General features: G+C 45.9%; 57 protein-coding genes and 2 pseudogenes (1 of these 59 only partly in view). 33 read left to right on the forward strand and 26 right to left on the reverse strand.

Annotation, left to right across the window (positions count from 1 at the left end; genetic code table 11):
* Positions 1-198 precede the first annotated feature (198 nt).
* From ACWYVB_RS20320 to ACWYVB_RS20330, 3 genes are read right to left on the reverse strand one after another with little or no spacing between them, the layout of a single operon-like run.
* On the reverse strand, positions 199-636 hold the full coding sequence (locus tag ACWYVB_RS20320) for a transcriptional regulator (protein ID WP_268978519.1): 438 nt from the start codon (positions 634-636) through the stop codon (positions 199-201).
* Positions 636-1,568, reverse strand: a complete 933-nt coding sequence (locus tag ACWYVB_RS20325; RefSeq protein ID WP_065645233.1) for an ATP-binding cassette domain-containing protein — start codon at positions 1,566-1,568, stop codon at positions 636-638. The genes ACWYVB_RS20320 and ACWYVB_RS20325 overlap by 1 nt, the downstream gene beginning before the upstream one ends.
* A gap of 2 nt (positions 1,569-1,570) precedes the next feature.
* Positions 1,571-2,446 (reverse strand): ABC transporter ATP-binding protein, encoded by an 876-nt coding sequence (locus ACWYVB_RS20330; RefSeq protein WP_395196905.1) that lies wholly within the window; start codon positions 2,444-2,446, stop codon positions 1,571-1,573.
* Positions 2,447-2,807: 361 nt separating this feature from the next.
* Here ACWYVB_RS20330 and ACWYVB_RS20335 point away from each other — a divergent pair, with 361 nt between their 5' ends.
* Both ACWYVB_RS20335 and ribA read left to right on the forward strand, forming a co-directional pair.
* Positions 2,808-3,005, forward strand: coding sequence for a PA3496 family putative envelope integrity protein (locus tag ACWYVB_RS20335; protein WP_005392088.1), 198 nt, complete (start codon positions 2,808-2,810; stop codon positions 3,003-3,005).
* A gap of 281 nt (positions 3,006-3,286) precedes the next feature.
* The gene (gene ribA, locus ACWYVB_RS20340) at positions 3,287-4,348 is read left to right on the forward strand and encodes a GTP cyclohydrolase II (protein WP_457529942.1); all 1,062 of its coding nucleotides are present in this window, start codon (positions 3,287-3,289) and stop codon (positions 4,346-4,348) included.
* A 71-nt stretch (positions 4,349-4,419) separates the two neighbouring features.
* Here the strand turns inward: ribA and ACWYVB_RS20345 are convergent, their stop codons facing one another.
* On the reverse strand, positions 4,420-5,175 hold the full coding sequence (locus ACWYVB_RS20345; RefSeq protein WP_457529944.1) for a transporter substrate-binding domain-containing protein: 756 nt from the start codon (positions 5,173-5,175) through the stop codon (positions 4,420-4,422).
* A 68-nt stretch (positions 5,176-5,243) separates the two neighbouring features.
* Between ACWYVB_RS20345 and ACWYVB_RS20350 the strand changes: the two genes are divergently transcribed.
* The 3 genes from ACWYVB_RS20350 (at position 5,244) to ACWYVB_RS20360 (ending at position 8,301) form a co-directional block, all read left to right on the forward strand.
* Positions 5,244-7,139 (forward strand): ATP-binding protein, encoded by a 1,896-nt coding sequence (locus tag ACWYVB_RS20350; RefSeq protein ID WP_104973215.1) that lies wholly within the window; start codon positions 5,244-5,246, stop codon positions 7,137-7,139.
* A 100-nt stretch (positions 7,140-7,239) separates the two neighbouring features.
* A complete protein-coding gene (locus ACWYVB_RS20355) occupies positions 7,240-7,449 on the forward strand; it encodes a DUF3283 family protein (RefSeq protein WP_301660040.1) in 210 nt (69 codons plus the stop codon).
* 135 nt (positions 7,450-7,584) lie between these two features.
* Positions 7,585-8,301 carry a YebC/PmpR family DNA-binding transcriptional regulator gene (locus ACWYVB_RS20360; protein WP_005392082.1) on the forward strand — a complete coding sequence of 239 codons (717 nt, stop codon included), beginning with the start codon at positions 7,585-7,587 and terminating at the stop codon, positions 8,299-8,301.
* Positions 8,302-8,374: 73 nt separating this feature from the next.
* Here ACWYVB_RS20360 and rodA read toward each other — a convergent pair whose 3' ends face one another.
* On the reverse strand, positions 8,375-9,457 hold the full coding sequence (gene rodA / locus ACWYVB_RS20365; RefSeq protein WP_005392081.1) for a rod shape-determining protein RodA: 1,083 nt from the start codon (positions 9,455-9,457) through the stop codon (positions 8,375-8,377).
* 407 nt (positions 9,458-9,864) lie between these two features.
* Between rodA and ACWYVB_RS20370 the strand changes: the two genes are divergently transcribed.
* From ACWYVB_RS20370 to ACWYVB_RS20405, 8 genes are all read left to right on the forward strand, one after another.
* A complete protein-coding gene (locus tag ACWYVB_RS20370) occupies positions 9,865-10,533 on the forward strand; it encodes a hypothetical protein (protein ID WP_457529947.1) in 669 nt (222 codons plus the stop codon).
* 9 nt (positions 10,534-10,542) lie between these two features.
* Positions 10,543-11,241, forward strand: a complete 699-nt coding sequence (locus tag ACWYVB_RS20375) for an ABC transporter ATP-binding protein (protein WP_154203013.1) — start codon at positions 10,543-10,545, stop codon at positions 11,239-11,241.
* The gene (locus ACWYVB_RS20380) at positions 11,229-12,497 is read left to right on the forward strand and encodes an ABC transporter permease (protein ID WP_395196902.1); all 1,269 of its coding nucleotides are present in this window, start codon (positions 11,229-11,231) and stop codon (positions 12,495-12,497) included. The genes ACWYVB_RS20375 and ACWYVB_RS20380 overlap by 13 nt, the downstream gene beginning before the upstream one ends.
* Complete coding sequence (locus tag ACWYVB_RS20385; RefSeq protein ID WP_395196901.1) at positions 12,490-13,275, forward strand: outer membrane lipoprotein-sorting protein; 786 nt, start codon at positions 12,490-12,492, stop codon at positions 13,273-13,275. Before ACWYVB_RS20380 ends, ACWYVB_RS20385 begins: the two co-directional genes overlap by 8 nt.
* 45 nt (positions 13,276-13,320) lie before the next feature.
* Positions 13,321-14,649 (forward strand): hypothetical protein, encoded by a 1,329-nt coding sequence (locus tag ACWYVB_RS20390; protein WP_395196900.1) that lies wholly within the window; start codon positions 13,321-13,323, stop codon positions 14,647-14,649.
* On the forward strand, positions 14,650-15,672 hold the full coding sequence (locus tag ACWYVB_RS20395) for a sensor histidine kinase (RefSeq protein ID WP_268978514.1): 1,023 nt from the start codon (positions 14,650-14,652) through the stop codon (positions 15,670-15,672).
* A 15-nt stretch (positions 15,673-15,687) separates the two neighbouring features.
* Positions 15,688-16,479: a LytR/AlgR family response regulator transcription factor gene (locus tag ACWYVB_RS20400; RefSeq protein ID WP_395196899.1), complete on the forward strand. Its 792-nt coding sequence runs from the start codon at positions 15,688-15,690 to the stop codon at positions 16,477-16,479.
* Positions 16,480-16,547: 68 nt separating this feature from the next.
* Positions 16,548-17,183 (forward strand): DUF2268 domain-containing putative Zn-dependent protease, encoded by a 636-nt coding sequence (locus tag ACWYVB_RS20405; RefSeq protein ID WP_457529951.1) that lies wholly within the window; start codon positions 16,548-16,550, stop codon positions 17,181-17,183.
* Positions 17,184-17,300: 117 nt separating this feature from the next.
* On the opposite strand, the gene ACWYVB_RS20410 is transcribed toward ACWYVB_RS20405, so the two are convergent.
* The 4 genes and pseudogenes from ACWYVB_RS20410 to ACWYVB_RS20425 form a co-directional block, all read right to left on the reverse strand.
* Positions 17,301-17,795 (reverse strand): peptidylprolyl isomerase, encoded by a 495-nt coding sequence (locus tag ACWYVB_RS20410; protein WP_005374458.1) that lies wholly within the window; start codon positions 17,793-17,795, stop codon positions 17,301-17,303.
* Between the two features lie 122 nt (positions 17,796-17,917).
* The gene (locus ACWYVB_RS20415; protein WP_268978511.1) at positions 17,918-19,579 is read right to left on the reverse strand and encodes a methyl-accepting chemotaxis protein; all 1,662 of its coding nucleotides are present in this window, start codon (positions 19,577-19,579) and stop codon (positions 17,918-17,920) included.
* 180 nt (positions 19,580-19,759) lie between these two features.
* Positions 19,760-20,146, reverse strand: a pseudogene (locus tag ACWYVB_RS20420) (thiol-disulfide oxidoreductase DCC family protein).
* Positions 20,147-20,170: 24 nt separating this feature from the next.
* Positions 20,171-20,965, reverse strand: coding sequence for a DUF4344 domain-containing metallopeptidase (locus tag ACWYVB_RS20425; protein ID WP_199804117.1), 795 nt, complete (start codon positions 20,963-20,965; stop codon positions 20,171-20,173).
* Positions 20,966-21,830: 865 nt separating this feature from the next.
* Here ACWYVB_RS20425 and gltS (ACWYVB_RS20430) point away from each other — a divergent pair.
* Positions 21,831-23,066, forward strand: a complete 1,236-nt coding sequence (gene gltS, locus ACWYVB_RS20430) for a sodium/glutamate symporter (protein ID WP_006740921.1) — start codon at positions 21,831-21,833, stop codon at positions 23,064-23,066.
* 101 nt (positions 23,067-23,167) lie between these two features.
* Here gltS (ACWYVB_RS20430) and ACWYVB_RS20435 read toward each other — a convergent pair whose 3' ends face one another.
* The 3 genes from ACWYVB_RS20435 to ACWYVB_RS20445 are packed head-to-tail and all read right to left on the reverse strand — an operon-like array spanning position 23,168 to position 25,223.
* Positions 23,168-23,998 carry a hypothetical protein gene (locus tag ACWYVB_RS20435; protein ID WP_085344468.1) on the reverse strand — a complete coding sequence of 277 codons (831 nt, stop codon included), beginning with the start codon at positions 23,996-23,998 and terminating at the stop codon, positions 23,168-23,170.
* Positions 23,998-24,855, reverse strand: a complete 858-nt coding sequence (locus ACWYVB_RS20440; RefSeq protein ID WP_457529955.1) for an ABC transporter ATP-binding protein — start codon at positions 24,853-24,855, stop codon at positions 23,998-24,000. Before ACWYVB_RS20440 ends, ACWYVB_RS20435 begins: the two co-directional genes overlap by 1 nt.
* Positions 24,852-25,223, reverse strand: coding sequence for a GntR family transcriptional regulator (locus ACWYVB_RS20445; RefSeq protein WP_005392046.1), 372 nt, complete (start codon positions 25,221-25,223; stop codon positions 24,852-24,854). The genes ACWYVB_RS20440 and ACWYVB_RS20445 overlap by 4 nt, the downstream gene beginning before the upstream one ends.
* A gap of 415 nt (positions 25,224-25,638) precedes the next feature.
* On the opposite strand from ACWYVB_RS20445, the gene gltS (ACWYVB_RS20450) reads away from it, so the two are divergent.
* Positions 25,639-26,865: a sodium/glutamate symporter gene (gene gltS / locus ACWYVB_RS20450; RefSeq protein ID WP_268978509.1), complete on the forward strand. Its 1,227-nt coding sequence runs from the start codon at positions 25,639-25,641 to the stop codon at positions 26,863-26,865.
* 263 nt (positions 26,866-27,128) lie between these two features.
* On the opposite strand, the pseudogene ACWYVB_RS20455 reads toward gltS (ACWYVB_RS20450), so the two are convergent.
* The 3 genes and pseudogenes from ACWYVB_RS20455 to ulaR form a co-directional block, all read right to left on the reverse strand.
* A pseudogene (locus ACWYVB_RS20455) lies at positions 27,129-28,321 on the reverse strand (ISL3 family transposase).
* Positions 28,322-28,448: 127 nt separating this feature from the next.
* Positions 28,449-29,516: an L-ascorbate 6-phosphate lactonase gene (gene ulaG, locus ACWYVB_RS20460; RefSeq protein ID WP_005448892.1), complete on the reverse strand. Its 1,068-nt coding sequence runs from the start codon at positions 29,514-29,516 to the stop codon at positions 28,449-28,451.
* Between the two features lie 124 nt (positions 29,517-29,640).
* Entirely contained in the window at positions 29,641-30,396 is a 756-nt protein-coding gene (ulaR, locus tag ACWYVB_RS20465; protein WP_005448893.1) for an HTH-type transcriptional regulator UlaR, read from the reverse strand.
* A 386-nt stretch (positions 30,397-30,782) separates the two neighbouring features.
* Between ulaR and ACWYVB_RS20470 the strand changes: the two genes are divergently transcribed.
* The 8 genes from ACWYVB_RS20470 (at position 30,783) to ACWYVB_RS20505 (ending at position 38,108) form a co-directional block, all read left to right on the forward strand.
* Positions 30,783-32,543, forward strand: coding sequence for a PTS ascorbate-specific subunit IIBC (locus tag ACWYVB_RS20470; protein WP_005434683.1), 1,761 nt, complete (start codon positions 30,783-30,785; stop codon positions 32,541-32,543).
* Between the two features lie 123 nt (positions 32,544-32,666).
* Positions 32,667-33,143 (forward strand): PTS sugar transporter subunit IIA, encoded by a 477-nt coding sequence (locus ACWYVB_RS20475; RefSeq protein WP_009702554.1) that lies wholly within the window; start codon positions 32,667-32,669, stop codon positions 33,141-33,143.
* Positions 33,144-33,152: 9 nt separating this feature from the next.
* Positions 33,153-33,845: an L-ribulose-5-phosphate 4-epimerase gene (locus ACWYVB_RS20480; RefSeq protein WP_009696581.1), complete on the forward strand. Its 693-nt coding sequence runs from the start codon at positions 33,153-33,155 to the stop codon at positions 33,843-33,845.
* A 4-nt stretch (positions 33,846-33,849) separates the two neighbouring features.
* Positions 33,850-34,671, forward strand: coding sequence for a Cof-type HAD-IIB family hydrolase (locus ACWYVB_RS20485; RefSeq protein WP_005434688.1), 822 nt, complete (start codon positions 33,850-33,852; stop codon positions 34,669-34,671).
* A 5-nt stretch (positions 34,672-34,676) separates the two neighbouring features.
* Entirely contained in the window at positions 34,677-35,324 is a 648-nt protein-coding gene (locus ACWYVB_RS20490; RefSeq protein WP_045415095.1) for a 3-keto-L-gulonate-6-phosphate decarboxylase UlaD, read from the forward strand.
* Positions 35,325-35,332: 8 nt separating this feature from the next.
* Positions 35,333-36,214, forward strand: coding sequence for an L-ribulose-5-phosphate 3-epimerase (locus tag ACWYVB_RS20495; protein WP_268978507.1), 882 nt, complete (start codon positions 35,333-35,335; stop codon positions 36,212-36,214).
* Positions 36,215-36,661: 447 nt separating this feature from the next.
* Entirely contained in the window at positions 36,662-37,090 is a 429-nt protein-coding gene (locus ACWYVB_RS20500; protein WP_256955687.1) for a hypothetical protein, read from the forward strand.
* Positions 37,091-37,241: 151 nt separating this feature from the next.
* Positions 37,242-38,108, forward strand: coding sequence for a glycerol kinase (locus ACWYVB_RS20505; protein WP_457529962.1), 867 nt, complete (start codon positions 37,242-37,244; stop codon positions 38,106-38,108).
* Between the two features lie 91 nt (positions 38,109-38,199).
* Here the strand turns inward: ACWYVB_RS20505 and nagB are convergent, their stop codons facing one another.
* Positions 38,200-39,000 (reverse strand): glucosamine-6-phosphate deaminase, encoded by an 801-nt coding sequence (gene nagB, locus ACWYVB_RS20510; protein ID WP_006740926.1) that lies wholly within the window; start codon positions 38,998-39,000, stop codon positions 38,200-38,202.
* A 374-nt stretch (positions 39,001-39,374) separates the two neighbouring features.
* On the opposite strand from nagB, the gene ACWYVB_RS20515 reads away from it, so the two are divergent.
* A complete protein-coding gene (locus ACWYVB_RS20515; RefSeq protein ID WP_005392042.1) occupies positions 39,375-39,626 on the forward strand; it encodes a DUF3081 domain-containing protein in 252 nt (83 codons plus the stop codon).
* A gap of 155 nt (positions 39,627-39,781) precedes the next feature.
* On the opposite strand, the gene ACWYVB_RS20520 is transcribed toward ACWYVB_RS20515, so the two are convergent.
* Positions 39,782-40,135 carry a DUF413 domain-containing protein gene (locus tag ACWYVB_RS20520; protein WP_005392041.1) on the reverse strand — a complete coding sequence of 118 codons (354 nt, stop codon included), beginning with the start codon at positions 40,133-40,135 and terminating at the stop codon, positions 39,782-39,784.
* 148 nt (positions 40,136-40,283) lie between these two features.
* Between ACWYVB_RS20520 and ACWYVB_RS20525 the strand changes: the two genes are divergently transcribed.
* On the forward strand, positions 40,284-41,177 hold the full coding sequence (locus ACWYVB_RS20525; RefSeq protein WP_005374436.1) for a LysR family transcriptional regulator: 894 nt from the start codon (positions 40,284-40,286) through the stop codon (positions 41,175-41,177).
* 81 nt (positions 41,178-41,258) lie between these two features.
* Here the strand turns inward: ACWYVB_RS20525 and ACWYVB_RS20530 are convergent, their stop codons facing one another.
* From ACWYVB_RS20530 to ACWYVB_RS20540, 3 genes are all read right to left on the reverse strand, one after another.
* Positions 41,259-41,954, reverse strand: a complete 696-nt coding sequence (locus tag ACWYVB_RS20530) for a pirin family protein (protein ID WP_457529965.1) — start codon at positions 41,952-41,954, stop codon at positions 41,259-41,261.
* A gap of 9 nt (positions 41,955-41,963) precedes the next feature.
* On the reverse strand, positions 41,964-42,407 hold the full coding sequence (locus tag ACWYVB_RS20535) for a DoxX family protein (protein WP_457529967.1): 444 nt from the start codon (positions 42,405-42,407) through the stop codon (positions 41,964-41,966).
* A 326-nt stretch (positions 42,408-42,733) separates the two neighbouring features.
* Entirely contained in the window at positions 42,734-42,937 is a 204-nt protein-coding gene (locus tag ACWYVB_RS20540) for a hypothetical protein (protein WP_017633816.1), read from the reverse strand.
* A gap of 194 nt (positions 42,938-43,131) precedes the next feature.
* Between ACWYVB_RS20540 and ACWYVB_RS20545 the strand changes: the two genes are divergently transcribed.
* From ACWYVB_RS20545 to ACWYVB_RS20555, 3 genes are all read left to right on the forward strand, one after another.
* Positions 43,132-44,499, forward strand: coding sequence for an AlkA N-terminal domain-containing protein (locus ACWYVB_RS20545; RefSeq protein ID WP_395214467.1), 1,368 nt, complete (start codon positions 43,132-43,134; stop codon positions 44,497-44,499).
* Positions 44,496-44,978 (forward strand): methylated-DNA--[protein]-cysteine S-methyltransferase, encoded by a 483-nt coding sequence (locus ACWYVB_RS20550; protein ID WP_258664646.1) that lies wholly within the window; start codon positions 44,496-44,498, stop codon positions 44,976-44,978. Before ACWYVB_RS20545 ends, ACWYVB_RS20550 begins: the two co-directional genes overlap by 4 nt.
* Before the next feature lie 87 nt (positions 44,979-45,065).
* Positions 45,066-45,884: a hypothetical protein gene (locus ACWYVB_RS20555; RefSeq protein ID WP_457529970.1), complete on the forward strand. Its 819-nt coding sequence runs from the start codon at positions 45,066-45,068 to the stop codon at positions 45,882-45,884.
* A 79-nt stretch (positions 45,885-45,963) separates the two neighbouring features.
* Here the strand turns inward: ACWYVB_RS20555 and ACWYVB_RS20560 are convergent, their stop codons facing one another.
* Positions 45,964-46,572, reverse strand: coding sequence for a YitT family protein (locus ACWYVB_RS20560; RefSeq protein WP_395214470.1), 609 nt, complete (start codon positions 46,570-46,572; stop codon positions 45,964-45,966).
* Between the two features lie 201 nt (positions 46,573-46,773).
* Between ACWYVB_RS20560 and ACWYVB_RS20565 the strand changes: the two genes are divergently transcribed.
* A complete protein-coding gene (locus tag ACWYVB_RS20565; protein ID WP_006740934.1) occupies positions 46,774-47,169 on the forward strand; it encodes a GFA family protein in 396 nt (131 codons plus the stop codon).
* Between the two features lie 35 nt (positions 47,170-47,204).
* On the opposite strand, the gene nhaD is transcribed toward ACWYVB_RS20565, so the two are convergent.
* Together nhaD and ACWYVB_RS20575 are read right to left on the reverse strand one after the other, a co-directional pair.
* Positions 47,205-48,635: a sodium:proton antiporter NhaD gene (gene nhaD, locus ACWYVB_RS20570; protein WP_005392020.1), complete on the reverse strand. Its 1,431-nt coding sequence runs from the start codon at positions 48,633-48,635 to the stop codon at positions 47,205-47,207.
* Between the two features lie 420 nt (positions 48,636-49,055).
* Positions 49,056-50,081, reverse strand: coding sequence for an acyltransferase (locus ACWYVB_RS20575; protein WP_457529973.1), 1,026 nt, complete (start codon positions 50,079-50,081; stop codon positions 49,056-49,058).
* A gap of 252 nt (positions 50,082-50,333) precedes the next feature.
* On the opposite strand from ACWYVB_RS20575, the gene ACWYVB_RS20580 reads away from it, so the two are divergent.
* The gene (locus ACWYVB_RS20580) at positions 50,334-50,924 is read left to right on the forward strand and encodes a TetR/AcrR family transcriptional regulator (RefSeq protein ID WP_225461459.1); all 591 of its coding nucleotides are present in this window, start codon (positions 50,334-50,336) and stop codon (positions 50,922-50,924) included.
* A 129-nt stretch (positions 50,925-51,053) separates the two neighbouring features.
* Positions 51,054-51,911: an alpha/beta fold hydrolase gene (locus ACWYVB_RS20585; RefSeq protein ID WP_006740936.1), complete on the forward strand. Its 858-nt coding sequence runs from the start codon at positions 51,054-51,056 to the stop codon at positions 51,909-51,911.
* A gap of 174 nt (positions 51,912-52,085) precedes the next feature.
* On the opposite strand, the gene ACWYVB_RS20590 is transcribed toward ACWYVB_RS20585, so the two are convergent.
* Both ACWYVB_RS20590 and ACWYVB_RS20595 read right to left on the reverse strand, forming a co-directional pair.
* A complete protein-coding gene (locus ACWYVB_RS20590) occupies positions 52,086-54,632 on the reverse strand; it encodes a glycosyl hydrolase family 18 protein (protein ID WP_301577546.1) in 2,547 nt (848 codons plus the stop codon).
* 369 nt (positions 54,633-55,001) lie between these two features.
* The gene (locus ACWYVB_RS20595; protein WP_104972159.1) at positions 55,002-55,505 is read right to left on the reverse strand and encodes a DUF2850 domain-containing protein; all 504 of its coding nucleotides are present in this window, start codon (positions 55,503-55,505) and stop codon (positions 55,002-55,004) included.
* A gap of 326 nt (positions 55,506-55,831) precedes the next feature.
* Here ACWYVB_RS20595 and ppnP point away from each other — a divergent pair, with 326 nt between their 5' ends.
* Both ppnP and ACWYVB_RS20605 read left to right on the forward strand, forming a co-directional pair.
* Entirely contained in the window at positions 55,832-56,116 is a 285-nt protein-coding gene (gene ppnP, locus ACWYVB_RS20600; protein WP_005392006.1) for a pyrimidine/purine nucleoside phosphorylase, read from the forward strand.
* Positions 56,117-56,247: 131 nt separating this feature from the next.
* Positions 56,248-56,529 carry a hypothetical protein gene (locus ACWYVB_RS20605; protein WP_041853103.1) on the forward strand — a complete coding sequence of 94 codons (282 nt, stop codon included), beginning with the start codon at positions 56,248-56,250 and terminating at the stop codon, positions 56,527-56,529.
* Between the two features lie 3 nt (positions 56,530-56,532).
* Here ACWYVB_RS20605 and ACWYVB_RS20610 read toward each other — a convergent pair whose 3' ends face one another.
* A protein-coding gene (locus ACWYVB_RS20610) for a GGDEF domain-containing protein (RefSeq protein WP_457529977.1) crosses the window boundary here: on the reverse strand, positions 56,533-56,604 show its end. It continues 1,077 nt past the right edge of the window; only the last 72 of its 1,149 coding nucleotides appear in the window; its start codon lies beyond the right edge, outside the window; its stop codon occupies positions 56,533-56,535.

The raw sequence follows: 56,604 nt of genomic DNA on the forward strand, positions 1-56,604 counted from the left end.
AGTGTAATTTTCATGGTTCGTAGCATGATCCTGATTCTATCGAAAATCAAGCATCTTCAATGATCACGGGTATAGAAGTGATTTCTACGATTTCATGAAAAATGTAGAAGCTGCCTCCAACAGCATCTACGCCTTAATAGAGGGCTACTTCAGCCCTCTATTATTCGTACCATAACCCCGCAATTTTATTAGACTGAGCTACATCTCCAATTTTAAAAATCGCATCAAAGCAACATGCGACTCGATCAGGTTATGTGCTTGTTGTTGCCACTCATTTTGATCGCATTGCTGATTACAAAACTCTAAAGCTAAAACGGTAAGGTGCTGAAGTCGCTTTAAACACCAATCTTTGATCAGAATATCGGTCGATACCTGACATGCCGCTTGCTCGAGCTTTGCGCTCGTGTAAAGCAAGGTTTGATACGCTTTTTGAGGATCTCGGTACCTAGCATGTTGAAACACACGTAAACAACCGTCTAGCCAGCAAGCAATCGCTTTGCTTTGAACTTCGTTCAGTTCTGGGCCAAACACGCCGTCGGGCGCTTGATATAAGATCGTTTCCAGTTTTTCAACTTGATCATGCTTCCGATGTTCATACCACATGGCGATCTGATCTTGCCAAGTCCTCAATTCCATTACGCAGCCTCAGTCCATTGTTTTACATAGTGATTGGGTCCTATTTGATCAAATTCGTCGACAATGATGCTGCTACGACTACGAATTTCATCGGCATCTATCGAATAGTTTGGTTCACTTTTCACTAAGTTACCAAAAGGAAGATCTGGATCGGGAACGGCTGAAATCAATAGTTTGGTGTACGGGTGCTGCGGATTCTTCAGTATTGAGTGTGTATCACCCCATTCAACGATTTGCCCTTTGTACATCACAGCTGTTTCTTCCGCGATGTAGTGTGCGGTCGCCAAATCATGAGTAATGTACAAAAAGCCGATTCCTAGCTCTTGCTTCATGCGCTGCATTAGATTTAGTACCCCGAGGCGAATGGAGACATCCAGCATCGATGTTGGCTCATCCGCAAGAATGATTTGCGAACCGACGGCGAGAGCACGTGCTAAGTTTACTCGCTGACGTTGTCCACCACTCAGCTCGTGAGGAAACTTATTTAATGTCTCTTCAGGTAGTTCCACCAGCTTTAAAAGCGCTTCCAAGCGGGCAGGAATGTCACGCTCGCTTTTGATTTGCTTATGAATCTTTAAAGGGCGTGTTAGATGATGGCGAATGGTATGAGTTGGATTGAGTGAACCAAACGGATCTTGAAACACCATTTGTACTTTACTGCGATACTCTTGGAGCGCTGAACGTGACGTAATCTCATTGATATTAGTGCCATTGAAAAGGATCTCGCCTTCTGTTGCCGGATAGACTTTAGTGATCAAGCGAGCACACGTACTTTTACCGCAGCCTGATTCTCCAACCAAAGCCAGCGTTTTTCCTGCATACAGATCAAAGCTCACGCCTTGGAGCGCACGGAAGGTTTCCTCTTTCGCTAAACCACCGCCTACTCTGAACTCTTTAATCACGTTTTTCATTTGGATGATAGGCTGATTCATGATTACGCTCCTGGTTGCTCTGGTTGCTCTGGTTGCTCTGGTTGCTCTGGTTGTTTGTGGACGTCGTGGATGTTTGGAAAAGAAGCCCATAGCTTTTGTGTGTAGGGATGTTGAGGATTATTGCGAATTTCGTATGCCTGATTGACTTCGACGATTTCTCCATGCCGCATGATGGCAATGCGATCACACAATTGGCTCATCAGCGCCAAGTCGTGCGTAATAAAGAGTACTGAGAAGCCAAATTCATCTCTAAGCTGATAGATTTGCTGTAAAATCTCCCTTTGTACTACCACATCTAAAGCGGTTGTGGGCTCATCCATAATGATCAGCTTAGGGTTCAAAGACAAAGCAATAGCAATCACCAAGCGCTGACGCATTCCACCTGAAAATTGGTGAGGGTATTCCGTTAACCGTTCTCGTGGAATATTGACCAAGTCCAATAGTTTTTCTGCTCGATCTTTCGCTTGAGCGTTGGTGAGTCCTTGGTGATGACGCAATACATCTGCGAATTGCTCTTGGATCGTTAAGACAGGGTTGAGTGAGTTCATCGCGCTTTGAAACACCATGGCGATTTCACTCCACCTCAGAGCGGTTAGATCAGAATCTGAGAGGCTAAGAATGTCTTTGCCATCAAATAATATTTTACCGCCAGAAATGAACGCTGGCGGCTTATGGAGACGATTGATCGAGAATGCGATCGTGCTTTTGCCACACCCCGATTCACCAGCAAGCCCAAATACTTCTCCTTTGCCGATATCGAAGCTGACGGATTTTACCGCATTGAAATCACCATTATCGGTGATGTAATCGACGCATAAATCTCGGATCTGGATGACCGGATTATTGTGGTATGCATGATTTAAGTTAATACCATCCATATAAACACCTTACCAATGTAAAAGATAATTATTATCATTATCAGGTGTGATGGTTTTTAGAAAGTGGCAAGCGGCGAATCAGTGAAGTGACTCGAAAGTTAGGCGAAATAAAAAGTGGTATCCGGCGTTGTTAATGAAGTCAAGGAAGACGAGAATTGAGAGCTGGATCAGCACACTTTTTTTAGGGGGAATTATTCAAATTTAATCGTAAATTTGCCCCTTGGCAAAACTTAAATGATGGATCTATTAAGGAGTTAACGAAAGGGCGGGAGGGGTCACATTTCCCTACAGTTTTTCTTACCACCTCGTTCCTGTTTTGCTATAGATTACGCATCGAAAACATGGTGTGTTCGGAGGAAATATGTCCATTAATTCTATCGACCATGACGAGATGACCAACATCGCTCACAAATGGGAATTACCTGATGAAGAAGCCGTTGTGAAGCCTGAGAAAACAGTGAAATCAGCAGAAGCCAGAAGACGCATTGAAGCGCTACGTGAAATCCGTGAAAGTGGATTGACCATTGAAGAAGCAAGGGAGCTTGGCTTGATACACTGATTGCTCTAGTTTGGTATAGCAATCCATAGGGTAGTCGTCGGGCTGCCCTTTTTATTTTTCGCTCCATTTTAGCCATAGCGTCTCACTACAACATCTCACATCTCTTTATTTTTCTTATCCAAACGTTCTAATTCACCTCTCTTTCACCTAAAAAGTTCTAGATCCAAACTCATTTTCATCTGTGTAGAAGTTTGACAATCTTACCTAGCGTTACTAAAAGATATATCAATAGCGATATGCTTTTTGTTGATTATCGCGACCACAAAGCAAGGAGCGCGAGTATGGTTGACCAAATCCTTTTTTATGAGCCCGATGAGCCCCACGGTTTTCTTTCCAATTTTTGCCATGCCCCAGTCAATATATCCTCCCAAACTTGGCCCACCAGCGAACATTATTATCAAGCCCAAAAGTTCCTCGATGCGCAGTTACAGAGCAAAATTCAACACGCGAGCACTCCCGATGAAGCATTCGCCTTAAGTCGAAAATACGAACATTTTGTCAGAAGTGACTGGGAGGATATGAAGTTGGCCGTTATGGCTTTCATCGTTAGAGAAAAGTTTCTGCAAAATCTACCTTTAGCGCAGCAGTTAATGAGAACGGGTAACGCTTGTCTCACAGAGCATTCTCACAAAGATGCCTTTTGGGGGGATGGGGGAGACGGTAAAGGAGAAAATCATTTAGGAGAAATTCTGATGAACGTTCGGGCTGAGCTGAGACATGTCGAGCCCTACAATCTCGTGAAGTTCATCGATAAAGCCAAATTGCCGACCCAATGGGGCACATTTATGATGTATGGCTTCGTTGAAACCGCCACGAACAAAGAGCATCTTGCCCTCGTGTATGGAGAGCCTGCAAACAGCGCTGCACCACTTATTCGGTTGCATTCGGAGTGCCTTACTGGCGATGCCTTGTTTAGTACGCGTTGCGACTGTGGTTTTCAGCTCAATAGGGCGCTACAAAATATTGTCGAAGAGGGATGTGGTGTACTGCTTTATTTGCGTCAAGAAGGACGTGGTATTGGCTTGATTAATAAAATTCGAGCTTATCACCTCCAGGACGATGGCGCCGATACTGTAGAAGCCAATGAACGTTTGGGCTTTGCTGCCGATATGCGTGATTACGCATTCTGTAAAGGGATGTTAGAGCATTTGGGCATTGATGCGGTGCGACTAATGACGAACAACCCACGTAAGCTGGCTGCGTTAAAAGCGGTTGATATCAACGTCATTGAGCGTGTGCCCTTGCAAGAAGGTAATAATCCGAGCAATCAACACTACTTGCAAACTAAGGCGAGTAAATTAGGGCACATGTTTGATCCTAAGTTTGTCAATCACACCAAGTAAAGCATCATCTATGTCTCAATAGATGAAAACGCCAACGATACTATCGTTGGCGTTTTCATTCGTTAGGTCATTTATTGATATCTTTGAATGATCTCATCAATTTCGCCCGATGTTTTTAACTCAGCCAAACGTGTATTGATGTAGTCCTGAGTTTCTGGCTGCATTTGGGGCGAAAAGGCCAAATAGATCGAGTAGTCAGGGATAACTGAGTCGAAAGATTGGATATGAAAATCTTCTAGCGACAAATTGAGGCGTTTTAAGTTGTACATAACGCGTGATTCCATTTCGACGAAGGCTGTATCTCCTGGTGTTCGGGTTATCACTCGATATGCGGCATCATAATCTTTAACGCGTATTTCATTCACACTACCATCCTCAAAGAATGGGATTAAATTCGGATAATCAAAACCGAGTAGTAATACGATAGATCGGCCATGCATGGTGTCCATATTCTTGAACTCTAACGGTTTCTCACTACTAGAGACCAATACATGTTTTACAGTGTAAATGGGCTCTTCAGACAAGTTTTCTGATTGCACCTTGCCCCAATTTGGGCTGCCGTAAGTTAGCCAGTTTGGTTCGCCACCTTCTTCTAATATGGAGATCATTCGTTTAAACGGATAAGTATGATAATTCACCTGATAATCCGATTCAGCGAAAATGGCACTGACGATGTCAGTCACAATCCCGGAATGCAATTGCCCCTGTTGTTCTATTTGAAATGGCCTTGCTTGGTCGGCGATAACGTAATAGTTCACTTCAGCGGCAGTAGCATAAGTTCCTATCGCAATAAAACTAAAAGCCAATCTAAGTAGAAGTCTTTTCATCGTATCCTCGATTATTATTTACGCGTGGCTATATTTAGAGTAGCGCAAGTTTATCGGAGCGATTTCATATGGATGAAAAAGAGCGATCTCAACGTCGATTTAGTATCGGCAACCAACTTATGTTGGCGGTGTTAACGTTGAGTTTAATCTTTACTGTCATCATTTCTGCTGTGAGTTTATATCGAGTTTTTAACGAAGATTTAGCCCATTTGCACGTCGAGCTAAAGCAGGTCGAATCCAGTTACTTATCGAGCTTTTCTGCCAGCTTATGGGTGGAGGATAGGGAACTGTTACTCACTCAAGCAGAGGGCGCAATGCGCATGCCCTCTGTGGATTATTTACGTATCGCTAATGAAGATGAAGTTATCGTCGAACTGGGCACCGCACTTTCTGAGGATGTCGTAGAAAGAAGTTGGCCGATGCAATATCGTGTTGGTGATAAAACCTATGATCTGGCGACATTGACTGTTCAGGCGGATCTGAGCTCGATTTATGAAGATCTTTGGCAACAATTTTTTTTCTTGCTCACGACAGAAGCGATCAAGATCCTATTGCTCATAATTGGCGTGCTTTGGGTCGCCTTCCGCCTCTTGGTCAATCCTCTCCAACTGCTTTCCGGCGCCGTGAGCGATTTTAGTGGCGGGAAGGTCCCAAGCAAAGTTACGCTCCCAAAGCGTTGGTGTTTTGATGAAGTGAGCGTGTTGGCGGAGAAATACAACCGAAGCGTTGAGAAAGTCCGTGAACATCAGACTGAGCTTGAAGAAGAAAGAGATAGAGCGGAAGTCGCCAACCGCAAAAAAAGTGAATTTCTTGCCACTATGAGCCATGAAATTCGAACACCGATGAATGGCATTATTGGTGTCGCTTCATTACTGGGTGACACCAAACTCGATCCTCAGCAAAAAGAGTTTGTAGAGATCATCGATAGTTCTTCTCACTCTTTAATGACGATCATCGACGATATTCTCGACTTTTCTAAAGTCGAAGCAGGTAAAGTCGAATTAGAAAATGCGAGTTATGATCTGCGCCGTATTTTGGATGATGTGATCAGCTTACATACCGTCAAAGCCAAGCAGAAGAATCTGCAATTGCTTAGCGATATTGATCCTCACTTGCCAGCGGAAGTGCAAGGTGATGCTGCACGCTTAAAACAGGTATTGAACAATTTGTTGAGCAACGCGATCAAATTTACTGATCGTGGTCATGTGAAGCTTCTTGTTGAGTTAACGCGTCAAGAGCATGATGTCGCCATGATTCGATTTCGCGTCGTTGATTCTGGCATTGGTATTGCGAAAGAGAATCAACAAGCGATCTTCGAACGTTTCCAACAAGCCGATGGCAGTACAACCAGAAAGTACGGTGGTACCGGCCTTGGTTTGGCGATTGGTGCTCAGTTGGTGAACTTAATGGGAGGAGAAATCCAGCTGACAAGTGAGTTGGGACTCGGTAGTTGTTTTGAGTTTTCGATTCCAGTTGTAGTAAAAGCACGGTCTACCTACTCGGAACGACCTAATGTTTTGACGTTTCCAAAAGTTGAAGATAATGAAACCAGCCTCCAGCATGACAATCAACCTTGGGTATTGATTGTTGAAGATACCATCGTAAACCAGAAAGTCGTCCGTATTATGTTGGAAAAGCTCGGCGTTCGAGTGAGCGTCGCAAATCATGGTGAAGAAGCGCTTCAGCTATGTGAGAAGCAAGCTTTTGACTTGGTGTTTATGGATTGCCAAATGCCAGTGATGGATGGCTTCATTACTACTGAGCGTATTCGACAAATGGGAGAGTGGGGGAAACACGTTCCCATTATTGCGTTGAGTGCCAATGTTATTAAAGAAGATCAACAACATTGCTTTGACGTCGGTATGAATGAGTTTGTCGCCAAACCTGTGACCAAAGATCGGTTGCATCAAATATTCGAGCAGTTTTTACCAAAAGCGCTGAAAATCAGTGCGGGTCCCAAATAGTTAACTTGAAATTGATCAAGTTAAGTGCGTTTCTATTCTGCAATTGTAACTCTGTATGCTATAGTGCGCGGCTAGTATTTAAAGTACCTTGAGGCTGTAAATGTCGTTCAATCTATCCCTATTGCCGCCTGATGAAAAAACCAAAATCGAACTGGATAAACAAGCGTCGTTTTTGGTTTGGAAGCTCAGAGAGGCCAAATCTGGTCCTGAAGCAATAGAAGAACAGTTGTCCAAGATTAACGATGCTGATGAAAAAGCGTTTTTTCAGCAATCGGTCGAAAAGTACAAACGAGTAATGGGTGTCGCTTAACGCGAATCGTGACAACGGTATAAAACTATGTGGCGAATGAGGTAACCTCCCCATTCCTTTGCTAAGCGAAATTGAAAAGGTTTCGCTTTTTGCTAAAATCCTTCGCATTAAATTTGAATTTAGAGAGACATCCCGATGGGAAGAAGTTTTGAAGTGCGCAAAGCCTCTATGGCGAAAACTGCAGGCGCGAAAATTAAAGTTTATTCCAAATACGGTAAAGAAATTTACATGTGCGCGAAAAACGGCGGTAGTGACCCAGACATGAACTTGTCTCTTCGCCACCTGATCGCGAAAGCGAAAAAAGATCAGGTACCAGCGCACGTTATCGACAAAGCACTAGACAAAGCGAGTGGCGGCGGTGGTGAAGATTACCAACCAGCGCGCTACGAAGGCTTCGGCCCTGGCGGTACTAGTGTTATCGTTGACTGTCTGACCGATAACGGCAACCGTACTTTCCAAGATGTACGCCAATGCTTTGTTAAAGTGGGTGCGAAAATTGGTGTTGAGGGCTCAGTTTCTCACATGTTCGATCACCAAGCGGTATTCCAGTTCAAAGGCGACGATGATGAAATCATCCTAGAAACGCTAATGATGGAAGATGTAGACGTAACTGACGTTGAGCTAGAAGACGGTGTGATCACTGTATTCGCTCCTCATACAGAGTTCTTCAAGACGAAGACAGCACTAAATGGTGCGTTCCCAGATCTAACGATCGATGTGGAAGAAATCACTTTCGTTCCTCAAACTCACACGCCAGTAGCGGGTGAAGATGCTGAGAAGTTCCAGAAATTCCTAGATCTTCTAGATGACTGTGACGACGTTCAGCAGGTTTACCACAACGCAGAGCTATAATTTTTTAGCTTCCACCGTTGTAAAAAGGCTTCCCGAGGGAAGCCTTTTTTGATCACACTCTTTGCTAGCAGCATTATACGTTGCGATATTTGGAATAACACAGTGACATGATCACACCAAAGCAGATGCCTTGCGTCAGCATGGCCGTGCCGCCGTAACTAAAGAACGGCAAAGGGCTTCCCATTACAGGCAACAAGCCGCTCACCATGCCTGTATTGATAAAAGCATACAGGAAAAAGCTCATCGCTAATGCACCACTCACAAGCCGACTAAAAAAGTGGTCAGACTGACATGCAAGCAACATGACGCGCGCGGTAATAAACAAGTACAGTGCGAGCAAGACTAAACTACCAACAAAACCCCACTCCTCGGCATAAGTCGAAAAAATAAAGTCCGTATGACTTTCTGGAATAAAGCCAAGTGTTCCTTGCGTAGCATTCATCCAACCTTTGCCTTTCATTCCGCCGGAGCCTATCGCAATCAAAGATTGGATAATTTGGTAGCCCGAACCTAACGGATCCGACTCCGGGTGCAAGAACTGAGTAACGCGGCTTTTTTGATACGTCTCCATGACGAAGAACCACAAAATTGGCGCCAACGTTAATATACTCGCGACAAAGCCACCGATTATTTTCCAGCTCATGCCAGCTAAAAATAAAACGAATAAGGCGTAAATGACGGTAAAAACTGCACCGTCTAAATCCGGTTGTAGCGCGATTAACCCAGCAGGAATCATTGTGATGAGTAAGCAGAATGCGATTTTCCTACTATCTGGTCTGCCACCTTCAATATGTAGCATCCACGCGATCATGATTGGAATCGAGAGTTTGATTAGCTCCGAGGGTTGAAAGCGAAAAAAGCCAATATCGAGCCAACGTTGAGAACCATTAGTGCTATCGCCAAACAAAGCGACAGCAAGTAGCAGCGCAACCGCAATAATGTAGAGATATGGAGCTGAGCGTTGATAGCTAGCGGCGGGAATCGATGACATGACCAATATACAAACCAAGGTCAGTCCGCAGCGTGCTAAATGCTTGAAGAGCATGGCCTCATTAAAGCCACTGGCACTCCAAAGTGTTAGTGTACTCAATAGCATGATCGGAATGATCGCCATCAGCAGTGGCAAATCGACCCTGGGGAAAAAACGCTTATTCATTTTCTACGACCTAATAACGCACCCAGTTCGAGCGCGAAAACAACCAGAACTCGAGAGTTCGAACTATTCCGATGCTAAGAATCCTATTTGGAAATAACAGACACCATGCAAAGGTGTGTATGAGAGGAGCGTCGATGTCGTCTGTTATGGGTAAGCTGCTTGGAAAGCTGTGGAATGGATAAATACACTAGATGCAGGTTTTAAGCCAGTATTTTTATTCCTATTGTGGTGAAAGATGGACGCTTACAAACAAGCAGGGATATATGCTCTCTTTAAGAAGGGAATGTCATCCATCGCAGCAAACAACCGTTCATTCTAAATAACTGCCATTGGTCGCATGCAAAAGCAGCGCGCGATCTTCTCCATTAATCTGAAACCATCAAATCACGTTCAACTAAGGACAGTACATGATGGTTTCTCAATCTCGCTCAATCAAAACTCTTAAACTGGCAAGTACGTTTATCGCCGCATTTGCACTCAGCAGCAATTTGGCTCTGGCTAACCCAAGCGAGCGCACACTCAGTCAATTCAACCAAGCAGCGCGGGGTGATTCTGGTTTGGTTGATACTGTTTACGGCGAATTATCCAAACAACTCGAAGAGCAGGGCGCAACGCCGGTGACCTTGGTTTACTTAGGCAGTGCGGAGACGTTGCAAGGCCGTGAGGCGTTTATGCCTTGGAACAAGATGAAGTTCACCGAGCGCGGTCTTGCGACAATCCAAAAAGGTTTGGATTTAATGGCGAATCAGCCAGTACCACTGCAAGAGCAACAACGCTTACAAGGCTTGCCGGAATACCAATTAGCCACCGCCATGGCAGCCACCACCTTTACTTCTCTACCTGACATGTTCAATCACTTTGAGCGTGGCTACGAGCTGTACCTTTCTCTGCTCGATGAACCGAGTTTTAGCCAGCAACCTTTCGCCGCAACGTCTTGGATTTATCGCTACGCCATTGAAGCTGCATTGCGCGCTGAAGATGTTCAACAAGCCAAAACATGGTTAGCGCAAATGGAGCAATTGGGTGACAGCAATCTAGAAACGCAAACCGCGAAAGCGCTGTTAGCGAAATATTAGGGAGGCGTCATGATCGTTTTTAATCAACTTAGCCGCGACTACGCCCTTGGCAGCCAAACGGTGCGTGCATTGCGAGAGGTTTCTGGTGAAGTATTTGCCGGCGAAATGGTGGCATTGTGCGGGCCGTCTGGCTCAGGCAAGAGCACCTTACTTAACGTACTTGGCATGCTGGATACTCAATACCAAGGTCAGGTGACGTTTGCAGGCAGCCCATACCCAACTGGGCAAATGCAGGCTGCGAAAATGCGCCGTGAAAAGCTTGGCTTTGTGTTCCAAAAATTCAACCTTGTACCTGTGATGACAGCGTTAGAGAACGTGGCTTATCCGCTGCATCTCAACGGCTTTTCAAAAGCAGAACAAACCGAGCTCGCTACACAAATGCTAGAACACGTTGGCTTGGGCGAGTTTATTCATCACATGCCCGATAACCTATCAGGCGGTCAGCAACAACGCGTGGCAATTGCGCGCGCCTTAGTGCACAAACCGGCGTTGGTGATTGCTGATGAGCCAACCGCAAGTCTTGATAGCCAAACTGCCAACAAGGTCATCGACATTATGAAAGGGCTCGGACACGAGCTTGGTACCACTTTTATCGTCGCCACTCACGACCCTCGTATGGCATCTCGCTGCGATCGAACCATTGAATTGGTGGATGGCAAGATCACCCAAACGCACGCAAGTGTGGAGGAGGTTTCATGGGCAAGCTAATTCCAGTTTCCGTTCGCCTTGCTTGGTTGAACCTGCAACGCAATCGCCGCCGCAGTTTGTTGTCGATGCTGATCATTGCCATTGCCGTGTTTGCCTTAACCAGTGCGGGCGGGTTTGGTCTGTACACCTACGACAGTTTGAAAGAATCGACAGCACGTGACACGGGGCATCTGACATTAACCACGCCGGGTTATTTCGCCAAAGAAGAAGAGATGCCGCTAAGTAACGGGTTAACTCACGCCAACGACATCACCAAGCAATTGATTGGCTTAAACGAAGTGCGAGGGGTTCAACCACGAGTTGAGTTCAGCGGTTTGATTTCCAACGGCAACAAGTCATCGATCTTTATCGGCATTGGCGTGAACGAGCGCGAATTCGATATGAAAGGACCGTTTTTGGATGTGCGCGAAGGGCAGACGCTATCCAACATTCATGCTTCGCGTTATGACCCAGCAGAGCCAGAAGTGATGCTTGGCGTTGATTTGGCGAACAACTTAAGCGTGCACGTTGGCGATTGGATTACCTTGCTGGCGACCACAACCGACGGTGCGTTGAACGCGTATGACTTCAAAGTTCGTGGCATCTATTCAACCGGCGTACCAGAGCTTGATAAACGCCAGTTGTACGTGCACATCAACAGCGCGCAATCGCTGCTCGGTTCAGACAAAGTCAGCGCGTTGTCGGTCTTTCTGTTCGATACCAGTTTAACGAGCCAAGTCGAGCAACAAGTGGCTTCGGTTCTGAGTAAGCAAAAACAGAACTTTGGTGATCAAGATATTGAGATTACGCCTTGGCAAGAACGTGCGTTCTTCTATCTCAAAGTGAAAGGTTTGTACGACCGTATCTTCGGCATCATGGGCGCAGTAATGGCGTTGGTGGTCTTTGTTGCGCTGTTCAACACCATGACCATGTCGGTCACCGAGCGTACACGTGAAATCGGCACATTGTCAGCACTTGGTAGCTACCCTAGCGAAATCATTGCTGGGTTCTTGCGCGAAGCAGGGTTACTTGCGGTGATTGGCAGCTTAATCGGCGCTTTGTTTACTGCGTTAGTTACCGTTTTACTGATGGTCGTGGATGTGCAAATGCCGCCACCACCAGGGCGCACAGAAGGTTACCCATTAACGATTTACTTCTCTTGGGAGCTGGTGGCTGCCGCAGGATTCGCAGTATTGATGATTTGTTTGGTTGCGGCGTTTCTCTCGGCACGCAAAGGGGTGAACAAGCCAATTACGGAGGCACTGATTTATGTTTAATTTCAAATCACTATTACCAATTGCATTGCTGACGGCAAGCGGCGTTGTAAGCATGAATGCCAGTGCGAATGAAACAGCGTTAGATGCACAGCAAGTCGCGCAATTGATTGAAAAAGCCGACAGCTACCGCTTGCAAGATGATTCCTCCAAAGTGGTGTCACTGGTGCGCTTATATCAAGACCAAGAGTTAGATAAAACCCGCCTTTACCACGTGTACACGCGTCCAAATCGTGAATCGCTGGTTGTGTTCAAATCGGCGGTTGAAGCAGGGCAAAAGATGTTGATGATGGGCGATAACTACTGGCTGCAAATGCCAAAGAGCCGTCGGCCTATTCGAATTACGCCAATGCAAAAACTGCTTGGTGAAGCGTCTATCGGCGACATCTCAACCCTGACGTGGAGCCAAGATTATCAAGGTGAATGGAAAGCGACAGAAACTGTTTCGGTGAACGGAGAAAGTGTCGCGGCTTATCAACTTGCGTTAACCGCGAAAACCAAAGGGGCGAGCTATCAGAAGATCGACTTGTGGTTGTCTGAGCAAGATGCGTTTCCAATCAAAGCTGATCTTTACTTGCGCTCTGGCAAACTCGCCAAGCAAGCGCAATACGGACGTGCAACCGACAACGGTGAAGACTACGTCAGTGAGATGACCTTGCTTGATAGCATTCAGCCGAGCAAAAAGACCGTTATCGAGTACCAAGAAATCGTGCCTTGGCAACTGGATAACAAGTTCTACAACCCAAGCTATTTGCCTAAAGCCAACACGACTCAGCTTTAGTCTCAATTTTTTAAGTAGATCCATGAAAACGAGCAAGGAAGTCACATGAAATCGCGCCAGCCTATCTTTACCAAAAGCACCAGTCTGTTGATTGCTGCGTCATTGTATGTGGGCGCTGCAGCCCCTGTTTTTGCCAATGATGAACTGAGTTTTGAGTGGGATTGGGCTGTCAGTTACGAAACTGCCAAGCAGCGTGACAGCGCATTTGTACAAGCGCAGGGCAGTTCTCGTGATTCACTGAATGCACTGTTGGATGTGCAGGTGAATTATCAAAACTTTAGTGGCTTGTTTGCTCTGTATAGCCAAGGTTTGTACCTCAATCAACAAGGAGAGAGCGAGTGGTGGAGTGAAGCTGATAACCAGCTGCTGATTCGAGAACTTGCTTGGCTAGGGGAATGGCAAGTCGGTGACACCACACTTGATGTGAGCTTAGGTAAGTTGCGCGTGGATTGGGGTGTAGGTTATGGCTACCGACCTTTAGATCTGTTTAAGCCTTATCGACAAAACCCTGTTGGCTTAGTCGCAGAAGAGGGCGCGGGTGTGTTTTCACTTTCACACTATGATATGGCAGGCGAGTGGACGGTGATTGCGACCGATTCAAGCTGGGGGCAACAAGACCAAAGTGCACTTGATCAAGCCGCAGAGCAGCAAGGTGTTGGTATTCGTCGTTATGCGCTGGTGGGTGACACCGAGTATCAACTTATTGGTTATTACGATGATGTGCGCCGAGGTTTACTTGGAGCCAGTGTAATTGCGGTGTGGGATGAATCCATCGCAATGCACGGTTCCATGCTGTGGCAAAAGCAAAGTGTCGGCTATCAGTTTCAGCAGGATGATCTTTACCGACCCATTTCGGTTGAGGAGCAGGGCAGCGCATTCCAAGCCTTAGCTGGGGTGAACTGGGCAAACCAAGCCGGACACAACGTGATTGCTGAATATTGGTACGACAGCCGAGCATGGTCGAAAGGCGAATGGCAACAAGCAATAGAGCGTGGCGAATTACTTTCTCAGCTCCCTGATCCTAATGTATCTCTACTTGCGACAAGCTATGCCCAAGGGTTTCAGCATGCCAATATCGTTCAGCATAACGTAATGCTGCACTGGAGTTGGGATGTGGAAGCATGGGCTGCATGGAACGGCAAAGCGGATATGGGTTGGTTAAGCGATGTAACCCCTACGTTGGATGTGATGTTGTCGCCGCAAGATGGCGGTGTGATTGTCACGCAGTGGCTTAACTACCAATGGATTGATACCGGCGATCAAAGTGTAGAAGTGGAAGTTGCCGCACGCTTTTTAACCGGAGACGACCAATCTGCTTACGCACAAATCAATGATAAGCATATGATTGTATTTAATATCAAAGGGAAATTCTAAATGTATTCAGCTAAGTTAATGGTAGAAAGTGGATGGCTACGCAGTGTGGTTGTCACGACTTTATTCTGTTTGTTTATCTCGGTAATGACATTGTCTGTTTGGGGGGGGCCTTACTATGTACATGTATTGGTGAGCTTTGGTTTTGGTTACTCCGCCTTGTTCTTCTCTTGGTTAGTCGACAAGTTGTTTCCTAGCATCCCTCGTAGACTAGAAATTGCTTTGTCACTGACCGCCTGTTTGTTGTTTGGCGTCATTAATGCGCAGTTTTGGCTCGGTGAATACTTCGGCATTTCGGGCATGCTGCCAGTGTTGCTGATGGGCTTGTTATTCAGCGGTATGTGTTACTTTTATTTCCACTCACGCGAGAAAGAAGCGATTGCTCAGCGTGAATTAGAGAGTATCAAGCGTGAAAAGGCAGAGCAGGAGCGTGCACTGTTGCTAAGTCAGCTTAAACAGATGCAAAGCCAGATTGAACCGCATTTCCTATTTAATACCTTGGCAAATATCAGCGCGTTGATGTCCCAGGACGTTGATAAGGCCAAGCAGATGTTGGATCAACTTACCTCACTATTACGTACGACGCTAAAAAGCTCACGTGAAGAGCACACCACGATTGAGAATGAAATTGCCTTAATTGAATCCTACTTGAGTATTCAGAAGATACGTCTGGATGGACGTCTAAGCTACAAAATTGAAGTAGAAGACGGTTTAGGAACAACAGAACTGCCACCGATGATGTTGCAACCTTTGGTGGAGAATGCCATTGTTCACGGTATTGAGCCAAAGCGAGAAGGTGGAGAAGTCAGTTTGCTCATCAAGCGCGAACAACAGAACTTGAAGATTGAAGTCAGAGACACAGGTGTTGGCTTGAATCACGTTAGTGGACACATGGGGTCAGGCGTGGGTTTAAGTAATCTCAAGCAGCGAGTTGAAGCTTTGTTCGCCGGGCAAGGAGAGGTTTCTATCAGTGAGTCTGCTCAGGGTGGCGTATGTGTTCGCCTGAGCTGGCCAATGGAATCGTAATCTAGGAAGAAAGGAATGAATACAGGGTTTACTGCCATTATTGCTGATGATGAACCGCTATTGAGGCGTCATCTTGATAAAAGCCTAGCTGATGTGTGGCCAGAGCTAGAGGTAATAGCCAAAGTCGCGGATGGTGAACAAGCGTTGCAAGCCATTGAGCACAACCAACCTGACATTGCGTTTCTCGATATTCGTATGCCAGTGTTGGATGGCATGACATTAGCGCAAAAACTCAATCAACTCGCCAATCCACCTTTGATTGTGTTTGTCACCGCGTACGATGATTACGCCATCAAAGCTTTTGAGCAAAATGCCGCCGATTATTTGCTCAAGCCTATCTCGGATGAGCGCCTCCTGACGACGTGTGAAAGAGTGAAAGCACGCCTTGCTAAGCGAGAGCAAGAAAGCAGCAATGTGCAGATGAACAGCCTGTTAGAACAGTTACAACAATTATCCGCGCCACAAACGCCGCAATATCTTCAGTGGATCAAAGCAACGCAAGGGGAAGATATTCATCTGATCGCCACGTCTGATGTGCTGTATTTCAAAGCGGAAGAAAAATACGTTTCTGTGTATGCCCAACAAGGACAAGGTAAAGTGCAGGAGTATTTGATTCGCACATCGTTGAAAGAGTTGATAGGGCAGCTTAACCCAGAACAGTTCTGGCAAGTGCACCGTTCAAGCGTGGTGCAAGTGTGCAAAATTAGCAAGGTAAACAAAGACTTTGCAGGCAGAATGTTTGTTCACGTTGGAGAAAACAAGCTCCCCGTGAGCCGTGCATCTCAAAGTTTGTTCAAAGGGATGTAATCGCTAGAACTGTTCACTCTTTACACTGTAAACTCGCTGCTCTTAACCCACATTATCAAGGAAGATAAATGAGTTATCGCGTAACCCTCTTAAATGCAACGGGAGAGTTGTCTCCACTCGCTGAGTATTTACATCAGAAACTTGATGATCTGAGCTCACAGCTTTCTAGTTACTTTGATTTAAGTAACGTCGACCTAACCGTTAGCCCGTTTGATCGCAATGACGTACCGCAGACGGGGATTGGTGGCTATTGCTTAAGCTCCTATCGTGTAGAGATTCTGCTTGATACGCAACGTGCTGATATTAAAAATGTTATTGAGAAAGAACTGGCTGCGGTGTTAGCGCATGAGTTGCATCACCTGTTCCGTATGCGAGCGGGAGAGAATGGCGTTGCGCTTGGTGATGTGCTGATTATGGAAGGGTTAGCTTGTCATTTCGAACGCAAGGTGAATGGTGGCGTCACTCCGAGCTTGTTTGAGAATATCAAAGATCAAGATTGGCGTCCTTTCTATGCTGAGATGAAAGACAAGCTGACCAGTTTAGATTACAACTTCGATGCTTACTTTCTTGGCCGTGATGAAAGCCGCTGGCCGAAGTACATGGGGTATTGGGTCGGGTACAACCTTGTCGCGGAATATCTGGCTGATTCTCAGGGCTCTGAACTGGATTTGGTTGGAGCAAAAGCCGAGCTTTTCTATCAATAACTCCGGCACAAGCCAAACTAATAGGCTGAGTTGTAAAAACAAAAAGCGCCTAAGTCATAAGACGTTAGGCGCTTTTATCGTTTTATAGTGATGACTTCTCCGAAGAGGCAAATGGGCTTATTCGCTGATCGTCACCTTCTCAATAATGATTGGATCGCATGGCACATCATCATGACCAAGCTTAGAAGTTGTTTTCACTTTCGCAATGCGGTTTACGACATCCATACCCGCGGTCACTTTACCAAACACCGCGTAACCCCAGCCTAGGTTGGTGGTTGCGGTATGGTCTAGGAAATCGTTGTCTTCCAAGTTAATGAAGAACTGTGCCGTTGCAGAGTGCGGTGCATCGGTACGCGCCATTGCGATAGTGCCAACAAGGTTCTTTAGACCACGGTTTGCTTCGTTTGCGATTGGGGCGCGCGTTGGCTTTTCTGCCATGTCTTCGGTGTGACCGCCACCTTGGATCATAAAGCCATCGATAACGCGGTGGAAAATGGTGCCGTCGTAGAAGCCATCTTCACAGTATTTTTTGAAGTTCTTTGAGCTAACTGGCGCTCGTTCTAGATTCAGTTCAATTTCGATGTCACCGAAATTGGTGGTCATGATAATCATCTGGTTTTGCCCTTATGGGTGCTTAGTTGGCGGCATTATAGCTAAGTCGCTTGAGGATAGCAGAAATAAAAACAGCGACGTTAAGGCGTCGCTGTTTCTACTATTAAGTATGGTTAAGGAAGTTAAACCGTGAAGCGTCCCACCAAGTCGTAAAGCTCGTTGGCTTTGTGATTGAGGTTTTGGCTGCCCGAGCGATTTTGATTGGCAAGGTGCGCCGATTGACTACTTTGCTGAGAAATGACTTCGATGCGTTGTGAAATCTCTTGTCCAACTTGGCTTTGCTCTTCGGTCGCGGTAGCGATCAGCGTGTTCATGTCCATGATATTCGCAATCGCTGCTTGAATATCTTGCAGCGCAACCGATGCAGCACGTGCTTCTTCTACTGTCGCTTCGCCACGTGCTTGGCTAGATTCCATCGCTTTTACTGCGGCATCCGATCCTGCTTTAAGTTGATCGATCATCTTGTGAATGTCACCTGTGCTGTCCTGAGTGCGGCTTGCAAGCTTACGCACTTCATCCGCAACAACTGCGAATCCGCGTCCTTGGTCGCCTGCTCGTGCCGCTTCAATGGCGGCATTTAGCGCAAGCAAGTTGGTTTGTTCAGCAATATCTTGGATGACTTCAAGTGAGGATGAGATGTTCTGCACGTCACTCTCTAGACGTGAAATTACAGTGCTTGCTTCAGATACCTCATTCGCTAGCGCTTCAACGGAGTTAGCGGCGGAGTCTACGATGAGCTTCGCTTGTTGTGCGTTGTCATCGGCGTTTTTAGCGGAATCGGCGGCTTGGTTTGCGTTGCCAGAGATCTCGTGAGCGGTGGCCGTCATTTCTGTCATTGCTGTCGCGACTTGTTCCGTTTCCTCACGTTGACCAGAAGCCAATTCATCCACTTGTGAGGCGCGTTGAGACATGTTGTTCGTTTCTGATACTACCTCTTGTCCGACATGGCTGACGCTCTTAATAATTCCTTGCAAGCTCTCAACGAAGATATTGAAGTTATGCGCGAGCTGCTTAAATTCTGGCACGCTAGATTCTTCCATACGCGCGGTTAAGTCGGCGTCACCTTGCGCGAAAGATTGGATTGAGCTGTCAAACTGTTCGATAGGGCGCATAATGCTACGGTTGACGAGTACGGCAAAAATGGCCACGACAACGGCAATAGAGACACAAAACATAGCAATAGCGGCTAAGGTATTGTTTAGCTCATTGTTTGCTGTGTTTTCCATCTCTGTAATGATCGCATCGATGTCATCAGTATAAAAACCTGTGCCAATCATAATATCCCACTTGGGAATGAACATGGAGTAGCTGAGTTTTGGTAATGCTTCGGTTTGCCCTAACTTAGGGAAGTAGTAGGTTGTGAAGTCACCCGTTTTGGCGTTTTTCAACAGGTCTTGGATCAGGTAGTTGCCTTTTTTGTCTTGAAGGTTATAGAAGTTTTCTCCAACCCCTTTGTTGTTTTTTCCGACAACAACACGCACACCTTTTGAGTCGTACGCAAAAATATAACCTGATTGGCCGAACTCTAGCTCTTTGAGCACTGGAATGGCTTCTTGCAATGAGGCATTACGATCCAATAATGGTTTGAGTGCGGAATGAGCCATCTGCACATAGTTTTTCAGTTCCGCTTTCTTCATCGCCATCATCGTCGTGTGCGTATGATTGATTTGTTGTTGGTTGTAGGTACTGGTTTGGAGGTAGGTAAACCACATCATACCCAAAGCAATCGTTAACACGGGAATGATGGAAAGAATATAAAGTCGCTTTCTTATCGTTAGATTCATAGGTACTTCCTTACGTCTCGGCGCAGCGTTACAAACTGGTAAACTTCAATAGCTTTACCAAATAAAAGTGTTAATAATTATTTTTGTACTGATTGCAGATTAACCGAGTTGGCGGGTGAGAAGTACAGGAAGTTGGTGATCGTGGACGAGAGAGACTCACATTTTTAAGCAGGATCACAATTAGCGAGAGCATTGGCCCGAGTTGCAGCGGGAGCTACCAGTAAGCCAGTATGAGACACGATACCTATTGTTGGCAAAGCGCAGGTAAAGCCAGTCGGCAATTGGTTTGAATAATGGCCAACGTAGTGGTGCATATAGCCAACCTCGTCCGACCAACTACCATGCTCGGTGAGTCACATCAAGACCAAGTATCAGTTCATTATTGTCATTCAGCGCATGCAAAATCGTATTGGCTTTTTGTGCGTCTATCTGTGGGTAATCAGAAAAGTCATCGCTGTAGATATCGACGATTTTTATCGCTTGTTTTACATCTCGTCGCTTAAGTGCGTGCATTTCTTTGGCGCACAGTGGGCAAGTTCCGTCATAAAATATGGTGAGTTTTGTCATTGCGATCGTCTTACTTGATTTGTCTTACTGAATTCTACGTGGCGATTTTTCTTTTGGTTCATTATGTTGCAGGTAGTGGTTCCAATTCGTGCGTATGTTCTCGTAGTTGTATTGGCAAAAGTCTTTGCGATCTCGTAGGTAGTCTTTTTCAACTTCATCGAGAAGCGACTTGTACTGTTCCGGATCACTGCCGTACACCAAACATAAGGTAGAGAAGTAGCGTTGCAAATCAAAACTGTGCTCATCAATGTACTCACCGAAGTCGTAGTAGTCCGGTCTGTCATCAGACTCAAATGCGAACATGTCGGCGGCGCTAATGGCCATCTCTGCGCCATCTTCTAGGAAGTCAATCATTAAGATCGTGGCAAAATTATCGACGGCATCTTCTTCTTTTCCGAGAACAGGGATATTTTGATCTTCGATGTAAGCATGCCCGGCTTCATGCAGCAAGGTGTGTAATAACGTATCTAACGCCCCTGTTTTTGGGGATTTTCCAAGGCGTTCTTCATACTGGTTATTGGAGAAGTAATTGAGTGATTCCAAATAAAAAGTGTAAGGAATGTGTATCGTGTGCGTATCGGGATCGTACATTGGGCCATCTTCTCCGCCGTAAATCAGTGTGAGTGGTTTGCGAAATGGAAAGTGGATCTGAGATAGCTCAAGAAAAATTGGGTTTACATCGCTGTTTTGGATAGATTGCAGGGCGATGTTTTCATGGGTTGTTTCCACGGGAGAATATTCAATACGGATATTTTCCGCTGCAGTGGCAGATGAGATGGCACAGAGTAATAGCACAGGGAAAAGCGAATGAATTTTCATGTAGGGCTCTTGTTATTTGAATAACTTACATAAAAATTATACATGTTTTTGTGTGATTCATAACTGGGATTGTTTTTATCACCCAGAATCGGGTAGTTAGCCTCGAAAGACTACCATGACAACACCGTACATTTTGGTTGCTGGGCCCTCCAAAAAGCCTATCAAAACACGTTTTATTCAGGAGACGATAGATAAGTGATTGGCTTTTAAGGTTTATTTTTTGGTGAGGCTAAGCTGAATTGGCTTTGCTCTTTTGTCTGTAAAAATGCTATTCAGCAGTTAATCATTATGGAATGAAACCATGGGATTGGTGAATGTCACTGAATTGAAGAAAATTATCAGCAATATGTTATAATCCGGCTCCGTTGTGACGAAAACGTTTGTTGCAGCTTGAGAGTTTCCTTGGATTCGGCTCGTTTACACACCATGAGCCAGAGTTAAAAAACTACGACAGGAACAAGCAAACCCAATTGTTTTGAACGCGATCTCGGCGTTTAGAGGTTACAACGGGAAGGAACTTTGTTTGATAGTAATTGACACATTCTGTTTAAGTAAGGGAGCCCAATGTGGTTCAGAAAGTGTCACCCAGAATTTACTCACAACACTATACCCCAAGCAGTAACGCACAGGTATTGCGAGGGGGCATTTGAAGGAGCTATATCGGCTCCTTTCACATTTAAGGGCTTGCTAACAGCGGAAAACTGACACATCGCTAAAGGAGCGTCCCTTAAACTAGCCTAAGGCGCATCTACACCAACTTTTGAGTATTTTCGAAACAGTAAAGCGAGAACATTTGCTATTGAATGAAGGTTAAATTAACACTCGATCATTACGGAGGATGAAGAGAACAATAATAAGAGGCGATATGAATCATTTAATATCTGTAGGTGCACTGGAGTCCTTCTTGGTCGCAATCAGTGTGCTTTTCCTGGGGCATTTTATTAATGCTAAGCTACCGATTTTAAAGAAGTTCAACATACCTGAGCCGATTGTAGGTGGCCTTATTGTGGCCTGCATGATTACTGCTCTTCATTTCAACGGCATCGACTTGGAGTTCGATTTGCCGTTACAAAATACGTTTATGTTAATGTTTTTTGCGACGGTTGGTTTGGCCGCAAATTACACTCAGTTGATGAAAGGAGGTGCGAAGGTTTTTATCTTCTTAGCTGTCGCATCGTTTTACATCATCATACAAAACGGCGTTGGCGTTTCACTCGCGGCGGCGCTCGGTTTAGATCCTTTGATGGGGTTAATTGCTGGCTCGATTACTCTGTCTGGTGGCCATGGTACAGGTGCAGCGTGGTCACAAACCTTCCAAGACGTGTATGGATTGGATAACGTTTTGGAAATAGCGATGGCATCAGCCACTTTTGGTTTGATCATCGGCGGTATCATTGGTAGTCCAGTGGCACAGCGCCTCGTAGAAAAAAACAGCATTGAATCGGAGTATGGTCGTGGTGGTCGAGATGCCAAAACTCACGAAAAATTCCCTGAGTTGGTGACCTACAACGAATACGAAGAAGATAAAGTAACGGCGAAAAAAGTGGTGGAGAAACTCTTCTTCCTACTGATCTGTGTTACGGGGGCGAAGTATGTTGAGCAATGGGTTAGCACGTATGAAATCTCATGGTTGATGATTCCAGACTTTGTATATGCGCTGTTCATTGGTGTGATCATCACGAACTTCTTAGAGGTGACCAAGCTTCGTAAGTTAGACGCAGAAACCGTCGATATGCTCGGTACCGTTTCTTTGTCATTGTTCTTGGCGATGGCATTAATGAGCTTGAAGTTATGGAATATCTTTGACTTAGCGATTCCATTCTTGGTCATTTTGGCTGTGCAGTCTGTGGTCTTAGCTATCTTCACTTACTACGTCACGTTCAAAGTGATGGGACGCAATTACGACGCTGCGGTTATTGCGGGTGGTCACTGTGGTTTTGGCTTGGGGGCAACCCCAACAGCCGTGATGAACATGGGCTCTATCGTTAACCGATTTGGCCCGTCGCCGCAGGCATTTATGGTGGTGCCAATTGTGGGGGCTTTCTTTATCGACATCGTTAACTTAATCATTTTACAAGGTTACATTTCATTCCTTGGTTAAATTTAAGTTCATGATCTCCTGAGGTCGAAATAAAAACGGTCACAACACAGGTTGTGACCGTTTTTTTATGGCTCGATTTTGGCCGTTTATCGAACGACGGATTATTGAATGGTTCGGCTGAACTTGAGACTAGCTGTCCAACCAAGAACGCCGATGAAAGCGTAAATGCCAACGTTTAACCAACCCGCTTGAGGAATTGCATTAAATGGGCTTGGTGCAACAATGGCGTGCAGTGGAAGGTAAAGCACTTCGGAGAAGAACTGATCTAGGCCGTAATAGCCAAATAGTGCGATTGGCATCCAGCGCAGCGCATAAATGGCGATAAACAAAATGACCAGTGGTGAATTCACTTTCTGAGAAATAGCCATTGCGGTTAATGCCAACGGTAACAGTAGAATACCGGCGAACAACATTCTGATTAAAAACTCTCCCCAATGCAGCAGCACGTAACCTAACGAGGCTTGGCGGTACAATAAAGCCAATTGGTGATCGGTAGAGATGTTCAGCAACCACAGCATCAAATCTGCTGCGAGCACAAGCGCCGAGCAAACGAGCGGAATCACCAATAAGCCAAACCCTAGCTTCACTAAGTGAGTTTTTATATCGCTGACCGGCATACTACGCCAAAACATAATACTGCCCTCCGCACGCTCTTTGCGTAGCGTTCTTGGGAAGTATTGAACGGCTAACAAGATAGACAGCAGTCCTGCTCCTCCGGTAATCAACATATTGACGTCATCACCAAGCTCTTTATGAATGTCACTGACATCGCCACCAAAGCTCATTTGGAAAAACATATTGTGTTGTAGAGTGTCGTTACTCATTAAACTGACAAAGAGAATAACTCCACACGCCAACACAAACAGTGGAATACGTAAAACAAGAGGGTTTTCTAACCACTCTTTTTGCAACATCGCGACAACTGAACGCATTACGCTGCCTCCTTCTGCAATGCTAAAAATAGATCCGCTAACTTCACCCCATGGATGGTCCCCATTGTTTCTGCTTGTTGGGCATACTGGGCAGTGAGTAACCATTTCGTTGAACCGAGCCCTTTTTGTGACGAGAGTGGGTTCATCGCTTCAATTTGTGTGCGGTATTCGTCGCTGGCCTCAAGGATAAAGTAGTCTTCACTGATACTGTCCATCGAGGTTTGTAGTACAGGGCGGCCATGCTTGAGAATCAGCACATCAGTCAGTAAGTGCTCAATCTCTGATACTTCATGACTGGCGATGATCAACACGCGCTCGCCGTCGTGAAACCATTCCAATAAGTGACGATAAAACGTATCACGATACACGAGATCTAACCCGAGTGTCGGTTCATCCAATATGAGGATTTGGGTGTTAGTCGCGATTACAATCGCGAGGTGCAATTGCACCTTCATCCCTTTGGATAAAGATTTGATGCGCGCACGAGGTTTGATGTCCGTTTGACGAAGCAGCGTATCTGCTTGGACGCGATTGAACCCTGGATGCACGCCTTCGGTATAGTTAAGCAGTTGAGCGACAGTCATCCAATCTGGCAGAACGTTCACATCCGAGATGTAGGACAAGCTCTGCATTATTTTGTCGCGTTGCATAATGGGTTCAAATCCGTTGATACGAACAGTGCCTTGATATTCATGTGCGCCGAGTAGGGCATTAATAAGCGTTGATTTACCTGCGCCATTATGGCCGAGTAAGCCAAGTACTTGTCCTGCATGTAGGTCGAAACTCACTTCATGCAGTGCTTCTCCTTGTTGCTGATATTGCTTGGAGACGTTGTTTACACTGACTAATGCGCTCATTGGTCACCTTTCAAGTGTGGTTTTAGTTGTTGAATGAATTCGTCGAGTGACATATCCAGACGCTGTATTGTGTCGGCTATCTGCGGAATTTGTTGTTGAAGAAAACGTGCCTTCTCGTCTGCGAGCAATTTGAGCTTTGCCCCTGAAGCGACAAACATACCTTGACCGCGTTTTTTCTCCACTAATCCCTCATCAACAAGCAATTGATAGCCTTTCATGACGGTGAGGTGGTTAATTTTCATATCCGCAGAGATGCTACGAACGGAGGGCAGAGCATCGCCTTCTTGCCAGATACCTTGCAGTATTTGTTGAGTGATCTGGTCAGCCAACTGTCGAAAAATCGGTTGGCGATCATGCCAATTGGTCATGAGTGAATCTCTTGGCTGAAATGGTGTTATATATAGGTATAACACCTAGTGTGCCAGAGAGAAAGTAATAATTTAAAATTAAGCGTATGTTCCAGCCTTCGCTTTTCCTAAATATCTACCTATGTGATAGCTAATTTGAATACTTTGTTATGAGCATAAATTAAACACTTCTCATAAGTTGAGAAGTGTTATTTTTCTAATCCAATCAAGGCATTTACCACCAGCTTGGTATTGGTATTCTCATCTAATGATAATCAGTGAGATTTTGGGCGCATCCATTTCTTACTTGATGAGAATTGATGGCAAATACACCCTAGAAAACAAAAGGTTCGAGAGGCAATCTGATTGACTTAGGCACCTATCTCACGTTGGGCGCTTGCTCAATGAATGAGAAAGAGGAGAGTAAAGAGGTCTCATGAATCAGGTAATATCTATCGGCCCACAAGAGTCGTTTCTCGTCGCAATTTGCGTGTTATTTTTAGGGCAGTTCATTAACACCAAATTACCAACCTTAAAGAAATTCAATATCCCAGAGCCAATTGTTGGTGGTCTAGTGGTGGCTTGCGTGATCACGACGATGCACTTAAATGGTGTGGATGTATCATTTGATTTACCACTGCAAAACACCTTTATGCTGATGTTTTTTGCGACGGTTGGCTTAGCGGCAAATTACACCCAACTTATTAAAGGCGGTGCGAAGGTTTTCATCTTCCTTGTTGTGGCATCGGTCTACATTCTTATCCAAAATGCGGTCGGCGTATCCTTAGCTACCGCATTGGGGTTAGATCCACTCATGGGGTTGATCGCCGGCTCTATTACGCTTTCTGGCGGACATGGAACTGGTGCGGCGTGGTCGCAAACTTTTCAAGAAATGTATGGTTTGCACAATGTCCTAGAAGTGGCGATGGCTTCTGCTACGTTTGGCTTGGTCATGGGCGGGATTATTGGCAGCCCTGTCGCGCAAAAGTTACTCAACAAGCACAACTTAGAATCGGAATACGGACGCACCAACCAAAGCCATCAGAGTTTCCCTGAATTGGTGACCTATAACGAACATGAAGAAGATCGTGTCACGGCGAAAAGAGTTGTAGAAAGCTTATCCATTATTTTGCTTTGCGTGACAGGCGCGAGCTATCTGGAGAGTTGGGTGAGCAGTTTTGGCATCAAGTGGTTGATGATCCCAGATTTTGTTTATGCGCTGTTTATTGGTGTTGTCATCACCAACATCATGGAAGTGACCAAGGTGCGCAAGGTTGATTTAGAAACCGTTGATATTCTTGGTACGGTTTCGCTATCGCTGTTCCTTGCCATGGCTCTGATGAGCTTGAAATTGTGGAATATTTTCGATCTTGCGATCCCATTCCTTATTATTCTTGCTATTCAGTCGGCAGTGTTGGCGATGTTCACTTACTACGTAACATTCCGCATGATGGGCAGTAATTACGATGCGGCGGTGATCGCTAGCGGACATTGCGGTTTTGGGTTAGGTGCTACACCGACTGCGGTCATGAATATGGGCTCTATCGTGAGTCGTTATGGTCCATCACCACAAGCATTTATGGTAGTACCAATTGTCGGTGCATTCTTCATCGACATTGTGAACTTAGTGATTTTGCAAGGCAGCATTGCTTTTATTAAATAGCCCCCGCTTCTTTCAACTTAACATAACAAAGCCAGTCCCGAGAGGCTGGCTTTTTTGATCGGCGTAGAGCAATAGGCATCAACAATTTAGATTACTGGAATGAGCCATGTCCTTTAAATTTATCAATGACTAATATTCGGTTTGTTGAGGACGTTACTGATGCGAAATCGTCGGACATTTATCATCAGTAATTTCCTTTTCTCCTTATAAGACTCTAGCTAATTGCCCGTCGCACCCATCATCGCGACGGGCTTTTTTATGGTTCATCGCGGCTTTCCGGGGAAAGCCGCTTTTATTTTTAAGAAGAAGTAATCTGTATCTCGATAGCCATATCCCATCCGCTTGATTAATTTTATCTTGTTATTTATCCCTTCAAGCGTACAGGTATTCAGCGGGTAGCTTGCTGAAGCAGTAATCCCATGAAGATATGGACGGAGTTTTCGAGCGAACTCTTTTAACGGCTTAATTCCACTCTCATTCACTTGCTCCCACCATACCTGCCATAAGTTTTTAGCCTGAAGTTCAGAGCCGCAACACCACAGTTCCTTTAATTGCGCACCCAGTAAGTAGGTTGTCATCAAGTCCTGATTCATATTCAATATTTCTGTGAGATAGCTTTCCTGTTGTGTATTTAAATTATCCTTATTTTTCAATAACACCCAGCGCGAACGCTTGACCCATTGCCTTGCTTTTTTATCCTGTTTTAGCTTATTGGCTTGGTCGACTCTGACTCTATCCATCACTTCACGACCAAACTTAGCAACAACGTAGAACAAGTCGTAAACGATGCGAGCATTTGGGCAGTGCTCTTGGACTTCAAGGTCAAAAGCCGTATTCATATCATTGCTACAGCTTCGATATTTTTACCATGCTCATCTAGCAGTTCAGAGAACGGTCGAATATCCTTGCGGCTACGACCTAGTCCTATCCAGATAACCTGATGACTTTTTGCATCTGCTATGACCGTCGCGTAACGGTGCCCTTTAAAAATGGCGAACTCGTCCATGACGAGTTGCCTTAGTTCACTCCATTTAACTTGCGGTACTACTTGTTGAAGTCGACGCTTATCTATCTCTTTGATTGTGTGCCAATGAACGCCTGTCACTTGGGCTATATGTTTAATTGGTAGCAGAGGTAACAACTGTTCTATATAGCTTCGTAGGCGGTTAGTGATACGAGCATAAGGTTCCAGCCAAGATAGTCGTTCTGTTTTAATGCCGCAGTGACTAAACTTGATGCGTCGGGTTTGAACGGACAGCTCAACGGGAGTTCCTAACAGTGTGGCTTCCTTCACGTTACGCCATTGATACTCATGTATGGCTTGAGCTTTAAGTCCGCGCGGACACTTAGCGATAGAGTTAGCTTTGAGAGTGAGCTTTATTAATGACGCAGTCTGATGAGACTTTACTATATGAAAGCCTTCCCAGAATGAAGATAGGAAAGTATGATTCGACATGAAAACGGTAGTTTGTGTAGGTTTTGTTTGGCGATAAAACTCTATCACTTACTACCGTTTTTGTTTCACTTCCCGCTTATCCGCGATGAACCTTTTTTATTCCTGCCAAACGGACGTTACGATGGAATTACAAGAACGCTTTGTATGGCAGTTCTGGTTCGTTTTTGAAGATGTCGCTAAAGCCACGGAAGTGTTGGTAGTGCATGCGACCTTTATCGGTAGGGAAGGTGTATTTGCCTCCGACTTGCCAGAAGAACGGTGCGAACTTGTATTGCAGACGGTCTTTCTTCATGTTCCACAACACTTCGATTTCGCGTGGGTCGTTTTGGAAGTTCGCCCAAATATCGTGGTGGAATGGCATAACGACATCACAATTCAATGATTCTGCTGCACGTAGGATGTCAGAAGACGTCATCTTGTCAGTCACGCCGCGTGGGTTTTCACCAAACGACAACAGTGCCACGTCAATTTGGTATTCGTTGCCGTGTGCTGCGTAGTAGTTAGAGTAGTGCGAGTCACCAGAGTGGTAAACCGAGCCGCCTGAAGTTTCAATCAGGTAGTTCACTGCGCGTTTGTCCATGCCGTCGAGGATTTCTTTATCGTAAGAAGAAGTACCCTCTGGCAGCGTGACAAGTGCAGTACGGTCGAATGAATCCAGTACGCGGATCTTCATGTCGCCGACTTCAAGCACATCGCCCACTTTCGCGACAACACAACGCTCTTCTGGTACGCCCCAACCCATCCATAAATCGACACACGCTTGTGGACCGATGAACTTCACGTGGTCACCGCAGTTTTGCAGTACCGCCGCCGCGACGTTCACGTCGATATGGTCTGCGTGGTCATGGGATGCCATCACAGCGTCGATCTCTTTGATAGCAAACGGGTCAAGCGGGAAGATAGCAGTACGTAGGTTTGGTTGCAGCGCTTCGACACCGCCCATACGCATCATTTGGTGCTGGTTCTTCATGAAGGCGTTTTTTTGCGTCTTTTTGCCCGTACCACACCAGAAGTCGATAGAGATGTTGGTGTTGCCCTCACTCTTCAACCAGATACCTGTACAACCTAGCCACCACATCGAGAATGTATTTGGTTCTACCACCGTATTTTCGATCTCTTCGTTTAACCAGGTCCCCCACTCAGGGAATGTATTTAGGATCCAAGATTCACGAGTGATTTCATTTACTTTACTCATAGCAACACCTTTTTGTTTCACAATTTTTATTAAATTTGGGATGTAGGGAGCCGAGCGCCTAAATTTGTAGTTAAGGCACTGAGCTGAATTATTTTTATTTATTTGAGAAAGAGGCTAGGGCGCGTTAGACCAGAATGACCTGTGTCCCTTTTGCTTCTATCGCTTTGATGACCTCTGGGTTGGCGTTTTTGCCAGTGATCAGAATGTCGATTTTCTCGGTAGGACAGAACAACATGCCCGTTCTGTGACCCACTTTGGAGCTGTCTACCACGACGACGAGCTTGTCGATTTGCTCAAGCATTTGCTGCTCTGCCACCGCGGTTAACATGTCGGCTTTGTAGAGTCCGGCTTCGGTTAACCCTTTCCCCGAGGTGAACATCCAATTGCCTGCGTAACTGCCAAGCGAGTTGGGCGCCGGATTGAGGAACAGTTTTTGTGAACGGTTGTATTGACCGCCAATGATGATCACATCGTCATGGTCTTCATTGATCAGGTAGCTTGCCAATGGGAAGTAGTTGGTGACGATCTGCACGTCTTGCCCACACAACTTTTGCCCAAGTAGGAAAGCGGTCGAACCGCAGTTGATGACCACGCTGTCGCCAGGCTGGCAAAGCTCAGCGGCTTGCATCGCAATCAAGGACTTTTCTTCGTAATGCTCAGTGCTGTTGATGTTCAGCGGTGACCATTTTTTCTTTTCTGCTTCGACGCGTTCTGCACCGTTGCGTACTTTGCGCAGTTTGCCTAGTTCATCCAGCTTAGAGATATCACGGCGAGCCGTAGCTGGAGAGACGTTAAAACTCTCAATAATATGTGAGACGTTAATCGTCTGATTTTCTTCTAATAAAGACAGAATGCCATTGTGTCTTTGTACTTCATTCATACCCATCACCCTATTTGATTCAAATTCACCGAAATGTGTATCTAGTGATTATTTGGTGATTACTTGTGATTTGTTTTGATTCTATTAATCACGCTCTTGATTGTCAAATTCAAGACTGATGAAAATCTGAACTTCATCACAAGAATTTATAAGTTATTGTATTTATTGGCAATTTAATTTTTGTGTGTGATCCGCTTACCATTTGTAGGGTTTTTTGGAGGGCAAAATTGATAAATATCAAAATAATCACAAATGAGCATTGCGTGATTACTTTTGATTGTTAGAGTTTATTTCGTGAGCAAAAACTGAGTAGATTCTGCGACATCAGATGGAATCACTCTGACCTACATACGATTACAAATAAAAAACACTCTAGGGGTAAAGATATGGAGTTCTTGTACGACATCTTCTATATTTTTTACAGCCAAGTTATGACCAAAGCCCCACTACTACTGGGTTTGGTAACATGCATTGGCTATTGGTTGCTGAGAAGAGACGCCACCACCATCATTAAAGGTTCTATCAAAACGATCGTGGGTTTCATGCTGGTTCAAGTGGGTGCGGGCACCCTAGTGGCTGGCTTCAAACCTGTGATTTCCAAACTTTCTGAATACCACGGGCTAACTGGTTCGGTCATTGACCCTTACACCTCCATGATGTCTACCATGGAAGCAATGGGCGATAACTACTCTTGGGTGGGTTACGCCGTTCTATTGGCATTAGGTATCAACATCCTCTTGGTACTGTTCCGCCGCTACACGGGTATCCGCACCATCATGCTGACTGGTCACATCATGTTCCAGCAAGCAGGTCTGATTGCGGTGTTCTACTTTGTGCTTGGTGCAAGCATGTGGGAAACCATCATTTACTCTGCGGTGTTAATGGCGCTGTACTGGGGTATCTCCTCCAACATCATGTTCAAGCCAACCGAAGAAGTCACCGGCGGGGCGGGTTTCTCTATTGGTCACCAACAACAGGTCGCGTCTTGGATTGCAACAAAAGTAGCCCCAAAACTGGGTGATAAGAACGACAGCGTTGACCACCTAGAACTGCCTAAATGGCTACACATCTTCCACGACAGCATCGCAGCAACGGCGATCGTGATGACGGTGTTCTTCGGCATCATTCTGCTTTCATTCGGTCTTGATAACCTTCAAGAAATGGCGGGCACCACACACTGGACTATCTACATCCTAGAAACGGGTCTGAAGTTCGCTGTAGCGATTCAGGTGATTGTAGCTGGTGTGCGTATGTTCGTTGCTGAGCTGTCTGAAGCGTTCAAAGGCATCTCTGAGCGTGTGATTCCAAATGCGGTACTGGCGATTGACTGTGCGGCTATCTACGCATTCTCTCCAAACGCAATGGTATTTGGTTTCATGTGGGGTGCGCTGGGTCAGTTCGCAGCAGTACTGGCGATGTTGGCATTCGATGCGCCAATCATGATCATCCCTGGCTTCATTCCAATGTTCTTCTCTAACGCGACCATCGGCGTATTTGCTAACCATTTCGGTGGCTGGAAAGCGGTGATGAAGATCTGTTTCGTGATGGGCATCATCGAGGTACTAGGTTCTGCTTGGGCTATCCACCTGTTTAGCCAACACGGCACAGAATTCAACGGCTGGATGGGCATGGCGGACTGGGCGCTTGTATTCCCACCAATCATGCAAGGTCTGTCTGCATCGAAAATGTTCTTCTTCGTTCTTGTTGGTCTGTCTCTGGTTTACATGTTCTTCGCTTCTCGCAAGCTACGTGCTGAAGAAGACGCGCAAGGCACAGTAGAAATCAGTGAAGAGCCAGAAGTGATTGAAGCGGTAGAGCAAGCAATCAAAGCGAGCGACGGTCTGCGCCCAGTAAGCATCCTAGCGGTATGTGGTAACGGTCAAGGTTCATCAATGATGATGAAAATGAAGATCGGTAAATACCTAGAGAAGAAAGGCATTCCTCACGTGATGGACTCATGCGCAGTGTCGGACTACAAGTCAAAGCTTGCGAGCACAGACATCATCGTATCGTCGAAGCACCTATCTGCGGAGATGGAGCCAGGCGAAGGCAAGTTTGTACTCGGGGTGCAAAACATGCTTAACCCTAACTCCTTCGGGGACGAGCTACTCGACATCATCAATAAAAACTTTGTACCAGCAAAATAAAACAGCATGACCAAATACTTCTCTCAATGAAGAGATAAGAAACCAATAACAAACAGCGGATAACAACAGTGGTGCCGGGCTTCGGACAGCCAAAGTCACGGTACCCAAACTGGAGATAGAACAATGGGATTAAAACAATCACTGATCGACAACAACTCAATCAAACTGCAAGCAAAAGCCTCTAACTGGCGTGAAGCCATCAAGATTGGTACGGACATGTTGATTGCCTCTGGTGCGATTCAGCCTTCTTACCATGACGCCATCATCAGCAGCGTGGAAGAGTTGGGTCCTTACATCTGCATCGCGCCTAACTTGGCACTGCCACATGCACGCCCAGAAAACGGCGTAATTCGTACTGCCTTCGCACTGGTTACGTTAGAAGAGCCAATCTACTTTGAAGGCGAAGATGAGCCAGTTGATGTGTTGATCACGCTAGCGGGTAGCTCTTCAGACGAGCACATGGAAGGTCTGATGGAAGTGACCCAAGTGTTGGATGATGAAGACAGCGAAACGGGCGTGGATTTAGACAAGCTTCGCCGTTGCCGCAGCAAAACCGATGTATTCAACGTGATTGATGAAGCTCTGGCTGTCACCGCCTAAGGAGAAATCATGTACAGCGAACTGAAACAACGTGTGCTCGAAGCCAACCTCAAACTGCCGAAATACGGCTTGGTGACGTTCACCTGGGGCAATGTATCTGAGATTGACCGCGAGCGCGGCGTGATTGCGATTAAACCATCAGGGGTGGAATACGATGGTATGCGCGCTGAGCACATTGTGGTGGTCGACTTAGACGGCAATGTGGTGGAAGGCAACATGAATCCATCCAGCGATACCGCGACCCACATTGAGATCTATAAAGCGTTCCCACAAGTAGGCGGCGTGGTGCACACCCACTCACGCAGCGCAACGATTTGGGCACAAGCAGGGATCGATATTCCGGCGCTGGGCACGACTCATGCCGACTACTTCTACGGCGACATTCCGTGTACTCGTAAGCTCTCACAACGTGAAATTGCGGAAGAGTATGAAAAGAACACCGGCTTAGTGATAGTGGAAGAGTTTCGTCAACGCCGCATCGACCCAATGGCTGTGCCAAGCGTGATTGTGGCAGGGCATGCGCCTTTCTCTTGGGGAACCAACGCTGACGATGCCGTGCACAACGCAGTGGTATTGGAAGAGATTTCTGCCATGGCATTAGCAACGCGTTCACTCAACAGCGGCATCAAGATTCAGCCTGAGCTTTCAGACAAACACTACCTGCGTAAGCACGGTGAAAACGCCTACTACGGGCAGAGGTAACGACATGTACAAAGTGCTTGCTTTAGATTTAGACGGAACCGTCCTCACTGATGACCACAGCATTCACCCTGAGGTGAAAAAAGCGATTCAAGAAGCGCAGCAGAAGTGTCACGTGGTGATTGTCACCGGACGCCATCACACTGCGGCACGTCCGTATTACGATGAGTTGGGTCTTACCACGCCTATCATCTGCTGCAACGGCACTTATGTTTATGACTACCACAACGACCGAGTGCTCAAGCACAACTCCATCGATAAGGAAGACGCGCTGACGTTCATCGCCTTGGCGAAGGAGTTTCAGGTCAAGATGGTGATGTACGTAACCGATGCCATGACGTACTCAAACTACAACCCCATTCACTACATGGAAGCGTTGGAAAAGTGGGCGAAAACCGCGCCTGAGCACCTTCAACCGAAGATCTACAAAATCGACTCGTTCAGCGAAGAAGTGCGCAATACCGAGTTCGTGTGGAAATTCGTAGTGGAAGGTTTACCAAGCTCGGTAGAACGCTTGATTGAAAACCCATGGGTGAAAGAGAAATTCAACGGCGAACGCTCGTGGTCGAATCGCATAGACTTCGCAGCAAAAGGCAACAGCAAAGGCTTAAGACTGGCGGAATACGTTTCTGAGCTGGGTTATCACCCGAATCATGTCATTGCCGTGGGCGATAACCACAATGATATTTCCATGCTCCGTTACGCTGGATTAGGCGTTGCCATGAATAACGCAGACGAGACGGTACGTTCAAGCGCCCGTTTGGTGTGCGAAACCGATAACAATAACGACGGCTTAGCTCGTCTGATACGTGAAAAAATTCAAGGATAAGCATCATGACCAAACCAATGATTCAAATCGCTCTAGACCAAACTAACCTAACTGACGCCGTGGCGGTTGCAAGCAATGTACATAGCTACGTCGATGTGATTGAAGTGGGCACCATTCTCGCGTTTGCAGAAGGGATGAATGCGGTCTCGACGCTACGTAAGAACCACCCAGACCACATTCTAGTGTGCGATATGAAGACCACTGATGGCGGCGCGATTTTGTCTCGCATGGCGTTTGAAGCTGGCGCTGACTGGATTACGGTTTCAGCCGCAGCGCATATTGCGACCATCGAAGCGTGTAAAAAAGTCGCGGATGAATTTAGTGGCGAAATTCAAATCGAAATCTACGGCAACTGGACGATGGAAGATGCGCAAGCGTGGGTGGATCTTGGTATCACTCAAGCGATTTACCACCGTTCTCGCGACGCAGAGTTGGCAGGGATTGGTTGGACAGACGCTGACATCAGCAAGATGCGTCAACTCTCTGAGTTAGGTATCGAGCTCTCTATCACGGGCGGTATCGTGCCAGAAGATATCTACCTGTTTGAAGGCATCAAAGCGAAAACCTTTATCGCCGGTCGCGCATTGGCGGGCGACAGAGGACAAGAGACCGCAGAAGCATTGAAAGCGCAAATCGACCGTTACTGGAACTAGGGGGCGACATGTATCAGAACCTACAACGTCATCGTGTTGGCTTGTATGAGAAAGCGTTGCCGAACGAGTTGAGTTGGGAAGAAAAGCTCACTGTGACCAAAGAGTTGGGCTTCGACTTTCTTGAGATCTCGGTGGATGAATCAGACGAGCGCCGCAGCCGCTTAGATTGGGACGACGAGACGATCTACGCCCTGCGTCACCAGTGCGAACGTTATGGCATGCCATTGCAGTCGATGTGTTTGAGCGCGCACCGCAAGTTCCCGTTTGGCTCGGCTGATCCGAAGATTCGAGAGCAAGCCGTGCTGCACATGGAAAAGGCGATCGCATTGGCATACAAACTTGGCGTCCGTACCATTCAATTAGCTGGCTACGATGTGTATTACGAGCCAGCAAACCGTGCTACCCACTTGCGTTTTATTGAAGGTATGAAGGAAGCGGCGAAACTGGCAGAGCGCGCAGGTGTGATGCTTGCTGTTGAAATCATGGACACCGATTACCTCAATTCATTGAGTAAGTTCGAGGTGCTTAATCGCGAAGTGAATTCGCCGTATTTCACTGCTTATCCAGACGTAGGCAACATCTCGGGTTGGAATTACGACGTGTGCACCGAGCTAAAATTGAGTAAGCCGCACATTACCCAAATCCACCTTAAAGACACGTATCGCGTGACGCCAGAATACAAAGGTCAGTTTCGCGATCTCGTGATTGGCGATGGTGAAGTGAACTTCGATGCCATCTTCTGCACACTCAAAGAGACAGACTGCGTAGTTCCGTTGGTGATTGAGATGTGGGCGCAAGATGAACATTGGCGTGCGCACATTCAAACCGCTCAGCAGCGCTTAAATCAAGCGTGTGATCATGCGGAGTTACCAAGGTTGTTTGCCGCATAATTCTCTCTTAACTGTATAAACAGTTATACCCAAGTAACCTCGAGATGCGTGGTTCAGCGAAAGTGACTTGGTTTGCAGACGCGGCAACGATTTGAAGATCTAGTGGTTCTAAATCAAAAATCGTTAACAAAGTATGGAAGCCAAGGCAATTCGCCCTTCGGGAACGAGTCACGGAAACAATTTCTTCGTCAAACGACTTGGAAATAGCTCTCTATTACGCTGCTTCGTTTTCCTTGAACTTGAGTCAGTGACTCGTTCTGAATCCTGCATCTTGAAGTCACTTGGGTATACATGCTCCGGTGCTCATTATTGGGCACCGTTTTCCCATCGTGGGAACGTGCAGTTTTTAACCCTCGTGAAAACTGCACTCTTTCGTTTCATTGGTTGACTTACCATCAGGGTTGGCGCAAAGTTGCGCTTTGTCGTTATGAAACCCCGTTAATCTGAATGAAATTACTCCAGCTGCAACTTTTCTGGTACGAAAAACATCACACCCTATTAGAGATGGAAGACCTGCCAATTCTCACCCCAGCGCAAGAACAAGAACTGCGTGAGTGGGCGAAAACACGCCGCAAAATCCTCAGCTACGAAGTGCATCAACAACCTTGGGTAAAAGTGAACGTCGACGGTTTCTCATCGATTTTAGAGCTCAAACCAAATGGTACGCTGGTGGAAAAAGACTTGTTCAGTGAGCGCGGCTTACAGGGCTTATGGAAGGTCAGCGACGGCTTCTTGTTTATTAAAGTCATCAGCGGTGAATTCATCGTCGAATACCAAATTGTTGGTCACACCGAAAACAATGTGCACAGCGGTATCGAGTACATCAATGGCAAAATCAGTACCTACAGCAAGTTTGCCAAACTCGCGAATAATTAAGCCGATTCAATTCGATGTTGAGAAAGGAGCCAGAGTGCTCCTTTTTTTGTTGTGGATAGAAAATCCCAACTATTCTTACTTCAAGCAATGAAATCAATGCGTTAATATCCAAGTCATCATTTTATTTCAAACAGTAGCAGGAGGCATGATCGTGTCTGAAAAAATATCGACGTCGGCGCTGGCAAAAATGCGTCAGATAGAGGCTAAGCTGCTGTTTGCTGATCTCAAACGCGCTGGTTACATCGTTCGCCAAGACGAGAAATGGATTTTGACCGAAGAGGGCGCCAAGTTTGGTGGTGAGTATGTTGATCATCCTAAATTTGGGCAGTTCATTGTTTGGCCGACTAACTTGCACATCGAGCTTGCTGCGACGTCTGGCAAAAGCTACAGCGCCACGCTGCTGGGTGAAAAGCTGAAACTGAATGCGAAGCGCATGAACCAACTGTTGAGTGAGTTGGGGTGGATCGCCAAATCTGAAGAAGGTTGGAGTGTCACTGAAGCTGGTATACGCGCTGGTGGCCAGCAAAGAACCGATAAAGAGACACAAAATACCTTTGTCGTATGGCACGATGTGGTGCTGCGTAATAAGCATCTTAAGCAGTCTGTCATTGACTTTTTAGGGCAAGATGCGGAGTCACACTCCACGGATAAATCGTACTCAAGCTTTCGCCAAAAGTTTGAAGCCAAACACCGAACATTAGATGGGCATTACGTGCGCTCTAAGGGGGAGTTGCTCATCGACAACTGGCTGTACTTGGCTGGTGTGGTGCACGCTTATGAGCGTCAACTGCCGATTGACCAAGATGTCACCAGTGATTTTTATTTGCCAGGCGGTAAAGTCTATTTACAGTTTTGGGGAAGTGATACTGGGGAGATGGCTGAGGCTGACCGTGAGACCATTCGTACTGTTTATGAGCAGCATCATTTCAACCTTATCGAAGTCAAACCGAGTGAACTAGACAAGTTAGATGAAGTGCTGCCTAAGCGTCTTCGTCAGTTTGGTATTAAAGCTTATTAACGACTTAAGCCCGCTGTTCAGATAAGAAAAAACCCGTGATCAATCACGGGTTTCGTATTTTTAGCGTGCATCTAGGCTGTCATCCTATGGATTAAAAACCTTTGATGTTTTCCGCTTCTAGCTCCGAGAAGTACTTCACAGTCTTCACTTTCAGTTCTTGTTGAGCTGGCTCGTCACATACGATCACTGCTTTAGGGTGAAGTTGAAGTGCAGAAACCGTCCATAGGTGGTTTACACAACCTTCTACTGCTGCTTCAAGTGCTTGAGCTTTGTTATGACCTGTTACCAGAATCATCACTTCTTCTGCGTCTAGCAGTGTACCCACACCGATAGTCAGTGCGTATTTAGGCACTTGGTTGATATCGCCGTCAAAGAAGCGAGAGTTCGCAATGCGAGTGTCTTCAGTCAGTGTCTTGATGCGAGTACGAGAAGACAGAGATGACGCTGGCTCGTTGAACGCGATGTGACCGTCGTTACCCACGCCGCCCATGAACAGGTTGATCTTGCCGTAAGACTTAATTTTGTCTTCGTAACGCTTACATTCTGCGTCGTGATCGTCAGTGTTACCGTTCAGTAGGTTGATGTTTTCTTCTTGGATATCAATGTGATTAAAGAAGTTGTTGTACATGAACGAGCGGTAAGACTCTGGGTGATCCGCAGGGATGCCAATGTACTCATCCATGTTGAAAGTCACGACGTTTTTGAAACTCACTTCGCCGGCTTGGTAAAGCTCGATTAAGGCTTTGTAGGTTGCTAGAGGAGTGCCACCAGTTGGTAGACCCAGAACGAATGGACGCTCAGCAGTAGGTTTAAAGTCGTTGATACGCTTAGCGATATGCGCAGCTGCCCACTTACCTACTTGTGCTGCTCGAGTTAACGGGATAAGTCTCATTTTGTGCCCCTAGTTATTGGAATTTACGATGTACCGAAACATTAATTCGCATTATAAAATAAGTAATGACGAACTGCTATTGTTTTAGGTCAAAATTTTGCTTTTTCTTTAACCGGTGTTGATTTTATCGACAGTTTTTATGTCTAAATGCTTTTATAAGCCGATTTTTTACAAAGAAATTGCATTATGAAACTGACGAATTGATAGATAAAATTTATGATCTAAATTAAGTTCTGTCTTCGCACTTAACCTTGTTTTTTAACAACCTACAGAGTGTGAAACCGCACACGAACTTCAAATATTATGGGATGGACATGGCACGACGCTCATTCCTTAACCATAATTGAAATGTGTAAACCAGTGAGGAATTCGGTATGAAAAATGAGTTAGATCCGAGCAAAGTACTACAGGCTTACGAATGTGTGATGAACAACGGTACACCAACCGAATTTGGCAAAATGTATGAAGGTGTAGAAGCGTTTTCCGATTACGACGGGTACAACGTTTTCTTACGAGGGAATGGTGTTGAGCTAAAGGTTGGCTTCCACAATACCTATCAATTGGAGTACGACCAAGAGCACTTGAAAGAGAGCTTTTTGAAAAAGATCGCGATGCTCGCAAAGTAGGACTGGCAGCACTAAATACTAAAAAAGCCCTTGGGAGAACGCGCCCTTGGGCTTTAGGAGAAGAAATGAGCTTGTTTTGCTCGCTCAGTCAAACCAAACGAGCTTTCGCCTACTACCTACTGCTAGAAAAAGGCGAGCATTAGTTTATTTGGTTATTAATCGTCTTCGACCAAACTCTCTTCAATGTAATCTTCTGTCGCGTCAGGCTTATTACGACCATTTAGCGTGTGGAAGCGCTTGCGACCACGAGCAAGTTGGGTGTACTTTAGCCACGTACGCTCAAGTTTTGTTTTTGCTTTGCCTGGGTTTTCTAGCACCTTGATGAAGTGTTTCTCTTCGCTATTTTCAGGTGTTAATTCGCCTGACTCTAAGCCAAGCATAGTATCCCCATAAATTGTTAGGATTTCCTCTTCCGAGAGAGTAAAATCGCCAGACTTTGCAAAGCCGCGTGGGAATTTTACGTTGTCGTAAAAACGTTTTTTGCCATGACGGAATTCAGTGTCAGACATGTCAACAGCCTCTGTAACCGTTATTGATGAATGTAGTGAACTACGGCGAAAATTAGGCGTAAAGCTAACAAAAGAAAAACAAAACTTTTTTGTCGTCATGATTTTAATTAGTTGTTAATCTGGTTTTATATTAACCAGGAGATGGTTTATGGATGTAAAAGTCTTTCGAACATTTTTAGAGCTGGCAAGGGTTCGTCACTTCGGACGCGCCGCTGAGAATCTTTATATTACCCAAGCTGCAGTGAGCGCACGTATCAAACAATTGGAAAGTTACTTCGATACGCAATTGTTTATTCGTGATCGAAATAACATAAAGTTGACCTCTGCAGGTGAGCGCTTAATCAGTTATGCAGAGGTGATGGTCACCACATTGCAACAAGCGAAGCTAGAGTTATCGCTTGAAGATGGTAAAGCGCTGCAATTAACGTTAGGTGGTACGCCAAATATTTGGGACGCCTACTTGCAGAACTGTTTAAGTGTCGTCACGGATTCATTTGGAGGCTATGGCTTCATGGCTGAAGTGATGGGGCGGGAAATGCTCAGTCGCAGCTTGCTAGAGCGCACGTTAGATATGGCATTTGCGTTCGACCAAATCAAAGCTGATGAGCTTAACTGCAAAAAAGTGGCCGATGTTGTTCTCGTTCTGGTATCGACTGAGAAAGACTCTTTAGACACCGTTTTTGAAAACAAATACGTGTATGTGGATTGGGGAACGCGCTTCTCATCAGAACATTCTGAACGTCACCCTAAGATCCCGGCTCCGTATCTGCGCACGTCAACAGCGCGTATAGCATTGGACTTTATTTTAGAGAAGGGCGGTGCCGCTTACTTACCCATCTCTCTGGTAGAGCCATTTATCGCTAACGGGCAGCTTCACAAGGTGTCTGGCGTAGAAGATTGGTGTCGCCCTATCTATTTGAGCTATCGTAAAGCTAGCTCGTCTGTAGACGCGATTAAGCAAGTGGAAGAAATTGTCAAAGAGATTGATCCACTGACGGCTTACAGTTTTCAGCAAATTGGTTCCGGCACTTCCGACGAATAGCGTTGAGTGAAAAGTCAGAGAAATTAAAAAGCCGCCTTGGCAAATCCAGGCGGCTTTCTTTTTATCTCGATGAATCGATAGCTATGGCAAGTCAAATAGCAGGGCGGTTGTGCTCTCGTTTGATGTATTGCGTAAAACAACCTTACTTTGCTGTTCGACCTTCGCGCCGTCGCCCGCCGTCAAGGTGGTATTGTCGATGCTAAGGCTTCCCGTTACTTGGTGAACGAATAAGTTTCTACCCGATTCTATCTCAAAGTTAAGTTCGCTATTTGGTTCAAGAATTAACTGATGTAATGTGGCATCTTGCTTAATAAGTAGCGTACCGTTTTCTCCTGTTGGAGTCGCGATAGTTGTTAGTCCAGGCGTGCGACCAAAGTCTTTTTGCTGATAACCTGGTTTGGTTCCAAATGTATTTGGCTGAATCCAAATTTGTAGGAAGCGCAGCGTGTCGCGGTTCGACGCATTGTACTCACTGTGGTAAATCCCTTTCCCTGCCGACATGAGTTGGAATTCCCCGGCAGGTAATGTTTTCACGTTACCTTCGCTGTCTTTGTGCGCGATAACACCTTCCAGCACATAGCTGATGATCTCCATATCAAGATGGCCATGTGTATCAAAACCTGCGCCAGGTTGGACTACATCGTCATTAATGACTCTCAGCTCAGAAAAGCCCATATATTGTGGATCGTAATAGCTACCGAAAGAAAACGTATGTTTGCTATCAAGCCAGCCAAAGTTTGCTCGACCTCGGTCTGCTGCAAGTCTTACCGTAATCATAAGGCCTCCCTAAGAGAGTTTTTTGTGCAAGAAGTTATCTAGCGCGACCTTACCTGCGCCAGAAAACGCCAGTGAAACACTTGCTGCCAGTAAAGCTAAGCCAAACTCGTAACCGTTGTTTGCCATGAACAGGCCATTTTCAAAGTGGACAGAGAATATCGCTACCAACATCGTGAACGCTAAAGCAACGGCTGATGGGCGAGTTAGCAGACCAAGTAAAATGAACAAGCCGCCAAAGAACTCTGCGCTGCCAGCAAGGAATGCCATTAGCACGCCAGGACCTAAACCGATGGATGCCATCCACTGACCTGTACCTTCTAACCCATAGCCACCAAACCAACCAAACAGTTTTTGTGCGCCGTGCGCCATAAAGATAATGCCGATTGGAATGCGAAGTGATAGTGCGCTGTAACCTGCGTTTGAAGTGGTGATTTTCTGTAATAGTGCTTTCATGATTCTGTCCTCTGACTCTTTTCAATGAGTGGGAAGCGTGTGCTCCCGTGCTGTTGAGAACAGTTTAGGTGGCGGTGAGAATAAAAATAACGGGAGTATTTTGATAAACTCGTTCTAAAAAATTGAATAATGGTTTTTTGTTATTTTTAATCAGTTGCTTGAGTATTTTTTATGAGTTTTTTTATGCCAGTTTTGTCGTGTTTTAAATCAGGCTCCATCATTATTTTCGATAAACATTTTTGCTGTTAAACAAAAAAAGAGCACAGGTTGCTGTGCTCTATTGCTTTCGCTATTAACAAGGGAGAAAGGTGTGTCGAAGAAAACCGTCAGAGGTTCATTAAGCTCTCTAGTGACTCCTCTACATTGTTGTAGTGATAGGTTCGAATATTACGCCCATCCGTGGCATTAATTTGAATTTCTGAGATCTCGTTATCTGAGTCTCGTTCGATAATTCCAATTGAATGATCTACGGATTTACTGGTAATAACCTTTTGGTTTCTTAGTACAATTACGCAAGTGTGTAAGTCCATGCCAATTCCCTTTAGCCGACGTTGTTGTGATGTTCTGGATCTAACTTTAGTGTACAAAAGCGCTAATGCCAATAAATCTCAATATTGAGTTCCGAAAATGGCTAATTGTAGACGCTTAAGCAAGCTACAATAACATTATATTGAACGATGCCTATGAACAATAAATGACAAAAGGCATGAGCAAGGAAAGCACTATGTTTATTCACCCCCATACCTCACTGACTTTCGAGCAGTGTCATAAGGCTCGAGTCGCGCGAGACAGCCGCTTTGATGGGCGATTTTATGTGGCTGTGAAAACAACGGGGATCTTTTGTCGCCCAATTTGTCCGGCTAATTTACCTAAAGAAGAAAATGTAGAGTACTTCACCGATAAAGCGCAAGCCCTTCAAGCAGGGTACCGTCCGTGTTTACGCTGTCGACCTGATAGCGCTCCTGGATCTTGGGCATGGAAAGGTGTCGAGACGACCTTTCAACGAGCGATTTCGTTAATTGATAGAGGGGAGTTGCATCACCACTCGGTGTCTGAGCTAGCAGAGCGTGTTGGGATTTCGGATCGTTACTTACGTATGTTGTTTGAGCAGTATCTAGGCATGTCACCCAAGCAGTATGCGCAATATCAACAATTAATGTTCGCCAAACAGTTGCTTCATTCCAGTTCTATGTCGGTCACCGAAGTGGGGTTTGCGTCTGGTTTTAACAGTACACGCCGCTTTAACGATGCTTTCCAAAAGTATCTCAAATTGACGCCTTCTCAAGTCCGTCGCAAAGAGTTTGACGGTATGGGTAGCAATCGAATTGCCTTGCCTTATCGAGGTGAATTGAATTGGCAGCACATGTTGAACTTTTACCGTTTACGAGCGATTGAGGGGGTTGAGCTGGTGAGTGATGAGAGTTACCAGCGCAATGTTTGTCTGGATACCAGTAAAGCGTGGTTTAAAGCAACCAAAGGTGAAGGGTACCTAGAGCTAGCGTTTGAAATTGAAGATGTAACGAAGCTGCAAAACTTGGTGTCTGACATTCGTCGTATGTTCGATCTCGACGCCGATATTTGTACTGTTGAGCAGCATTTGGATTATGTTGCACCGGGGCTTGTGTCGAGTAAAGGTATTCGGATTCCTGGTGTATGGAATGCATGGGAGGCTGGAGTTCGAGCGATTTTAGGCCAACAAGTGTCGGTCAAAGCGGCGATTGGTCAACTTAACTTATTGGTGGCCACACTTAGTGGAGAGTCAGAAAAACGCTTTTTCCCGACACCAGATGCGATAGCGAATACCGACGTGAGCTTTTTGCGCATGCCGCAAAGCCGTAAAGAGACGCTAGTGCGCTTCGCCCAGTTCATGCAGGACAACTCAGAAGCCGACCCCCAGCAGTGGCTAGCTTTGAAAGGCATTGGACCTTGGACAGTCAGTTATGCTCAACTGCGAGGGCAATCTCACCCCGATTGCTTTTTAGATAAAGACTTAGTGGTGAAAAAGGCGATGCAGCGTTACCCATCACTGAATACGCACACTGCGGCCCCTTGGGGAAGCTACGCGACGTTTCACTTATGGAATCAATCATGAAAACATTTTATACCGAAATGCCGAGCCCATTAGGAACGGTGACCATCCAATCTAACACTGAGGGCTTGCTTGGCATTTGGTTTGAAACATGCACCACTAAGCCGAGTGAACTGGGAGCGCGAGACGCTCAACACCCAGTTTTGCGCCAAGCTGTTACCCAGTTGAATGAATATTTTTCTGGCCTACGTAATGAATTTGAGCTGCCTTTGGCGGCTACAGGCACGGATTTTCAAAATCAAGTTTGGCAGGCACTAACGACCATTCCATACGGCGAGACGTGGAGCTATCAAGATCTCGCCAACGCGATTGGCAACCCTAAAGCTGTGCGCGCTGTTGGGTTGGCAAACGGCAAAAATCCTATTTCTATCGTGGTGCCTTGTCATCGCGTTATTGGCAAAAGCGGTAAATTGACAGGGTATGCTGGTGGAGTAGAGCGCAAGCAACGTTTACTTGCGTTGGAGCAAGGTACACCGCTTTAAGTGAGGCGATTCAAGCGTGCTACACAGGGGAAACGATAGTGTAGAGTTTCATATTCGTTATACGAATAGAAAAAGGATAATAAGGACATGCCTTTCAAAATGGATTTTGATGCATTCATGAGTGAGTGTTGGCAGCATCACGAAACACAGCCCGAACAAACTTATGCTCAATTGGAAACGGCTCTGAGTGAGGTGGAAAACGTTAACCACATCGAGCGAATATTCGCATTGATGCTGCACACCGCGATTGGGCACCTCCAGCGTCCAGAACCGTTTCTTGCTTGTTTAGAGCGCTTTGATGAACGCAAGGTTGCCGAGAGTTCGGCATTGCAACGCAATATTGCCGTTGCGCGCTACTTCGTAGATGGCACTGTCAATATGGAATTATTGGAAGAGCAAGACCAACGACGAGTTTACGCTTTGATTTCGAATGAACTTTCTGCGCTTGCTCAGCTTGAACTGGCGAGCCAATGGCTGGCGAAAGCCGCGCTAGGTATGACACCACAAGATGCTGAAGGGCCGCTAGCGCGCTCTATCGCAATCACAGCAAACAACTTGGCGTGCCAGTATGAAGCGCTGGCTGAGCGCACGGATGTGGAAAAATCGAGGATGCTAGAAGCGGCGAAGCTCGCGTTGGATTACTGGAAAGTGGCGGGTGGTTGGATGCAAGAAGAACGTGCTGAGTATCGCTTAGCGATGAGTTTACTCAAAGCGGGTGAAGCCGGACAAGCCAAGCAGCATGCCGAGCACTGCGAAGCCATTTGTCAGCAAAATGGTGGTGACGCGTTTGAGCTGTTCCATGCGCATGATTTGCTGATGCAAGTGCACTTCCATCTTAGCCAGAAATATAAAGCTCAAGTGGATGTGGGGATGCAGCAATACTGCACAACGAGTTCGTTGACATGATCTCAACGTTGAATAAAAAAGCCCCGAGCGAATGGCTCGGGGCTCATATTTTGTAAGTTCACTCATTACACGATGTTGATTAAGCTATTTGCGCTTTTGCCTGGTATCGTCCTGGTTTATGGTTCATCGCCAAAATCAAGTTTGTCGCCACGGCACCTAGGACGGATAGAGCGATAAGGTGCACATCCACAATGAACAGCGATATCACTACGATGGCACAATCGAGTGCCATCTGAACTTTACCAGCTCGAATCCCAAAACGTTCCTGAAGGTACAACGCTAAAATGTTAAAACCGCCTAAACTCATCTTGTGGCGGAAAATCACCAACATACCTATTCCAATTAACCCACCACCTAGAAGTGCTGCATAGAAAGGTTCGATTCGTGAAATTTCAATCACATGGTGCAGATGATCGACCGCAAAAGAAACAATCGAGACCGCAATGAAGGTATTAATGGTGAAGCGCCATCCCATGCGCATTACAGACAAAATATAAAAAGGGAGGTTGAGAGCGAAAAATATCTGACCAAAGCTGAAGTCACTCACTTTGGTAAGGAAGATCGCCAAACCAGCCGTACCGCCGGTGAGCAATCCTACTTTGCTGAAAAATATTACCCCAAGCGACACTAACGCACTGCCGAGCGTCAGAGCCAAGAGGTTCTCTCTTAGGCTATGATCTTTATCCATAAAATTTTTTCCTTGGTTTAAAAACCGCGCCGGAGACAACACGTCCATCCAGCGAGATAAACAGTTGCCAAAACAGCAACTAACAAATCGGCCAATAAAATGTCGCGAAAAGTGATGAATGTCGAGTTTTTGGACAAGATTGTGCTGATGCTAGCCTGTTTAACATAATGTACACAGGTAGAAAAACAACAAGGAAAAGTTATGATTAAGAAAGTCGGCACTACCCAAATCAACGCATTACATCGACTGAGTTGTCACTGCGGAAAAGTTGAACTGGAACTTGCATTACCTAATGGTATTGAGAAGCCGAGACGATGTGATTGCTCCATGTGTCGACGTCGCGGCGCGATTGTGGCATCTGTGCCTCTGAATGGTATTCGTATCGTGCAAGGCGAAGATGTTTTGAAGCTGTATCAATTTAACACTCGCACAGCGAAGCACTTTTTCTGTGGCGAATGCGGTATCTATACGCACCATCAGCGTCGCTCTGACCCGAGTGAATACGGCTACAATGTCGGCTGTTTAGAGGGCGTCAACCCATATGAATTGGGAACTATCGAAGTGATGGATGGCGTTAACCACCCATCAGACCGTTAGGCCGCATAGCAAGTGAAGAACGTGAGTTGCGGTGCTTAGGTAAATAAACCGCTATTCATCCACAAATGCACTGCAATACTGGCGGCATAACCCAAGGCGATGACGGGAGCCCACTTTAGGTGGCCAAAGAAGGTGTATTGTCCACGCGCGGCTCCCATTAATGCGACACCTGCCGCAGAGCCAATTGAAAGCAAGCTGCCCCCCACACCCGCAGTCAATGTGACAAGTAACCAGTTCCCCATCGACATGCTTGGTTCCATGGTCAGTACAGCAAACATAACCGGAATGTTATCGACGATGGCAGATAGAACACCAACCATCACGTTGGCCCAGACAGGGTTCCATTGGTTGTACATGACGTTTGAAACCAGTTCGAGATAGCCAAGTAAGCTCAAACCGCCGACACACATCACTACGCCGTAGAAGAACAGCAAGGTATCCCATTCTGCGCGAGATACACGGTGGAACACGTCAAACGGAACGACTGAACCTAAGCGTTTTAATGCGTGATCGTCGCCATTGGCAATTGCCATGGCCGCTTTTTTTGCCAAAGAATGTTTGAGTGTTTGGCGTAAGAAATAACCGAAAAATTGTAGGTAAGCCAAGCCCATCATCATGCCCATAACGGGTGGGAAGTGCAGTAAAGCGTGGAAAGAGACTGCGGTGGCAATCGTCAGAATGAATAGTGCGACAATACGTCTCGCGCCGCGTTTCAGTTCTACGTGTTGGTGAATCGTATTCGGTTTGGTGTTTGGAACAAAGAGTGACATCAAAAACGCAGGAACCAAATAGTTCACCAGTGACGGGACGAATAACGGGATGAATTCAGCAAAGCTGACATGCCCGGCTTGCCACACCATCAGGGTCGTAATGTCACCAAATGGGCTGAATGCACCGCCAGCGTTGGCAGCGATAACAATGTTGATACAGGCAAGATTCACGAATCTAGGATTATCACCAGAGACTTTCATCACCACAGCGCACATCAAGAGGGCTGTGGTTAAGTTATCGGCAATCGGTGAAATAATAAAGGCGAGAAACCCCGTCAGCCAAAACAGCTTTTTGAAGCCAAAGCCTTTGCCGACCATCCACGCCTGTAAGGCATCGAAGAGTTTGCGCTCTTCCATAGCATTGATGTAAGTCATCGCTACTAACAAAAACAGCAGCAGTTCCGCGTATTCCAACAAGTTGTGCTCTAGTGCGGATTTGGCGATTTCTGGCTGGTTGTGTTGAGCAAAGGTGTAGCCAATCAGAATCCAAATTAACCCTGCAGCGAGCAGCACAGGCTTGGATTTTCTCATTTTCAGATACTCTTCCAACATAACCAGTATGTAAGCAATCGAAAAGATAATGAGAGCCGCGTAGCCGACACCAGAATTAACAAGGTTCAGTTCATTGGTGGGGGCAGCAAAGGTGGCGCTAGAGAATAACAAACAGCAGAAAGCCACAATTGGATAGATTGGCATAGACATTTCTCCTTTGTCTGGTTGGAGAAATATTAGCCACAAATTAATGAGTTAGTTGTGAGAGAGCTCGAATTAACAGTAGGAGTTAGGAAATGATAGTGTGCGCCACTATTTTCTGAGTGACGCAATGCTTGCTGCGCCAAATAAAACCACAGCGGCATACAAACCGTAAGTTAACCAATGGCTAATCTCTAAAAAAGGAACGAGTCCTTGACCAGCCCACATACAGCCTCCGTTTAATGAGCAATGTTGTAATAGTCGAGCCAATTTAAAGGAAATGAACAATGTTTTTTGTGAGTGACGGCAAATTCTGAAGGATTAGAAAGTCAAAAATTGGTCAGTGAGAGAGAAATCTCATTTTTAACTGGCTAGCTCTAACCCTTTTGAGCTAGAGCTAGCTATATCGAGCGCTGAATGGATTTAGCGCAGCAGCCATTTTCTCAACGGCGAAGCCTCAATTGCTTTCACAAGTATTATGGTTGCGACAATCGTTGTAGGATAAATAAATGCGTCTTTCGCGAGGTGTTGCAACCCGATAAATCCAGCGACATTCATCATAATAATTATCACAAGCAGATGGCTAACATAAATGCCTAACACGCTAGGAGATAGTTTGAATACCCAAGGCATATCGCCAAAATGTGGGTGGACTAAGAGCCACATGAAGACACCCACGGCCCAGATAACAGTACCAAACAGGAAGTCGTGAGAATTAAAAGCGACCTCGTGTTGCATTAGCCAATAAGCTTCACCAAAATGCAGCGCCATACCAAGAAGAATGCATCGAATCGTATTGTTTCGCGACCATCGCCACTGTTCTTCTCGTGCTAGATAACCCAGTGTTACCAGCAAAGTACTGAAAAACGGCCCATTACGAGTAAAGAAAGGCGCTGGCAGATCGGTAATGGTCGAATAACTGCCAGCAAACACGCCGTATATGTATAGCAATACGGCGGTTGGCAGTACCAATTGAGCCATATTGATATGCACGAGGAAGGCAATTAAGGCAACGGCAATGACCAGAGCTGGAATAAACCACAGGTGAACGAGCCCGCCTTCGACGAGTGAATTGAACGGGGTCGACATTAAGTAGCCCCAGTAGCCCTGCCTTTCGGCGAGATACCCCGCCTCAGCGACAGTTTGCCACTGGAATGGCATCAATAAACTGATCACGCTCCAAATGAGCCAAACCTTCATCAGTGGTTTGGCGTAGTTTTTTAGTGTTTCGATAGGTGCGCGGCTTAACTTGGGCTGGATAAGATAACCAGAAATGAGAAAAAACAGTGGCACAGCAAAACGAGCCAATTGGTTGAGCATATAACCAACCCACGGTATTCCATCCCATTGCCAGTATGTCAGGGCCATCTGGCAGTGCAATCCTATAATTGCAAACATCGCAATAATACGCGCAAACTCTAAGCTGGCTATTTTTTGTTTCTTTGCCATTACATTACTTACCTAAATAAAAAAAACTTAGGTGAAAGTAGCAGGTTGTGGCTGAATTAATGCGAGAAAAAGTCAACAGACTCGCGCTTACACTGAAGCTGTGTTTAAATTTAAGACTTACTTCAAACTTCTTAATTATTAACCTATTAACCAACTCAATACGTGATTAGCGAGTCGAAAATGACACTAATGTATGGTTAGACCAGTTAACTCTAGATTGCAAAAAAGAACGATCGTGCTAAAAATAAGATTATGCAAAAAGGAAAAGTGACAAAAGAGTTTATTCTGCAACGGGCTTTTGAGATCGCCAGCGAAGACGGATTAGAAAGTCTTACGATTGGTGAGTTAGCCAAGCAATGCGGTATGTCGAAAAGTGGTCTGTTTGCTCACTTCAATTCGAAGTTGAATTTACAACTATCGGTATTGGAGCACGCCAATAAAGTGTTCGCTGCTCGGGTTATTGAGCCTGTTCGTGAAGCAGGGGATGGCAATATCGAACGTAAAATTCGAGGGTTGCTCGACTCTTGGATGACTTGGAACCACGCATTTCAAGGAAGTTGTATGTTTCTAGACGCTTGGAATGACACGGCAGATAAAGATTGCCCACTTCAGGCCGGACTGCGTAAATCCATAGACACTTGGCTGAGCTATTTGGAGATCCAAATAGCGAAAGGCAAAGAGAAGCAAGAATTTGCAGCAGACTTAGATACACGCCAAGCAACGTTTGATTTATACGGTCTTTATTTGAGTGCACATGTTTTTTACTCAATTAAAGGTGAGGAAGAAAGCTTGCGCCTGTTTTGGCAAGGGATCGACAACTTATTTTCTCGCTGGAAAGACTGATACCAGTTATTCGCTTTCCAGATTTGTAGACATAAAATCATAAAGAGCGGCTGAGTTCGCTCTTTCTTATCAGCATAAAAAGCACGACCGTTCTATTTTTGTGCGTAGCTGATAGTTAAGGACATAATCATGAGTGAAAAAATTTACTTTAATACATCGCAACGTTTCAGTATTAAGCGCAGTTTGGTGAACATCAGTACGCGTTTACACCATACGCTGGCCCCTTCCCATGCAAAGAATACCGCGCGTAAGTTGCTCCTGACACCTGCTCGCACAGCACCTAAAAACACCGAACCTCAAGGACTTGCCAAAGGTGAAATTAAAGGACATGCAGGCATTATCAAAACCTACACTTTGGGCTCTGGACCTATTTGGGTGTTAACTCATGGTTGGTCTGGCACCGCAAGTCAGTTTTATCCGTTGATGGAACATATTGCGTCGAAAGGTTTCACCGCTTTGGCATACGATCATCCAGCACATGGTGAGAGTGAAGGGCAGTATGGGCACATTCCGGGTTTTGTCAAAGGGTTAGAAGATGTGTTAGATACGGTAGACGATATTGTTGGTCTAGTTGGGCACAGCATGGGCACCGCTTCTGCTCTTGAGTGCCGACATAGCAAATTAGAAAACAAGCCTTTACTGCTTATTGCACCGGTATTGAATTACGTAGAGAACCTATTCGGTAGCATTGCGCGTTCAGGTTATTCGATGAAGCTTTTTAATGCCGTAGTTTCTGAAGTTGAAGATCAATTTGGTTACCCATTACAGTCAATTGATCCGCTGAAGCGTTTGGCTGAGCGCTCGTCTCCAGCCATCATTGTTCATGATGAGCAGGATAAGTTCACTAAGTACAGTATCTCTGCACAAGCCGCTGAAGAGATTGAAAATGTTGAGTTAGTGACAACGCAAGGTCAAGGTCATGGCCGAGTGATGAAGTGTGGACAAGTCTTCAGTAGTTTTGACCGTTTACTCGATCGTGCTTGGTAATCTTCATGCTTGCTAATTGGCTCGGTCCGTTTTGGGCTAATTCGATTTGAAATCAATACCTAGGATTGTTTTTCGTCTATGGTATCGCTTTTCTCGTTATGAGATAAAAACAAAAAAGGACAGCCGAAGCTGTCCTTTGATCGTTAACTTTACAGAAAATCTGCAAGGTCGGGCTTAGTTACAGTTAGCTACGCCAACTTCTTTCCAAACGCCCCATTCGCCAGATTGGCTAGGATCGTCACCCTGAGTCCACCATTTCGCTTCCCAAGTTTTACCTGCATGAGTGACTTGGTTGCCGCCTGTGTACACTGCGCTTGCATCCCATGCGTTGTCACAGGTACCAGGGTTTGGATCGGTGGTATGCTGTGCAACAACAACAGTTGCGCTTGCCGTTGAAGACGCTTTGCCGTCGCTCACACTTACGGTAAAGCTTAGGCTAGTGTCTTGCGGGTATTCAGCAGCAGTGAAAGTTACTTTAGAACCTTCAACCGTTGCGTTCAAACCTTGAGGAAGCGTCCAGTTGAAAGTAAGAGTATCGTTGTCTGCATCGCTAGAGGCTGACGCATCTACAACCACAACGTCACCAGCGTTTGCTGTTGCTGGAGCAACAACTTGCGCTACTGGCGCATTGTTCGCTGGGTCAACCACACCTGCTGGCTTCACAGTTACTACAACAAGGTCAGATGCCGTTGCACCTTCGTTGTCAGTCACTGTCAGCTTGAAAGTTAATTGCTCCTCAACGGTAACTTCTGCTGCATCAAAGCTTGCTTTCGCAGTGTTGGCGCCTGCTAGTACCACTGCAGTACCAGAGACTTGCTCCCAAGCGTAGCTTGCGATAGTGCCGTCAGAGTCTTTCGATAGGCTACCATCTAGAACCACACTTGCTGGGCCAGTTACAGATTGATCTGCGCCAGCAGCTGCGGTTGGTTTACGGTTTGGTTGAGGAACCACACCGCCAGCCATACCTTCGTGCATTGCGTTGAGAATGTCACCGTTATCCGCGTCGATTTCCCAAGAGAATAGACCTGCAAGACCTAGAGACTTCGCGTAGTTACCTTTTGCTAGCACTGAGCGATGGTCATCAAATGTGATCAACTCACCCGTTGTGCGGTTCCACACCCATGGTGCTTCTGCTTGTGCATCATAGCCGTACTCGAAACCGTTAATGCCAGTGTTGTTGGCACCTAGCATAAATGACTTAATGCCTTTGTAGTCGATTACGCCATCTTCCCAAACACCTTGCGCTGTGCTGCCCTTCAGTTTACCTGTTGCAGTACCTGTCATTGGGTCATTTGGATCGGTTAGCGTATCTGGAGTGACGCCTTCCCAGCCACGACCGTACATTGCTGTACCAAGTACTAGCTTGTTCGCAGGAACGCCTTGAGCAAGAAGAAGCTGGATGCCGTTATCTGCTGTGTAAGCAGGACCTTTGTACGGTTCGCCGTTCTCATCAACGCCACTACCGTCACACTGACCAGGGCGCATGAATGAACCACAGTAAAGCGCAGTTTGGTGACCAGGAACGTTGTTCCAACCGCCATAGAAGTCGTAAGTCATCGCGAAGATGTAGTCCATGTATTGAACCGCATCTGCGTAGTCTACGTCTTCAATCTTGTCGTAACCGACACCGATAGCTGACGTTAGCTCGTAAGTACGGCCTGTCTCAGCTTCTAATTCATCAAGCATTACGCGCAATTCACGCATCAGTGCGATGTAAGCAGGGCCATCGTTTACAGGGTCGCCCTTATCCGCGGCTGCACCGCCGCCACCTGGGAATTCCCAGTCGATATCAACACCGTCATAGAATTTCCAAGTTTTCAGGAACTTCTTAACCGATGCGACGAATGTGTCTCGGTTTTTCTTGTCCACGAAATCGAAGAATGGGTCAGACAGCGTCCAGCCACCGATAGATGGGATGATTTTTAGATCAGGGTTACGTTGTTTCAATGCCATTAGCATTGCGTAGTTACCCTTGATAGGTGTGCTGTATTCATGACCAGCTTGTGGGAAGCTCTTCTGATAAGCGGCCCAAGGGTCGTGGATCACGACTTCGTAGTCAGGCACGCCTGTACAAGCGGTTTGTAGTGCATTGAAACTGTTGCCGCCAACAGACTTCACAGACTCATTTGGGCCACAAATTGGGATAAAACCGTAAAGGATGTGAGTCAAGTTGTCGACTGGCATGTTATCGACCGTGTAGTCACGACCATAGATGCCCCACTCAACAAAATACGTACCCATCACGACGCTTGGATCGGTATTGTACGTTTTGTTGTTTGGATCAACATTCATCGTCAGTGGCTTCAAGTGAGAACCATCGGTATCTGCAATCGTGATTTCAGCTGGTGCGCTTTTCGCACAACCTGTCGCATCACACGCCTCGATTTCCATTTGGTATAGGCCGCCCTGACCATATTCAAATGTCGCTGTTGTTTGGCTACCAGTGATTGGGCCGGTTGCTACTTTTGCACCATCAAAATAGACGTTGTAAGTATCACCTGGCGTACCACTCCACTGGTTAAACTTAACAGTGATCTTCGCTTGCTCATGGTATTTCACCATGTCGTAGTAGCCTGACGTGGTTTCCATCGCGAGTTCAATCTTAGAAAACTGAAGGTTGTTGGAACCGTACATATCGATACTTGGCGCGGTTGGAGCCGCAACTGCAGCACCTGATAGTGCTAAAGCAACGCCAGCTGCACATAGGTTAAATCGAATCATAACTTCTCTCTCAATCCTTGGATTCATGTTCTACCTAGAACATAGGCTGCTCTTGCACCAGATAAGATGATTGGATTTACTCCATGTGCAAAAGCATCACACTCAGCATTTCAGAGAGTTTTTTTTCGTCAAAAAAAATTAAGACGGTTTTCGAGGCACTTGAGAGAACTTAACTAAAACTCGCACTCTGTTACACAGAAAGTGTCAGACTGAGTCAATAATTTATAAAATCTCAGCAGAAACTAAAATTATTGTTTACTCAGTATCGGGTGGGATAAATGCGATGAATACCTTATTTCATTGTTTATTAAGGTTTTGTTTCATCGAAGTAGAAAGATAATTGAAAGGAGAAATAGCCGTGAAGACGTGCTAGTCACGGCTGAAATGTTCACTTAATGCAGCGCGACGTTTTGAAGCCGCTCCGGTTTCTGAGCCTTGAACGGTATGCTCAAATCCCTTACGGATGAATCGTTGGTCTGGAATAAGAGGCTCAATACGGCGAATCTGAGGTGAAAGGTGAGAGCCCGAGATCTGGTACGCGGTTTTTCCTAATCCGGTGTTCAACGTGATGACCTTTCCATCGAATTCAAATTCTGTCGTGATGAGTCGATGGTTTCGATATACCCCATCCTCTGTGAAAGTCAGACGTTCTGTTTGGTAGGGTGGCGCGCCGATCTCAATCCACTCGCCGTAGACTTTTTCCGGGTCAATATGGTCTTGATAGGATAGGTGGATTTGATAGCTGAAAAACGTCAAAAGACCCACCCCAAAAACGGCAAATGTGCTTTTGAGGACTTTGGATTGGTGGCGAGCCCAAAATGAAAGTTTTGGTTCCTGTCTTGTTTTCCGCCTTCGGCGAGCTGAGTCCGTCATTGGTCTACTTTTCTTCCCTTTTTTAATATGGTGGAAACCTTCCTTCTCAAAAACAAACAATCCCGCGATTAAGACTAAGAAATTATGATCTAATGTCCACTTTTACATTCGGATACACTCTTATTGATGGTTTTATTGTTTGCTGGCGTTAACTAATTCACCGACTTTATCTCACTAATTACGTCGTCTGGTTAAGCCTAGAAAAAGGTGGCCTCGCTCGGTAGCAAAGGATGTGCTTTATAACGTTGAGCTTAATGGCTTTCAGAGCTTGAGTAACAGGAAGAAACAAGGTAAAAAAGAGCGGACTTTTGATAAGGAAACCAATAATGAGTATTAAGGAAAATAGCTATTTTGCAGGTAGTGTAAAATCACTAGGCTTTAACCAGAATGATCAGGACGTTAGCGTTGGTGTAATGCTTCCTGGTGAATACACGTTCGGCACTCAAGCGCCTGAGCGTATGACGGTTGTAAAAGGTGCACTTGTGGTCAAGCGTGTCGGCGAGAGTGATTGGACGACTTACCAAAGTGGTGAGTTTTTTGAAGTGGAAGGGAACTCCTCATTTGAGCTTCAAGTGAAAGACGCGACTGCGTATTTATGTGAGTACTTCTAAAGCGTCCTTTTTGCCTGTAACAAAGCCACCTTCGGGTGGTTTTTTCGTCTATGTCCTTCACTTATAACGCATCTTTTGGTTATTTGGGTATATACTTAATAAAAATGTACCCATCGACCAGGGAGGAAGTGATGGCAGTACAACGCAAGCATTCTGATCTCCCTCCTCGTTACGAGGACAAAGATCTCACCAATGAGCAAAGACATCGTTTTACCGAGGTCGCCAATGCAGCCCATAAGAGACGTGAATTCTATCGACGTGCTCTAGGAAAAGGCTTAATGGGCAAAGTGAAGGACCGTGCGTTTAAAGGCCAATTCGGTCGCCAGCAAGATAAGCCGAGCAGAGTGCTGCAAGCTGTGTGGCTAATCGTATTTCTGGTGCTGGGGCTATGGGTGATGCATGTATTCGCTTAACCGTTAGCAAGCTTCTGACACAGCCGGCGTTTCAGAGGCTGACTTCTCTTCGGTATTGCAGTGTTCGTAATACGC

It is taken from the genome of Vibrio sp. JZG10, from assembly GCF_054064075.1.

Coding starts and splice junctions, on each gene's coding strand:
- ACWYVB_RS20405 (WP_457529951.1), top strand. CDS start 16,548: ATGAGTTATCGCGTAACCCTCTTAAATGCAACGGGAGAGTTGTCTCCA.
- ACWYVB_RS20385 (WP_395196901.1), top strand. CDS start 12,490: ATGTTTAATTTCAAATCACTATTACCAATTGCATTGCTGACGGCAAGC.
- ACWYVB_RS20540 (WP_017633816.1), bottom strand. CDS start 42,937: ATGGACTTACACACTTGCGTAATTGTACTAAGAAACCAAAAGGTTATT.
- ACWYVB_RS20590 (WP_301577546.1), bottom strand. CDS start 54,632: ATGATTCGATTTAACCTATGTGCAGCTGGCGTTGCTTTAGCACTATCA.
- ppnP (WP_005392006.1), top strand. CDS start 55,832: ATGAGTATTAAGGAAAATAGCTATTTTGCAGGTAGTGTAAAATCACTA.
- ACWYVB_RS20345 (WP_457529944.1), bottom strand. CDS start 5,175: ATGAAAAGACTTCTACTTAGATTGGCTTTTAGTTTTATTGCGATAGGA.
- ACWYVB_RS20515 (WP_005392042.1), top strand. CDS start 39,375: ATGAAAAATGAGTTAGATCCGAGCAAAGTACTACAGGCTTACGAATGT.
- nagB (WP_006740926.1), bottom strand. CDS start 39,000: ATGAGACTTATCCCGTTAACTCGAGCAGCACAAGTAGGTAAGTGGGCA.
- ACWYVB_RS20360 (WP_005392082.1), top strand. CDS start 7,585: ATGGGAAGAAGTTTTGAAGTGCGCAAAGCCTCTATGGCGAAAACTGCA.
- ACWYVB_RS20605 (WP_041853103.1), top strand. CDS start 56,248: ATGGCAGTACAACGCAAGCATTCTGATCTCCCTCCTCGTTACGAGGAC.
- ACWYVB_RS20475 (WP_009702554.1), top strand. CDS start 32,667: ATGGGATTAAAACAATCACTGATCGACAACAACTCAATCAAACTGCAA.
- ACWYVB_RS20435 (WP_085344468.1), bottom strand. CDS start 23,998: ATGCGTTCAGTTGTCGCGATGTTGCAAAAAGAGTGGTTAGAAAACCCT.
- ACWYVB_RS20425 (WP_199804117.1), bottom strand. CDS start 20,965: ATGAAAATTCATTCGCTTTTCCCTGTGCTATTACTCTGTGCCATCTCA.
- ACWYVB_RS20500 (WP_256955687.1), top strand. CDS start 36,662: ATGAAATTACTCCAGCTGCAACTTTTCTGGTACGAAAAACATCACACC.
- ACWYVB_RS20470 (WP_005434683.1), top strand. CDS start 30,783: ATGGAGTTCTTGTACGACATCTTCTATATTTTTTACAGCCAAGTTATG.
- ACWYVB_RS20355 (WP_301660040.1), top strand. CDS start 7,240: ATGTCGTTCAATCTATCCCTATTGCCGCCTGATGAAAAAACCAAAATC.
- ulaG (WP_005448892.1), bottom strand. CDS start 29,516: ATGAGTAAAGTAAATGAAATCACTCGTGAATCTTGGATCCTAAATACA.
- ACWYVB_RS20565 (WP_006740934.1), top strand. CDS start 46,774: ATGATTAAGAAAGTCGGCACTACCCAAATCAACGCATTACATCGACTG.
- ACWYVB_RS20560 (WP_395214470.1), bottom strand. CDS start 46,572: ATGGATAAAGATCATAGCCTAAGAGAGAACCTCTTGGCTCTGACGCTC.
- ACWYVB_RS20320 (WP_268978519.1), bottom strand. CDS start 636: ATGGAATTGAGGACTTGGCAAGATCAGATCGCCATGTGGTATGAACAT.
- gltS (WP_006740921.1), top strand. CDS start 21,831: ATGAATCATTTAATATCTGTAGGTGCACTGGAGTCCTTCTTGGTCGCA.
- ACWYVB_RS20545 (WP_395214467.1), top strand. CDS start 43,132: ATGTTTATTCACCCCCATACCTCACTGACTTTCGAGCAGTGTCATAAG.
- ACWYVB_RS20525 (WP_005374436.1), top strand. CDS start 40,284: ATGGATGTAAAAGTCTTTCGAACATTTTTAGAGCTGGCAAGGGTTCGT.
- ACWYVB_RS20595 (WP_104972159.1), bottom strand. CDS start 55,505: ATGACGGACTCAGCTCGCCGAAGGCGGAAAACAAGACAGGAACCAAAA.
- ACWYVB_RS20335 (WP_005392088.1), top strand. CDS start 2,808: ATGTCCATTAATTCTATCGACCATGACGAGATGACCAACATCGCTCAC.
- ACWYVB_RS20330 (WP_395196905.1), bottom strand. CDS start 2,446: ATGGATGGTATTAACTTAAATCATGCATACCACAATAATCCGGTCATC.
- ACWYVB_RS20490 (WP_045415095.1), top strand. CDS start 34,677: ATGACCAAACCAATGATTCAAATCGCTCTAGACCAAACTAACCTAACT.
- nhaD (WP_005392020.1), bottom strand. CDS start 48,635: ATGCCAATCTATCCAATTGTGGCTTTCTGCTGTTTGTTATTCTCTAGC.
- ribA (WP_457529942.1), top strand. CDS start 3,287: ATGGTTGACCAAATCCTTTTTTATGAGCCCGATGAGCCCCACGGTTTT.
- ACWYVB_RS20415 (WP_268978511.1), bottom strand. CDS start 19,579: ATGAATCTAACGATAAGAAAGCGACTTTATATTCTTTCCATCATTCCC.
- ACWYVB_RS20580 (WP_225461459.1), top strand. CDS start 50,334: ATGCAAAAAGGAAAAGTGACAAAAGAGTTTATTCTGCAACGGGCTTTT.
- ACWYVB_RS20390 (WP_395196900.1), top strand. CDS start 13,321: ATGAAATCGCGCCAGCCTATCTTTACCAAAAGCACCAGTCTGTTGATT.
- ACWYVB_RS20485 (WP_005434688.1), top strand. CDS start 33,850: ATGTACAAAGTGCTTGCTTTAGATTTAGACGGAACCGTCCTCACTGAT.
- ACWYVB_RS20370 (WP_457529947.1), top strand. CDS start 9,865: ATGATGGTTTCTCAATCTCGCTCAATCAAAACTCTTAAACTGGCAAGT.
- ACWYVB_RS20520 (WP_005392041.1), bottom strand. CDS start 40,135: ATGTCTGACACTGAATTCCGTCATGGCAAAAAACGTTTTTACGACAAC.
- gltS (WP_268978509.1), top strand. CDS start 25,639: ATGAATCAGGTAATATCTATCGGCCCACAAGAGTCGTTTCTCGTCGCA.
- ACWYVB_RS20440 (WP_457529955.1), bottom strand. CDS start 24,855: ATGAGCGCATTAGTCAGTGTAAACAACGTCTCCAAGCAATATCAGCAA.
- ulaR (WP_005448893.1), bottom strand. CDS start 30,396: ATGAATGAAGTACAAAGACACAATGGCATTCTGTCTTTATTAGAAGAA.
- ACWYVB_RS20445 (WP_005392046.1), bottom strand. CDS start 25,223: ATGACCAATTGGCATGATCGCCAACCGATTTTTCGACAGTTGGCTGAC.
- ACWYVB_RS20495 (WP_268978507.1), top strand. CDS start 35,333: ATGTATCAGAACCTACAACGTCATCGTGTTGGCTTGTATGAGAAAGCG.
- ACWYVB_RS20480 (WP_009696581.1), top strand. CDS start 33,153: ATGTACAGCGAACTGAAACAACGTGTGCTCGAAGCCAACCTCAAACTG.
- ACWYVB_RS20535 (WP_457529967.1), bottom strand. CDS start 42,407: ATGAAAGCACTATTACAGAAAATCACCACTTCAAACGCAGGTTACAGC.
- ACWYVB_RS20555 (WP_457529970.1), top strand. CDS start 45,066: ATGCCTTTCAAAATGGATTTTGATGCATTCATGAGTGAGTGTTGGCAG.
- ACWYVB_RS20400 (WP_395196899.1), top strand. CDS start 15,688: ATGAATACAGGGTTTACTGCCATTATTGCTGATGATGAACCGCTATTG.
- ACWYVB_RS20585 (WP_006740936.1), top strand. CDS start 51,054: ATGAGTGAAAAAATTTACTTTAATACATCGCAACGTTTCAGTATTAAG.
- ACWYVB_RS20395 (WP_268978514.1), top strand. CDS start 14,650: ATGTATTCAGCTAAGTTAATGGTAGAAAGTGGATGGCTACGCAGTGTG.
- ACWYVB_RS20410 (WP_005374458.1), bottom strand. CDS start 17,795: ATGATTATCATGACCACCAATTTCGGTGACATCGAAATTGAACTGAAT.
- ACWYVB_RS20530 (WP_457529965.1), bottom strand. CDS start 41,954: ATGATTACGGTAAGACTTGCAGCAGACCGAGGTCGAGCAAACTTTGGC.
- ACWYVB_RS20375 (WP_154203013.1), top strand. CDS start 10,543: ATGATCGTTTTTAATCAACTTAGCCGCGACTACGCCCTTGGCAGCCAA.
- ACWYVB_RS20575 (WP_457529973.1), bottom strand. CDS start 50,081: ATGGCAAAGAAACAAAAAATAGCCAGCTTAGAGTTTGCGCGTATTATT.
- ACWYVB_RS20380 (WP_395196902.1), top strand. CDS start 11,229: ATGGGCAAGCTAATTCCAGTTTCCGTTCGCCTTGCTTGGTTGAACCTG.
- ACWYVB_RS20325 (WP_065645233.1), bottom strand. CDS start 1,568: ATGAATCAGCCTATCATCCAAATGAAAAACGTGATTAAAGAGTTCAGA.
- ACWYVB_RS20550 (WP_258664646.1), top strand. CDS start 44,496: ATGAAAACATTTTATACCGAAATGCCGAGCCCATTAGGAACGGTGACC.
- ACWYVB_RS20350 (WP_104973215.1), top strand. CDS start 5,244: ATGGATGAAAAAGAGCGATCTCAACGTCGATTTAGTATCGGCAACCAA.
- rodA (WP_005392081.1), bottom strand. CDS start 9,457: ATGAATAAGCGTTTTTTCCCCAGGGTCGATTTGCCACTGCTGATGGCG.